At 61.3% G+C, this 57,236-nt stretch carries 55 protein-coding genes and 1 riboswitch (2 of these 56 running past the window's edge); of the genes, 18 read left to right on the top strand and 37 right to left on the bottom strand.

Going from position 1 to position 57,236, the window contains the following annotated elements:
- Positions 1-1,350, top strand: the 3' portion of a protein-coding gene (locus AB8B31_RS19880; RefSeq protein WP_439007525.1) for a translocation/assembly module TamB domain-containing protein. The gene continues 5,073 nt to the left of window position 1, outside the view; the window shows 1,350 of its 6,423 coding nt (coding positions 5,074-6,423); its start codon lies off the left edge, out of view; it ends in the stop codon at positions 1,348-1,350.
- 62 nt (positions 1,351-1,412) lie between these two features.
- Here the strand turns inward: AB8B31_RS19880 and AB8B31_RS19885 are convergent, their stop codons facing one another.
- Positions 1,413-1,850 (bottom strand): Lrp/AsnC family transcriptional regulator, encoded by a 438-nt coding sequence (locus AB8B31_RS19885; protein ID WP_018243835.1) that lies wholly within the window; start codon positions 1,848-1,850, stop codon positions 1,413-1,415.
- 124 nt (positions 1,851-1,974) lie between these two features.
- On the opposite strand from AB8B31_RS19885, the gene rocF reads away from it, so the two are divergent.
- The 4 genes from rocF to AB8B31_RS19905 all read left to right on the top strand — a co-directional run bounded on the left by rocF (position 1,975) and on the right by AB8B31_RS19905 (position 7,013).
- Positions 1,975-2,910: an arginase gene (rocF, locus tag AB8B31_RS19890; protein ID WP_018243836.1), complete on the top strand. Its 936-nt coding sequence runs from the start codon at positions 1,975-1,977 to the stop codon at positions 2,908-2,910.
- A gap of 76 nt (positions 2,911-2,986) precedes the next feature.
- Positions 2,987-4,186: an ornithine--oxo-acid transaminase gene (gene rocD / locus AB8B31_RS19895; RefSeq protein WP_028734252.1), complete on the top strand. Its 1,200-nt coding sequence runs from the start codon at positions 2,987-2,989 to the stop codon at positions 4,184-4,186.
- A 297-nt stretch (positions 4,187-4,483) separates the two neighbouring features.
- Entirely contained in the window at positions 4,484-4,960 is a 477-nt protein-coding gene (locus AB8B31_RS19900) for a chemotaxis protein CheW (RefSeq protein WP_003543427.1), read from the top strand.
- Between the two features lie 292 nt (positions 4,961-5,252).
- Positions 5,253-7,013 (top strand): methyl-accepting chemotaxis protein, encoded by a 1,761-nt coding sequence (locus tag AB8B31_RS19905; RefSeq protein WP_028734251.1) that lies wholly within the window; start codon positions 5,253-5,255, stop codon positions 7,011-7,013.
- 119 nt (positions 7,014-7,132) lie between these two features.
- Here the strand turns inward: AB8B31_RS19905 and AB8B31_RS19910 are convergent, their stop codons facing one another.
- The 10 genes from AB8B31_RS19910 to soxR all read right to left on the bottom strand — a co-directional run bounded on the left by AB8B31_RS19910 (position 7,133) and on the right by soxR (position 17,928).
- Positions 7,133-8,791, bottom strand: coding sequence for an OFA family MFS transporter (locus AB8B31_RS19910; protein WP_028734250.1), 1,659 nt, complete (start codon positions 8,789-8,791; stop codon positions 7,133-7,135).
- 143 nt (positions 8,792-8,934) lie between these two features.
- On the bottom strand, positions 8,935-9,165 hold the full coding sequence (locus AB8B31_RS19915) for a formate dehydrogenase subunit delta (protein WP_028734249.1): 231 nt from the start codon (positions 9,163-9,165) through the stop codon (positions 8,935-8,937).
- Positions 9,155-9,979: a formate dehydrogenase accessory sulfurtransferase FdhD gene (gene fdhD, locus AB8B31_RS19920; RefSeq protein WP_028734248.1), complete on the bottom strand. Its 825-nt coding sequence runs from the start codon at positions 9,977-9,979 to the stop codon at positions 9,155-9,157. Before fdhD ends, AB8B31_RS19915 begins: the two co-directional genes overlap by 11 nt.
- 37 nt (positions 9,980-10,016) lie before the next feature.
- On the bottom strand, positions 10,017-12,896 hold the full coding sequence (gene fdhF / locus AB8B31_RS19925) for a formate dehydrogenase subunit alpha (RefSeq protein ID WP_028734247.1): 2,880 nt from the start codon (positions 12,894-12,896) through the stop codon (positions 10,017-10,019).
- Between the two features lie 57 nt (positions 12,897-12,953).
- The gene (locus AB8B31_RS19930; protein ID WP_028734246.1) at positions 12,954-14,510 is read right to left on the bottom strand and encodes a formate dehydrogenase beta subunit; all 1,557 of its coding nucleotides are present in this window, start codon (positions 14,508-14,510) and stop codon (positions 12,954-12,956) included.
- On the bottom strand, positions 14,507-14,986 hold the full coding sequence (locus tag AB8B31_RS19935) for a formate dehydrogenase subunit gamma (protein ID WP_018243843.1): 480 nt from the start codon (positions 14,984-14,986) through the stop codon (positions 14,507-14,509). The genes AB8B31_RS19930 and AB8B31_RS19935 overlap by 4 nt, the downstream gene beginning before the upstream one ends.
- Positions 14,987-15,121: 135 nt before the next feature.
- Positions 15,122-16,015, bottom strand: coding sequence for a LysR family transcriptional regulator (locus AB8B31_RS19940; RefSeq protein WP_003543441.1), 894 nt, complete (start codon positions 16,013-16,015; stop codon positions 15,122-15,124).
- A 78-nt stretch (positions 16,016-16,093) separates the two neighbouring features.
- Entirely contained in the window at positions 16,094-16,435 is a 342-nt protein-coding gene (locus tag AB8B31_RS19945) for an ArsR/SmtB family transcription factor (RefSeq protein ID WP_018069028.1), read from the bottom strand.
- Positions 16,436-16,541: 106 nt separating this feature from the next.
- Positions 16,542-17,312, bottom strand: a complete 771-nt coding sequence (locus AB8B31_RS19950) for an SDR family NAD(P)-dependent oxidoreductase (protein WP_018517248.1) — start codon at positions 17,310-17,312, stop codon at positions 16,542-16,544.
- A 151-nt stretch (positions 17,313-17,463) separates the two neighbouring features.
- A complete protein-coding gene (gene soxR, locus AB8B31_RS19955; protein ID WP_028734245.1) occupies positions 17,464-17,928 on the bottom strand; it encodes a redox-sensitive transcriptional activator SoxR in 465 nt (154 codons plus the stop codon).
- Between the two features lie 83 nt (positions 17,929-18,011).
- Here soxR and AB8B31_RS19960 point away from each other — a divergent pair, with 83 nt between their 5' ends.
- The 7 genes from AB8B31_RS19960 to AB8B31_RS19990 all read left to right on the top strand — a co-directional run bounded on the left by AB8B31_RS19960 (position 18,012) and on the right by AB8B31_RS19990 (position 24,580).
- Complete coding sequence (locus tag AB8B31_RS19960) at positions 18,012-18,608, top strand: NADPH-dependent FMN reductase (RefSeq protein ID WP_028734244.1); 597 nt, start codon at positions 18,012-18,014, stop codon at positions 18,606-18,608.
- A 244-nt stretch (positions 18,609-18,852) separates the two neighbouring features.
- A riboswitch (TPP riboswitch) is annotated at positions 18,853-18,966 on the top strand.
- Complete coding sequence (locus AB8B31_RS19965; RefSeq protein ID WP_028734243.1) at positions 18,957-19,565, top strand: YkoF family thiamine/hydroxymethylpyrimidine-binding protein; 609 nt, start codon at positions 18,957-18,959, stop codon at positions 19,563-19,565. (Overlaps the previous riboswitch by 10 nt.)
- A gap of 12 nt (positions 19,566-19,577) precedes the next feature.
- Positions 19,578-20,384 (top strand): ABC transporter permease, encoded by an 807-nt coding sequence (locus AB8B31_RS19970; protein WP_028734242.1) that lies wholly within the window; start codon positions 19,578-19,580, stop codon positions 20,382-20,384.
- Positions 20,381-21,193: an ABC transporter ATP-binding protein gene (locus AB8B31_RS19975; RefSeq protein ID WP_028734241.1), complete on the top strand. Its 813-nt coding sequence runs from the start codon at positions 20,381-20,383 to the stop codon at positions 21,191-21,193. The genes AB8B31_RS19970 and AB8B31_RS19975 overlap by 4 nt, the downstream gene beginning before the upstream one ends.
- 68 nt (positions 21,194-21,261) lie before the next feature.
- On the top strand, positions 21,262-22,272 hold the full coding sequence (locus tag AB8B31_RS19980) for an ABC transporter substrate-binding protein (protein WP_439007493.1): 1,011 nt from the start codon (positions 21,262-21,264) through the stop codon (positions 22,270-22,272).
- Between the two features lie 182 nt (positions 22,273-22,454).
- Positions 22,455-23,675, top strand: coding sequence for an acyltransferase family protein (locus tag AB8B31_RS19985; RefSeq protein ID WP_028734240.1), 1,221 nt, complete (start codon positions 22,455-22,457; stop codon positions 23,673-23,675).
- 167 nt (positions 23,676-23,842) lie between these two features.
- A complete protein-coding gene (locus tag AB8B31_RS19990; protein WP_028734239.1) occupies positions 23,843-24,580 on the top strand; it encodes a sugar transferase in 738 nt (245 codons plus the stop codon).
- Positions 24,581-24,730: 150 nt separating this feature from the next.
- Here the strand turns inward: AB8B31_RS19990 and AB8B31_RS19995 are convergent, their stop codons facing one another.
- The 13 genes from AB8B31_RS19995 to AB8B31_RS20055 form a co-directional block, all read right to left on the bottom strand.
- Positions 24,731-25,138: a F0F1 ATP synthase subunit epsilon gene (locus AB8B31_RS19995; protein ID WP_018243852.1), complete on the bottom strand. Its 408-nt coding sequence runs from the start codon at positions 25,136-25,138 to the stop codon at positions 24,731-24,733.
- Positions 25,138-25,377, bottom strand: a complete 240-nt coding sequence (locus AB8B31_RS20000; protein ID WP_028734238.1) for a hypothetical protein — start codon at positions 25,375-25,377, stop codon at positions 25,138-25,140. The genes AB8B31_RS19995 and AB8B31_RS20000 overlap by 1 nt, the downstream gene beginning before the upstream one ends.
- On the bottom strand, positions 25,377-26,813 hold the full coding sequence (gene atpD, locus AB8B31_RS20005) for a F0F1 ATP synthase subunit beta (RefSeq protein WP_018243854.1): 1,437 nt from the start codon (positions 26,811-26,813) through the stop codon (positions 25,377-25,379). The genes AB8B31_RS20000 and atpD overlap by 1 nt, the downstream gene beginning before the upstream one ends.
- Before the next feature lie 23 nt (positions 26,814-26,836).
- The gene (locus tag AB8B31_RS20010) at positions 26,837-27,721 is read right to left on the bottom strand and encodes a F0F1 ATP synthase subunit gamma (RefSeq protein ID WP_028734237.1); all 885 of its coding nucleotides are present in this window, start codon (positions 27,719-27,721) and stop codon (positions 26,837-26,839) included.
- Positions 27,722-27,749: 28 nt separating this feature from the next.
- Complete coding sequence (atpA, locus tag AB8B31_RS20015) at positions 27,750-29,279, bottom strand: F0F1 ATP synthase subunit alpha (protein WP_028734236.1); 1,530 nt, start codon at positions 29,277-29,279, stop codon at positions 27,750-27,752.
- Positions 29,279-29,845 (bottom strand): F0F1 ATP synthase subunit delta, encoded by a 567-nt coding sequence (locus tag AB8B31_RS20020; protein ID WP_028734235.1) that lies wholly within the window; start codon positions 29,843-29,845, stop codon positions 29,279-29,281. Before AB8B31_RS20020 ends, atpA begins: the two co-directional genes overlap by 1 nt.
- A gap of 255 nt (positions 29,846-30,100) precedes the next feature.
- Positions 30,101-30,490: an AGROH133_08824 family phage infection protein gene (locus AB8B31_RS20025; protein ID WP_018243858.1), complete on the bottom strand. Its 390-nt coding sequence runs from the start codon at positions 30,488-30,490 to the stop codon at positions 30,101-30,103.
- A 69-nt stretch (positions 30,491-30,559) separates the two neighbouring features.
- Positions 30,560-32,776 carry a primosomal protein N' gene (locus tag AB8B31_RS20030; RefSeq protein ID WP_028734234.1) on the bottom strand — a complete coding sequence of 739 codons (2,217 nt, stop codon included), beginning with the start codon at positions 32,774-32,776 and terminating at the stop codon, positions 30,560-30,562.
- Positions 32,777-32,882: 106 nt separating this feature from the next.
- The gene (locus tag AB8B31_RS20035) at positions 32,883-33,773 is read right to left on the bottom strand and encodes an ABC transporter ATP-binding protein (RefSeq protein ID WP_018448167.1); all 891 of its coding nucleotides are present in this window, start codon (positions 33,771-33,773) and stop codon (positions 32,883-32,885) included.
- Positions 33,770-34,804 (bottom strand): ABC transporter ATP-binding protein, encoded by a 1,035-nt coding sequence (locus tag AB8B31_RS20040; RefSeq protein ID WP_032998539.1) that lies wholly within the window; start codon positions 34,802-34,804, stop codon positions 33,770-33,772. Before AB8B31_RS20040 ends, AB8B31_RS20035 begins: the two co-directional genes overlap by 4 nt.
- Positions 34,805-34,808: 4 nt before the next feature.
- The gene (locus tag AB8B31_RS20045; RefSeq protein ID WP_439007526.1) at positions 34,809-35,666 is read right to left on the bottom strand and encodes an ABC transporter permease; all 858 of its coding nucleotides are present in this window, start codon (positions 35,664-35,666) and stop codon (positions 34,809-34,811) included.
- A 6-nt stretch (positions 35,667-35,672) separates the two neighbouring features.
- Positions 35,673-36,677 carry an ABC transporter permease gene (locus AB8B31_RS20050; RefSeq protein WP_018243863.1) on the bottom strand — a complete coding sequence of 335 codons (1,005 nt, stop codon included), beginning with the start codon at positions 36,675-36,677 and terminating at the stop codon, positions 35,673-35,675.
- A gap of 67 nt (positions 36,678-36,744) precedes the next feature.
- Positions 36,745-38,646, bottom strand: a complete 1,902-nt coding sequence (locus AB8B31_RS20055) for an ABC transporter substrate-binding protein (RefSeq protein WP_028734231.1) — start codon at positions 38,644-38,646, stop codon at positions 36,745-36,747.
- A gap of 351 nt (positions 38,647-38,997) precedes the next feature.
- Here AB8B31_RS20055 and AB8B31_RS20060 point away from each other — a divergent pair, with 351 nt between their 5' ends.
- A complete protein-coding gene (locus tag AB8B31_RS20060) occupies positions 38,998-40,626 on the top strand; it encodes a GH39 family glycosyl hydrolase (RefSeq protein ID WP_128408480.1) in 1,629 nt (542 codons plus the stop codon).
- Positions 40,627-40,687: 61 nt separating this feature from the next.
- Here the strand turns inward: AB8B31_RS20060 and AB8B31_RS20065 are convergent, their stop codons facing one another.
- Both AB8B31_RS20065 and AB8B31_RS20070 read right to left on the bottom strand, forming a co-directional pair.
- Positions 40,688-41,359: a GntR family transcriptional regulator gene (locus tag AB8B31_RS20065; RefSeq protein WP_018243866.1), complete on the bottom strand. Its 672-nt coding sequence runs from the start codon at positions 41,357-41,359 to the stop codon at positions 40,688-40,690.
- Between the two features lie 117 nt (positions 41,360-41,476).
- On the bottom strand, positions 41,477-42,502 hold the full coding sequence (locus tag AB8B31_RS20070; protein WP_018448172.1) for a Gfo/Idh/MocA family protein: 1,026 nt from the start codon (positions 42,500-42,502) through the stop codon (positions 41,477-41,479).
- Between the two features lie 240 nt (positions 42,503-42,742).
- On the opposite strand from AB8B31_RS20070, the gene AB8B31_RS20075 reads away from it, so the two are divergent.
- Genes AB8B31_RS20075 through AB8B31_RS20085 form a run of 3 tightly spaced genes read left to right on the top strand, consistent with a single transcriptional unit; the run spans position 42,743 to position 46,271 of the window.
- A complete protein-coding gene (locus tag AB8B31_RS20075; RefSeq protein ID WP_028734229.1) occupies positions 42,743-44,455 on the top strand; it encodes an IlvD/Edd family dehydratase in 1,713 nt (570 codons plus the stop codon).
- Positions 44,452-45,324 (top strand): amidohydrolase family protein, encoded by an 873-nt coding sequence (locus AB8B31_RS20080; protein WP_028734228.1) that lies wholly within the window; start codon positions 44,452-44,454, stop codon positions 45,322-45,324. Before AB8B31_RS20075 ends, AB8B31_RS20080 begins: the two co-directional genes overlap by 4 nt.
- A gap of 14 nt (positions 45,325-45,338) precedes the next feature.
- Positions 45,339-46,271 carry a dihydrodipicolinate synthase family protein gene (locus AB8B31_RS20085; protein WP_028734227.1) on the top strand — a complete coding sequence of 311 codons (933 nt, stop codon included), beginning with the start codon at positions 45,339-45,341 and terminating at the stop codon, positions 46,269-46,271.
- Here the strand turns inward: AB8B31_RS20085 and AB8B31_RS20090 are convergent.
- Positions 46,252-46,749, bottom strand: a complete 498-nt coding sequence (locus AB8B31_RS20090; protein WP_028734226.1) for a GNAT family N-acetyltransferase — start codon at positions 46,747-46,749, stop codon at positions 46,252-46,254. The two genes, AB8B31_RS20085 and AB8B31_RS20090, sit on opposite strands and share 20 nt — an antisense overlap.
- Before the next feature lie 16 nt (positions 46,750-46,765).
- The gene (locus AB8B31_RS20095) at positions 46,766-47,713 is read right to left on the bottom strand and encodes a GNAT family N-acetyltransferase (RefSeq protein WP_028734225.1); all 948 of its coding nucleotides are present in this window, start codon (positions 47,711-47,713) and stop codon (positions 46,766-46,768) included.
- 139 nt (positions 47,714-47,852) lie between these two features.
- On the opposite strand from AB8B31_RS20095, the gene AB8B31_RS20100 reads away from it, so the two are divergent.
- Positions 47,853-48,788: a tyrosine recombinase XerC gene (locus AB8B31_RS20100; protein WP_028734224.1), complete on the top strand. Its 936-nt coding sequence runs from the start codon at positions 47,853-47,855 to the stop codon at positions 48,786-48,788.
- A gap of 182 nt (positions 48,789-48,970) precedes the next feature.
- Positions 48,971-50,047: a TraB/GumN family protein gene (locus AB8B31_RS20105; RefSeq protein ID WP_028734223.1), complete on the top strand. Its 1,077-nt coding sequence runs from the start codon at positions 48,971-48,973 to the stop codon at positions 50,045-50,047.
- A gap of 12 nt (positions 50,048-50,059) precedes the next feature.
- Here AB8B31_RS20105 and AB8B31_RS20110 read toward each other — a convergent pair whose 3' ends face one another.
- The 9 genes from AB8B31_RS20110 to AB8B31_RS20150 all read right to left on the bottom strand — a co-directional run.
- On the bottom strand, positions 50,060-50,560 hold the full coding sequence (locus AB8B31_RS20110; RefSeq protein WP_028734222.1) for a cytochrome b: 501 nt from the start codon (positions 50,558-50,560) through the stop codon (positions 50,060-50,062).
- A gap of 371 nt (positions 50,561-50,931) precedes the next feature.
- A complete protein-coding gene (lpdA, locus tag AB8B31_RS20115; protein ID WP_028733515.1) occupies positions 50,932-52,338 on the bottom strand; it encodes a dihydrolipoyl dehydrogenase in 1,407 nt (468 codons plus the stop codon).
- Positions 52,339-52,364: 26 nt separating this feature from the next.
- The gene (locus AB8B31_RS20120) at positions 52,365-53,003 is read right to left on the bottom strand and encodes a LysE family translocator (RefSeq protein WP_028733516.1); all 639 of its coding nucleotides are present in this window, start codon (positions 53,001-53,003) and stop codon (positions 52,365-52,367) included.
- 21 nt (positions 53,004-53,024) lie between these two features.
- Complete coding sequence (locus tag AB8B31_RS20125) at positions 53,025-53,777, bottom strand: SDR family oxidoreductase (RefSeq protein ID WP_028733517.1); 753 nt, start codon at positions 53,775-53,777, stop codon at positions 53,025-53,027.
- Positions 53,774-54,304, bottom strand: a complete 531-nt coding sequence (locus tag AB8B31_RS20130) for a hypothetical protein (RefSeq protein WP_028733518.1) — start codon at positions 54,302-54,304, stop codon at positions 53,774-53,776. Before AB8B31_RS20130 ends, AB8B31_RS20125 begins: the two co-directional genes overlap by 4 nt.
- On the bottom strand, positions 54,301-55,050 hold the full coding sequence (locus AB8B31_RS20135) for a DUF4241 domain-containing protein (protein WP_128408744.1): 750 nt from the start codon (positions 55,048-55,050) through the stop codon (positions 54,301-54,303). The genes AB8B31_RS20130 and AB8B31_RS20135 overlap by 4 nt, the downstream gene beginning before the upstream one ends.
- 13 nt (positions 55,051-55,063) lie before the next feature.
- Entirely contained in the window at positions 55,064-56,329 is a 1,266-nt protein-coding gene (gene odhB, locus AB8B31_RS20140; RefSeq protein ID WP_018243882.1) for a 2-oxoglutarate dehydrogenase complex dihydrolipoyllysine-residue succinyltransferase, read from the bottom strand.
- 39 nt (positions 56,330-56,368) lie between these two features.
- A complete protein-coding gene (locus tag AB8B31_RS20145; RefSeq protein ID WP_018243883.1) occupies positions 56,369-56,677 on the bottom strand; it encodes a YciI family protein in 309 nt (102 codons plus the stop codon).
- 15 nt (positions 56,678-56,692) lie between these two features.
- On the bottom strand, positions 56,693-57,236 hold the 3' portion of the coding sequence (locus AB8B31_RS20150) for a 2-oxoglutarate dehydrogenase E1 component (protein ID WP_028733520.1). Its footprint extends 2,441 nt past the window's final position; 544 of the gene's 2,985 nt are visible here — the last part of the coding sequence; the start codon falls outside the window, past its right edge; the stop codon is at positions 56,693-56,695.

Consider the following 57,236-nt stretch of genomic DNA (forward strand, 5'->3'; position numbering starts at 1 on the left):
GGTGACGCCGGCATGTCGCTGAAAGGCGGCGGCAGTGTCGTGATCACAGGCAATCGCGCCCTCGACATGCGATTCAACGGCAATCTTCCTTTCGCCGTGCTCGGCGCCCCGCTTGCGCAGCAGGGGCTCGTTGCGGACGGCGTCGCCACCGTCAACCTCCAGATTGGCGGAACGGCCGCAGCGCCTGTTATCAACGGCACTGTCTCGACATCAGGCGCCAAGCTCGTCGACGTCCGACGCAATCTTGCCGTCAACAATCTTGCGGCGACCGTGACCTTCAATGGCAGCCAGGCGGTGATATCGCGCCTCAGCGGCAACCTTGGCGGCGGCGGCACGATTTCGGCCAGCGGTACCATCGGCATCCAGCCGGCCGGCGGCTTTCCCGCTGACATTTCGATCAAGCTCGACAAGGCGGTCTATGTCGATGGAACGCTTGTCGTCTCGACCGTCAATGGCACGGTCGGCCTGCGCGGGCCGATCATGAATGCGACGCTGAGCGGCAAGCTTCGGCTCGACAAAACCTCGATCACGGTCCCGGAAAAATTGCCGACCTCGCTGAGAGAAGTCGACATCCGGCATAAGAATGCGCCGCGGGCGGTGCTTGCGCAGCTGCGCGATGACGGTGAGCGGAAACCCGGCGAGAAATCCTCCGTGATCACACTGGATCTCGAAATCGATGCGCCCTCGCATATCTTCGTACGCGGCCGCGGCATCGATGCCGAGCTTGGCGGCCGGGTGACCATCCGCGGAACAGCGGCTGCACCCATCGTGACCGGCGGTTTCATCATGCGCCGCGGTCGCATGACCATTCTCAACCGCCGCCTGGATTTCTCCGACAAGAGCAGGATCACCTTCGCCGGCGACCTGACGCCGGCGCTCGATATGGAAGCGACCTCGGCCTCCGGCTCGACGACGCTGACCGTCGACGTCGCGGGTCTCGCCACCGACCCCGCGATTACCTTTTCCTCCTCGCCCCAGCTGCCGCAGGACGAGGTGCTGGCGCAGCTGATCTTCGGCCAGTCGATGTCGAAACTCTCGCCGGTGCAGATCGCCCAGCTCGCCGACGCCGTCAGTCAGCTGGCCGGCAACCGCTCGACCTCGCTTTTCGAAGGCCTGCGCAATCAGCTTGGCGTCGACGATTTCGACGTCAGCACCGATTCCAAGGGCCAGACGAGCGTCAGCGTCGGCCGCTATCTTAACGATCGCACCTATTTCGAATTGCAGCAGGGCGGTTCGGCTGGCGCCAAGGCGGTGATCAACCTCGATGTCGGCCGCGGCGTCAAGCTGCGCGGGGGGGCCGGTGGCAACGGTGAGGGCGAAGCCGGGATTGTCTACGAACGGGAATATTGATCCATCTCGCCCGAAGCTGGCAGCGGCTTTGGACCGATGGCATGCAAAAGCTCTAACCCGGCTTAGAAACCGGTTTTGCTGGTCTTGAGAAGGATGTTGGTTTCTGTCGAATTGATGCCATTGATCAGCCGGATCCGGTGCAGCGTCTCGTCGAAGGCAGCAAGGTCGCGATCCTCGAGTTCGGCGACGAAATCCCATTTGCCGTTGGTGCTGTGAAGCGCCCGCACCTGCGGTAGGCCCCTCAACTGATCGGCCACCCTGTCGGCGAGCTTGCCGAGCACCTCGATCATGACGATGGCGCGCACGCCGGCGGACCGCGTCTCATGACCGGTGCGGATGGTGAAGCCGACGATGGTGCCGCTGGCGACCAGCCGCTCGATCCGGGCGGCAACCGTTGCCCGTGATGCACCCGTCAATGCCGCAAGCGAAGAGACGGAAATCCGGGCGTTATGGCGAAGTGCACTCAGAAGTTCAGTGTCGAGATCATCCACGCTGATCACTTTGTCAAAATAGGTTTATCAATCTGCGCAATCATAGTCCATTTCTGACACTTTTCCATCTTTTTGCCGCCAGCCCTTTATCCCACTATCGGCCGAAACAGGCCTCAACACGGAGCCCTCCAAAATGAATACCCAATCGCGATCTGTCACCCTCATCGGCGCGCCGCTGGAAGAAGGCTCCGGCCGCAGAGGGGCTGCCATGGGCCCTGCGGCCCTGCGCATTGCCGGCGTCGACCAGACGCTGATCGAGCTTGGCCATGACGTCGCCGATATCGGCGATCTCAGGATCGTGCCGGCGATGGATCTGCCGAACCACCCGAAGGCCCACAATCTGAGGATCGTCGGCGCCTTCACGCGCGCCCTCGAAAGTAGCGTCTACGACGTGGCCGCCTCCGGCCGTTTTCCGCTGATTCTCGGCGGCGACCACAGCCTTTCCATGGGCAGCGTTTCCGGCATGGCCCGCTATGCCGCCAGCAAAGACCGCCCGCTCTTCGTCCTCTGGCTTGATGCCCATGCCGATTTCAATTCTCCGGCCACGTCGCCGTCCGGCAATATTCACGGTATGCCTGTCGCCTTCTTCTGTGGCGAGGCGGAGTTCGCCGAGATCCTGCCGAAGGGACGTCCGTTCGTCGATCCAAAGAATGTCTTCCAGGTCGGCATCCGTTCGGTCGATGCGCGCGAGCGCGAGGAAATCCACGAACACGGTGTCAATGTCTTCGACATGCGCGCGATCGACGAGCAGGGCATCGGCGCCATCATGCGTGAGATCCTCGATGTCGTGACCAGGGCAAACGGCCTGCTGCACGTCAGCCTCGACCTCGATTTCCTCGATCCCGAGATCGCTCCCGGTGTCGGCACGACGGTCCCGGGTGGCGCGACTTTTCGCGAGGCGCATCTGGTGATGGAAATGCTCTCGGACAGCGGCCTCGTCTCGTCGCTCGATCTCGTCGAACTCAATCCGTTTCTCGACGATCGCGGCAAGAGCGCCCGCATCCTGGTGGAGCTGACGGCAAGCCTCTTCGGCCGCCGCATCTTCGATCGTCCGACACGCGCCGCATAAGAGCATGTCGAGCAAAAGTGTGCAGCGGTTTTGCGATAACGACATGCGTTGAAATAAAACTAGAGGGAGAACGGCCATGAACACTTCGGAAAAACTGATCGCCACGGAACAACGGCTCGGCGCCCATAACTACAAGCCGCTCGACGTGGTGCTGACGCGTGGCGAAGGTGTTTATGTCTGGGATACCGACGGCAACCGTTATCTCGATTGCCTCTCGGCCTATTCCGCCGTCAACCAGGGCCATTGTCATCCGAAGATCCTCGCCGCAATGGTCGAGCAGGCGGGCAGGCTGACGCTCACTTCCCGCGCCTTCCGCAACGACCAGCTCGCCTATCTCTACGAAGAGCTTGCGGCTCTCACCGGCTCCCACAAGATCCTGCCGATGAATTCTGGCGCCGAAGCGGTGGAGACCGCCATCAAGGCGGTGCGCAAATGGGGATACGAGGTCAAGGGCGTGCCGGAAGGCAAGGCGGAGATCATCGTCTGCGCTGATAATTTCCATGGTCGGACGCTGAGCATCATCAGTTTCTCCACCGATCCCGAAGCCCGCGCCGGCTTCGGTCCCTATACGCCAGGCTTCCGCATCATTCCCTTCGGCGATGCCGAGGCTTTCGCCGCCGCAATCAATGGCAATACGGTGGCTGCCCTGATCGAGCCGATCCAGGGCGAAGCCGGCGTCATCATTCCGCCGGCAGGTTATTTCACCCGCATCCGCGAACTCTGCACGGCAAACAACGTCACCCTGATCCTCGACGAGATTCAGACCGGCCTCGGCCGTACCGGCAAGCTGCTGGCGGAGGAGCACGAAGGCATCGAGGCCGACGTGACGCTGATCGGCAAGGCGCTGTCCGGCGGCTTCTATCCCGTGTCGGCCGTGCTTTCGAATTCCGAAGTTCTGGGCGTGCTGCAGCCCGGCCAACACGGCTCGACCTTCGGCGGCAATCCACTCGCCTGCGCAGTAGCGCGTGCCGCGCTCAAGGTGCTGACGGAAGAGGGCATGATCGAGAACGCCGCTGTCATGGGCGACTACTTCCTCGAAGGCCTCGGGTCGATCCGCTCGAACATCGTCAGGGACGTGCGCGGCCGTGGCCTGATGATGGCCATCGAACTGGAACCCGAAGCCGGCGGCGCACGGCAATATTGCCATGCGCTGAAAGAGCGCGGCCTTCTCGCCAAGGATACCCACGACCACACAATTCGCCTCGCTCCGCCGCTGGTCATCACCAAAGAGCAGGTGGATTGGGCAGTCTCGCAGATTGAGAAGACGATAGGCTGAGTAAATCGGCGCAATTCTTCTTCACGATCTCGAATATGCATGGAAGATCCCGAAAACCAGAGATCGGCTGGAAGAGATCGACAGCAAACCCGCCTGGTTTTCATCCGAGATTAAAAACCTTCGCAATCGCGTCTCCCGATTTAGATTTGGGCAACACTCTTTCGCTAATGTCGTCGATAACCGTAACGATGCTTCGCCGAGCGCAAAGCCATCGCGTGGTATGAAGGCAAAGCTTGGCCGCGCCAATGGTGGCGCATCCGCTTCTGCCCTGGCTTACGATAGTTGGGAAGAATTCTAATGGCCACGATCAATTCGACTAACTTCAGCGGCGATACGCTCGAAATTATTGCCTTCCGCCTGCATGACCAGGAATTCTGCGTCAAGACCACGACCATCCGCGAAATCCGCGGCTGGGCGCCGTCGACGCCGATCCCGCATGCGCCGGCCGATGTCATAGGTGTCATGAACCTGCGCGGCTCGGTGATCCCGATCATCGATCTTGCTTTCAAACTCGGCATGAAAAGCACGGTCGCCAATGAGCGCAGCGCCATCGTCGTCGCCGAAGTTCACAGCATGGTCATCGGCATGCTTGTCGACCGCGTCTCGGATATCCTCACCATCTCCTCCAGCCAGGTCCAGCCGGTGCCCGAGGTGACCGCCTCCTTCGACCGCGCTTATTGCGAAGGTATCATTGCCTCGGAAAACGGAATGATCTGCTTCCTGAATCTCGCCAAGATGTTCAAGGAAAACGAGACGGATGAACTGGCGGCCTGATCGGCCAATATAATTCTCAATAAAAACCGCCCACCCGGGCGGTTTTTTGTTGCGCATCGCGAGCAAGTATCGGCCGCCACTATCCGCCTTGGCGCTTTTGATTAGAAACAGCTTCTATACCGGAAATTAACCACGTTCCGTCATCATGGGATACTCAAGGATGACACGTATTCCGCCAATCTGGGAATGACAACCTGTACTGTCTGTCTTCTCATCACCGGCATTCCTTGTCCGATCGGCTTCGCCTTACCAGACGAAGCAGCAGAAAACTGTGCATTTCAGAGGGACGGGAATGTTTGGTCTATCTTCCGATTCGAAATATATTCTCAATGCCATTTCCAAATCGCAGGCGATTATCGAATTCGACCTCAAGGGAAATATCCTCACGGCGAACGAGAATTTCTGCAATGCACTTGGTTATCGCCTGAGCGAGATCGTCGGCAAGCATCACAGCATGTTCTGCGAGCCGGCCTATACGGCAACGCCTGAATATCGTGCCTTCTGGGCACGGCTCGGGCGCGGCGAATATGATGCCGGTGCTTACAAGCGTCTCGCCAAGGGCAACAGAGAGATATGGATCCAGGCTTCCTACAATCCCATTCTCAAGGGCGGAAAGCCATTCAAGGTGGTGAAATTCGCGGCCGACATCACTGCCGCCAAGAAGCAGGCGGTCGAGGATTCCGGCAAGCTGGAGGCGATCTCGCGTTCGCAGGCGGCGATCGAATTCACCCCGAAGGGCGAGATCCTGACCGCGAATGAGAATTTCTGCAAAGCCATGGGATACTCCCTGGCCGAGATCACCGGCAAGCATCACAGCATATTCTGCGATCCGGCCTATGTCAGCACCGAGGATTACGGCAACTTCTGGCGCCGTCTTGCCAATGGCGAATTCATTGCCAACGAATTCGTCCGCTTCGGCAAGGACGGCCGCGAAATCTGGATCCAGGCTGCCTATAACCCGATCGTCGATGCCGACGGCAAGGTCTACAAGGTCGTGAAGTTCGCAACCGACGTCACCCAACGCATGAGCGCGATTTCACTGCTTGGTGGCGCGCTGCGCCAGCTGTCCGAAGGTGATCTGACACGGACGGTGGACACGCCCTTCGTCCCGTCGATGGAACAGTTGCGGCACGATTTCAACACCGCAATCAAAGGTCTTGCCGAGACGATGAAGACGATCGGCGAGAATGCCAGCGCGATCGCCTCCGGCTCACGCGAGATTGGCGCATCGGCGGACTCCTTCTCCAAGCGGACGGAACAGCAAGCCGCATCCATCGAAGAAACCGCAGCCGCGCTGGAAGAGATCACCACGACTGTCAACGATTCCAGCCGTCGCGCCGATGAGGCCGGCCGCCTTGTCGCCATGACCAAGCAGGGCGCCGAGCAGTCCGGTATCGTGGTCCGCAATGCCGTCGCCGCCATGGGCCAGATCGAACAGTCCTCCCGCGAAATCACCAACATCATCGGCGTCATCGACGATATCGCCTTCCAGACCAATCTCCTGGCATTGAATGCCGGCGTCGAAGCGGCCCGCGCCGGCGAAGCCGGCAAGGGCTTCGCCGTAGTGGCCCAGGAGGTCAGGGAGCTCGCCCAGCGCTCCGCTAACGCCGCCAAGGAGATCAAGACGCTGATCAACACGTCGGGCGAGCATGTCAGGAACGGCGTCGGCCTCGTCGGCCAAACCGGTAAAGCGCTCGAGGAGATCGTCACCCAGGTCGGCGATATCGACGGCAACGTCGTCGCCATCGTCGAAGCCTCCAGGGAGCAGGCAACCGGCCTCAAGGAAATCAACCAGGCCGTCAATACGCTGGATCAGGCAACCCAGCAAAATGCCGCCATGGTCGAGGAGAGCACCGCTGCCAGCCACAGCCTTGCGAGAGAGGCCGAAACGCTGCGTGTTCTGCTGACGAGGTTCCGTCTGCCAGGCCAGACCCAGACCGCCGGCAGGCATGAGGCAAGACAGACGGGCTCACCGGCGCTGCATCTTGTTTCACGTGTCGCAAAGGCGCACGGGACTGCCGCGGCAACTGCCCAGAGCTGGGAAGAGTTCTGATCCCAGTCTCCGCACATCGTCATTTTACTGTGCCGCCGCCAGGCGGCACTTTGATCAGATTGCACCGTCTACGAAGATAAACGCGTCGTATGAACACCCATGCGACGCGCTTTGATGGCTCAGCCGAACAGCGCCAAAGTCGCCCGCAGCGTCACCCAGACACCCCAGAGCAACGGCACGCCGACGACGGCCCAGGCAAGCATCGCCTTGGCGTCCAGCCCGCCTGTGCCGATGCCGAAGGAACCCGTCGGACCGGCATTGACGGCCGCCGACTTCGCCTGCAGCGCAGCGACCTCGCCATCGGACATGAACCATTTGTCCGAAAGCGGCCTGATCAGCGAATTGGCGATGAGCCCGAGCGCCAGCATGCCGGCGAGGATATACATGGTGCCGGTATAGAGGGTTGGACCGGGCGCAACGCCGGCGGCGATCTGCGCTTCGCGGATATAGTTGACGACGACGGGACCGACGATACCGGCCGTTGCCCAGGCGGTCAGCAGCCGGCCGTGGATGGCGCCGACGAACTGGGTGCCGAAAATATCGGCAAGATAGGCCGGTATGGTCGCGAAGCCGCCACCATACATCGACAGGATGATGCCGAAGGAAAGAACGAACAGCGCCTTGTTGCCCATGCCCGCGAAGGTGGGCGCCAATGCATAGAGCACGATGCCAAGGACGAAGAAGCAATAATAGGTATTCTTGCGGCCGATCTTGTCGGACAGCGACGCCCAGAAGAACCGTCCGCCGATGTTGAAGAGCGACAGCAAACCGGCAAAACCGGCGGCGATCGTGGCGATCGATGCCTTCTGGCCCGCGTCGAGCTGGGCGAAGCCGACGTCCGGCAGGCCGATCAGCGAGCCGGCGAAGATTTCCTGCAGCATCGGCGAGGCCATGCCGAGAACGCCGATACCGGCCGAAACGTTGAGGCAAAGCACGGCCCAGATCAGCCAGAACTGCTTGGTCTTGTGGGCATCGCGCAGGTGCACATGTTTGGTGGTGATCATCGTGCTCTTGGCCACAGGCGGCGTCCAACCCTCGGGACGCCAGCCAGCCGGCGGAATGCGGTAGCCGAAGGCACCGCCCATCATGAAGACGAAATAGATCGCCGCCATGACGATGAAGGTCTGCCAGACGCCGACCGAACTGTCGGTCTTAAAAGTATTCATCAGCAGGTTGGCCAATGGGGCGCCGATCATCGCACCGCCGCCGAAGCCCATGATCGCCATGCCGGTCGCCATGCCGCGCCGGTCGGGAAACCACTTGATCAGTGTCGAGACCGGCGAGATGTAACCGAGGCCGAGACCGATGCCGCCGATGACGCCGGCACCGAGCCACATCATCCAGAGCTGATGAGTGATGACGCCGATGGCGGCAAGAATGATGCCGCCGCACCAGCAGCAAGCGGAAACGACGCCCGCCTTGCGCGGACCGGCCCGCTCGAGCCAGCCGCCCCAGATGGCGGCGGACGAACCAAGCAGAACGAGAAACAGCGTATAGATCCAGCCGAGGTCGGCAACGCGCCAGTCGCAAGTCGTGGTGAACAGCGCCGAGGCGAGTGTCAGATCGGGGCAGGCCGTCGAGGCCGTGATCCCGAGCGACTTGGAAAGCGGCAGCCAGAACACGCTGAAACCATAGGCCATGCCGATGCAGAGATGGATGGCGAGCGCTGCCGGCGGCACCAGCCACCGATTGAACCCGGGCCTTGCGATGATCCTTTCACGATCGAGCAGGCCTACCCCCGCCAACGCCCCATCTGTCCGTCTTTCCGCTGCGGTCATGAAAATCCTCCTTGATACAAATCTGCTTTGATTTCAGCTTTTGCGCAGGCAGGTTGCTCCTGCCTTCCCTCCCGCACGGACCGATCCTCGCTTTTTTTGAACTAAAGCATTGAAATAAATACCTAAAGCGCGAGGAACGCGCTCTAGTGTGTCACCGGCTTTCGGATAAGAGGAACGGCCTGAAGCACGAGTGCATCCAGGCCGTTTTCCTCATTCTCTAGAATTTCGAACAACTGCCGCCGCATGCGCGGGTCCCAGAATTTGTTGATATGGGTGGCGACCCCCTGCGCGGCCTCGCTTTCCGGCTGGCTCTTGAAGAAGGTGGCGATCTGGTTTGCCATATAGACGAGCTTGGTCTTGGTATCATGCGACATCGGCAATGCTTCCGGGCGAGATGCGGTGCGGGTGAGTGAAGATCTCGAAATCCTCGCCGCGCACCAGCGCGACGAGCGTCATGCCGGCCTCTTCGGCCGTGCGGATGGCGAGAGCCGTCGGCGCGGAAATGGCGATAAGCACAGGGCTGCCGAGGATCGCCGCCTTCTGCACCATCTCGACGGAAAGCCGGCTGGTGACGACGACGGCGCCGTCGCCGCCTCTTTCACCGGCGCGGATGACGGCGCCGCAGAGCTTGTCCAGCGCATTGTGCCGGCCGACATCTTCGCGCACGGCAATCAGCCCTCTGCCAGGAAGATAGAACCCGGCGCCATGCACCGCCCGTGTCTCACGATGCAACGGCTGTGCCTCGTTCAGAAGCGAAACGGCGCGGACGATATCCGCATGCGACAGCGCCAGCGGCGATTTCGAAACGTCAGGCACCGGCCGCACCGCCTGTTCGATCGATTCGATGCCGCAGAGCCCGCAGCCGACCGGTCCCGCCATGCTGCGGCGCCGTGCCCGCAGCCGATCGGCGACATCGTCGACCAGGCTCACCTGCACATCGATCCCCTGCTCACCCTCGATGACCTCGACGCCCGATATCTCCGCCGGCCCCGCAATGATCCCTTCGGTCAGACTGAATCCGAGGGCAAAATCCTCGAGATCCGCAGGTGTTGCCATCATCACCGCATGCGAACTGCCGCCGTAGGAAAAGGCGATCGGCACTTCTTCCGGCACGATGCGAGAGCTCGTGTGCATAATGCCGTTGCGGCGGGCGGTTTCGGGCGCATGGGCAGTGACGGTGAAGGTCATGATGCGCGTTCCTGCTTACAGAGCCGCCCCTGCATTCTCACTCCGCTGCCTCGAGCTTGCCAGCGATGCGGCGTGATTGCCGCGCCTGCTCGTCATATTCCAGCTGCCATTCACTCGGCCCGTTGGAGGGCGAGACCTGCACCGCCGTCACCTTGTATTCCGGGCAGTTCGTCGCCCAGTCGGAGAAATCGGTGGTGATGACGTTCGCCTGCGTATTGGGATGATGAAAGGTCGTATAAACGACACCCGGCGCGACGCGATCTGTGATCAGCGCCCTGAGCGTCGTGTCGCCGGAGCGGCTGCCGAGTTTCACCCAGTCGCCATCGCGAACGCCGCGCTGCTCGGCATCGTGTGGATGGATTTCCAGCCGGTCTTCCGCGTGCCAGATGACATTCTCGGTCCGCCGCGTCTGCGCCCCGACATTGTACTGGCTGAGGATGCGGCCGGTTGTCAGCAGCAGCGGAAAGCGCGGACCGGTACGCTCGTCGGTCGCTACGTATTCGGTGCGGATGAACTTGCCCTTGCCGCGCACGAAGCCATTGACATGCATGATCGGTGAGCCGAGCGGGTTCTTCTCGTTGCAGGGCCACTGCACCGAGCCCATTTTATCGAGATAGTCGTAGGAGACCATCGCGAAACTCGGCGTCGTCGCAGCGATCTCGTCCATGATCTCGGACGGATGGGTATAATGCCAGTCAAGCCCCATCGCCTGGGCAAGCTTCTGCGTCACTTCCCAGTCGCCATAGCCGTTGCGCGGCGACATCACCTTGCGCACGCGGTTGATGCGGCGTTCCGCATTGGTGAAGGTGCCGTCCTTCTCCAGGAAGGTCGAGCCCGGCAGGAAGACATGGGCGTAATTGGCGGTCTCGTTGAGGAACAGATCCTGCACGACGACGCATTCCATCGCCGCAAGCCCCGCCGCGACATGTTTGGTATCGGGATCGGACTGCAGGATGTCTTCACCCTGGATGTAGATGCCCTTGAAGGAGCCGTCGACTGCCGCGTCCAGCATGTTCGGAATACGCAGGCCCGGTTCGTTGTTGAGCTTCACGCCCCAGAGCTTTTCGAAGATGTCACGCGTCGCATCGTCGGAAATGTGCCGGTAGCCCGGCAGTTCGTGCGGGAAGGAACCCATGTCGCAGGAGCCCTGCACATTGTTCTGGCCGCGCAGCGGGTTCACACCGACGCCGGGACGGCCGATATTGCCGGTCGCCATCGCCAGGTTGGCGATCGCGATGACCGTGGTCGAGCCCTGGCTGTGTTCGGTGACGCCGAGGCCGTAATAGATCGCACCGTTGCCGCCCTTGGCATAGAGCCTTGCCGCGCCGCGCATATCCGCCGCCGGCACGCCGGTGAAGATCTCGGTCTGCTCGGGACTGTGCTGCGGTTCGGCGACAAAGGCCGCCCAATCCTCGAACTCCGACCAGTCGCAGCGCTCGCGGATGAACGCCTCGTCAAAGAGGCCTTCGGTGACGATCACATGCGCCAGCGCCGTCATGACCGCGACATTGGTGCCGGGCTTCAGCGGCAGGTGATACGACGCCTCGATATGCGGCGAGCGGACGATATCGGTGCGGCGCGGATCGATGACGATGAGCTTGGCGCCTTGGCGCAGCCGCTTCTTCAGCCGCGAGCCGAACACCGGATGCCCGTCGGTCGGGTTGGCGCCGATGACGACGACGACATCCGAATGCTCGACGCTGTCGAAATCCTGCGTGCCCGCCGACGTGCCGAACGTCTGGCCGAGGCCGTAGCCGGTCGGCGAATGGCAGACGCGGGCGCAGGTATCGACATTGTTGTTGCCGAAGCCGGCGCGGATCAGCTTCTGCACCAGATAAGTTTCCTCATTGGTGCAGCGCGACGAGGTGATGCCGCCAATCGCCTCGCGGCCGTATTGATACTGGATGCGGCGGAACTCCAGCGCCACATGCGCGAAGGCTTCGTCCCAGCTCACTTCCCGCCAGGGATCGCTGACCTTTTCGCGGATCATCGGATTGAGGATGCGGTCCTTGTGGGTGGAATAGCCATAGGCGAAGCGGCCCTTGACGCAGGAATGGCCGCGATTGGCCTGACCGTCCTTCCACGGCACCATGCGCACCAGTTCCTCGCCGCGCATCTCCGCCTTGAAAGAACAGCCGACGCCGCAATAGGCGCAGGTGGTCACGGCTGAATGCTCCGGCTGGCCGATCTGGATCACCGATTTCTCCGTCAGCGTCGCCGTCGGGCAGGCCTGGACGCAGGCGCCGCAGGACACGCATTCGGAATCGATGAAATGCTCGTGCATGCCGGGCGAAACGCGTGAGCCGAAGCCACGGCCCTCGATCGTCAGCGCGAAGGTGCCCTGCACTTCCTCGCAGGCGCGCACGCAACGCGAACAGACGATGCACTTGGAGGGATCATAGGTGAAGTAGGGATTGGATTCGTCCTTCGGCATCCATTTCAGATTGATGTCGCCATTGCTGCGCGCCTTGACGTGGTTGTCGCCCTCATAGCCGTAGCGCACATCGCGCAGGCCGACGGCGCCCGCCATGTCCTGCAATTCGCAATCGCCGTTGGCCGCGCAGGTGAGACAGTCGAGCGGATGGTCGGAAATATAGAGTTCCATCACGCCGCGGCGGATATCCTTCAGCCGCCCCGTCTGCGTGTGCACCACCATGTTTGCCGCCACCGGCGTCGTGCAGGAGGAGGGTGTGCCGTTGCGACCCTCGATCTCGACGAGGCAGAGCCGGCAGGAGCCGAAAGCGTCGACCATGTCGGTGGCACAGAGCTTCGGCACCTTGATGCCGGCCTCCATCGAGGCGCGCATGATGGAGGTGCCCTCCGGCACGCTGATCTGCTGTCCGTCGATGGTGAGCGTCACCATGGCCTCGGACTTCGAAGCAGGGGTGCCGTAGTCGATTTCATGGATGAGAGACATGATTGGTCTCCTTGCTTGAGATGGTGACGTCAGCGCAGGCGTTCCATGAAAAACTCGTCATTCCGCCGCCTCCACCAGAGGTGCCGGCGAAAAATCCTCCGGGAAATGCGTCATGGCGCTCATGACGGGATAGGGCGTGAAACCACCCAGCGCACAGAGCGAGCCGAACTTCATCGTGTTGCAGAGATCGGCAAGCAGCACCCGGTTCTTCTCCGGCTCGATACCGCGGGCGATCTTATCGGCCGTCTCGACGCCGCGCGTCGAGCCGATGCGGCAGGGCGTGCACTTGCCGCAGCTTTCGACGGCGCAGAATTCCATCGCGAAACGCGCCTGCTTCAGCATATCGGCCGTGTCGTCGAAAACGACGATGCCGGCATGGCCGATAAGCCCGTCCTTGGCGGCGAAGGATTCGTAATCGAACGGCGTGTCGAACAGCGCCCGCGGGAAATAGGCGCCGAGCGGTCCGCCGACCTGCACGGCTTTGACCGGCCGTCCCGTCACTGTACCGCCACCGATCTTGTCGACGATATCTCCGAGCGAAAGACCAAAGGCCGTCTCAAAGAGGCCGCCATATCTGACATTGCCGGCAATCTGCAGCGGGATGGTGCCGCGTGAGCGGCCCATGCCGAAATCGCGGTAGAAGGCCGCACCCTTTTCCATGATAACGGGCACCGAAGCCAGCGAGATCACGTTGTTGATGACGGTCGGACAGTTAAACAGCCCCTTATGCGCCGGCAGCGGCGGCTTGGCGCGCACGATGCCGCGCTTGCCCTCGAGGCTGTTCAGCAGCGCCGTCTCCTCACCGCAGACATAGGCGCCGGCGCCGGTGCGCACCTCGATATCGAAGGCGCGGCCGGATCCGAGCACCGATGGTCCGAGGATACCGGCCTGGCGCGCGAGGCCGACGGCCTCGGTCATGACAGCGATCGCATGCGGATATTCCGAACGCGTATAGACGAAACCCTTGGTCGCCCCGGTCGCCAGCCCTGATATCGCCATGCCCTCGATCAACACGAAGGGATCGCCCTCCATGATCATCCGGTCGGCAAAAGTGCCGCTGTCGCCCTCATCGGCATTGCAGACGATATATTTGCGTTCGCCGGCGGCGTCGAGAACGGTCTTCCACTTGATGCCTGTGGGAAAGCCGGCGCCGCCGCGTCCGCGCAGGCCGGAATCGGTGACTTCCTTGACGATTTCGGCTGATGTCATCGAAACGGCGCGGCGAAGGCCGGCAAGACCGCCATGCGCCTCGTAATCCGCCAGCGAAAGCGGATCGGTGACGCCGCAGCGGGCGAAGGTCAGGCGAGTTTGCTCCTTGAGGAACGGGAGGTCTTCAACCTCCCCGAGACAGAGTCGATGCTCGCCTCCATCAATCATCCCGGCATTGAACAGATCGGCCACATCCTTGGACGTCACCGGTCCATAGCCGATGCGCTTTCCGGCTACCTCGATCTCGACCAGTGGCTCCAGCCAGAACATTCCGCGCGAGCCGTTGCGCACGATCTCGGCATCGAAGCCGCGGGCGGCGATCTCCTGGGCAATCGCCTTTGCCACCTTTTCGGCCCCGAGCGCCAGCGCTGCGGCATCGCGCGGAACATATATCCTCACCGTCATCGACGTACCTCCGCGACGAGTTCCGCCGCCGTCTGATCGTCGACCCGGCCATAAACCTCGCCGTCAAGCATCACCGCCGGCGCGCAGGCGCAGAGCCCGAGACAGTAGACCGGCTCCAGCGTCACGCCGCCATCGAGCGTCGTCTGATGAAAATCAATGCCGAGCAGCGCCTTGACGCGTTCGGCCAGCGCATCGCCACCCATCGACTGACAGGCTTCGGCGCGACAGAGCTTCAGCACGTGCCGGCCGGCGGGATGGTCGCGATAATCGTGATAGAAGGTCACCACGCCATGCACCTCGGCACGCGAGAGGTTCAATTCCTCCGCGATGACGGGCATGGCTTCCTGCGGCACATAGCCGAATTCCTGCTGAACCTCGTGCAGAATGGGAAGCAGCGGCCCTTCGAGAAATCGAAGATCGGCGACGATGGCTCGGGTGCGCGCTGCAATATCGCCTTCGGCGATATGAATGGTCATAAGGCAGCCCTCCCGGCGGCTTGCTCGTTGCGGAATAGCGGGCCTCCCCCGGCCGAGTGCTATTCCGCAACTACCATTTCAGGGAAGCAGCCGGTGATCAATAAAGCTATCTCGTTGCTTGATAGGTTTTTTCTATCAGAGTTCTTCGTCTTGCACGAGCACCCTCGCCTCGTGCAGCAAGGCCGATACAAGCGGCGTAAAGGGCTCGCGATAAGGCGCAACAAGGCCGACCAGATGATGCGCCTCCGGCTCGACGATCGGGATCATGCGGATTTCCACTGGAAATCCAAAGGATTTGGCGACGTTGCGCGGCATGATGCTCGCCCAGCGTCCAGTCCTGACATGCGAGAACAGCACGATCATCGAGTTGGATTCGAGCGTCGGATGCGCTGTGGCGCCCGCTTCGGTCAAGTGGCGGTTGATGATCCGACGGTTCTGCATGTCGGCAGTCAATAGACAAAGCCGAAGATCGCCGATCTCCCGCCAGGTCACGTTGTCGCGATCGGATAGCGGACTGCCTGCAGCCGTGATCAGATTATAGCGCTCGGCATAGAGGGGAACGGTCGTGACGCGGCCGAGCGGCTCGTTTTCGAGATAGGTGATGCCGGCATCGATTTCGAGGTTTTCGAGCATGCTCAGCACCTGCAGCGAATTCCGCGAGACGATCGAAAAGGTCACGCCGGGATGCCGCTCCTGAAAAGGCGTAGTAATGCGCGAAAGCATGGCGAGCGCGGTCGGAATAGCGGCGAGGCGGATGTGGCCGGAAAGGCCGCGGCGCGCGGCGCGCATCTCTTCGCGCATGGTGCGGGCATCGCCGACGATGCGTCGCGCCCATTCGAGCACGCGCTGCCCTTCCGGCGTCAGCCCCTGGAACCGCGAACCGCGCTGCACCAGCATGACGCCAAGCTGATCCTCGAGCTGCCGGATGGCAGCCGAAAGCGTCGGCTGCGAGATCCCGCACTCCTCCGCGGCGCGGCCAAAATGCTTTTCATTGGCAAGGGCGATGAAGAATTCCAGCTTGTCGATCATCCGGTCTCCCGATCCGGCATGACATCATCCGGGTCAGTTCATCTTTGACGCAGCAGCGGTGCTCCGCAAGGGCGATCGCTAACTGTTTTCTGCAGCCGGGAAAAGATCGAACAGCGATTCGAGGAAGGCAAGCACGCTGACATTGCCGATGCTGTAATAGACCAGCCTGCCCTGACGGCGCGTATGGACCAGGCCTTCGAGCCTTAAACGCGCCAGCTGCTGCGAGACCATGGCCTGCTGTATGCCGAGGATGTTCTCGATTTCACTCACCGTCCGCTCCTCGTTCGCCAGTATGCAGAGGATCAGAAGTCGGGTCTGGTGCGCTAGCGCTTTCAGCAGATCGCTCGCTTCGTGGGCTTTTCCAGCGAGTTTGTGCAATTCCTGGCCGGTCATCCCCGGCTCGGGTTTGGGCAACGGCATTCGGTATTATCTCGGAAGGGAGGCGATGAGGTAGATCAGCACAATAGCATATTCGCACAAGCGAATTGGTCAAAAGTGATGAAATGCCAAAAAAGGTCCAAACAAATCAGCAGATAAGCTGACCGCCGTTGATCTCGATCACCTGTCCGGTGATGTAGCCCGAGAGCGAGGGAGCCGCCAGGAACAGATAGGCGGGAGCGCAGTCCTCCGCCGTGCCGAGCCGCTGCAGGGGGATGGATTTTCTCGTCTGTTCCAGCTTTTCGCGGGAGGAATAGCGCTCATGGAATTCCGTCTCGATCGTTCCCGGTGACACGCAATTGACGCGGATTCCGTCCGGTGCAAGCTCACGGGCAAGCGCCTTGGAATAGGTCGCAACGAAGGCTTTCGAAGCCGAATAGATCGAGGAGCCGGGGCTGCCGCCGGTCAGCGCCGAAATCGAAACCGTGTTGACGATGGCAGCGCCTTCAGCCGCCTTCAATGCCGGCAGCAGCGCGCGTGTCAGCGCCACCACCGATGTCTGGTTGAGCCGCACGACCGCCTCATATTCTGCGTCGGTGAGCGTGGCAGCGGGAAAACGGCCAAGCATGGTACCGGCATTGTTGACAAGCACATCGACCCTGTCGAAGAAGGCGAGAGCATCTTCAGCAAATTGCGCTGCCCCACCGACTGCGGAGAAATCGGCATGCAGCAGCAGCGCCCGTCTTTCAGATTCAGCCGTCAGCAGGAAATCCGGGAGGTCGCGTCCCGGCTTGCGCCCGGTATGGACGATTACTTTCGCGCCGCAGTCCAGGAACTGCCGGGCCACTTCAAGGCCGATGCCGCGACCGGCGCCGGTCACGACCACATTGCGATTTTCGAACAGTCTGGGATGAAACACGAAGCCGTCCTCCTCGCGGACAGTGCCGCCGGTTGCGTCACTCGCCCTTAACATATGAGCACGCCGACCGAAAGAAAGGCGCGCATCGATCTTTCCCGGGAGAGACTTGGTCTCACCCCGGAAACTGCTCTTCCCAAGAAGTTCCAGCCTTTTAGTTTTCGGTCTCCAGAAGCCGCGCGCCTGGCCCCTCCCTGCCGAGCCGGTCGCAGGGATTGCGCAACGGACAGCTTTCGATCGACAGGCAGCCGCAGCCGATGCAACCTGTCAGACGGTCGCGCAGCAGGCTAAGCCGCCTGATTCGCGCGTCGAGATCATCCTTCCAGCGCGCCGACAGCGTCTGCCAGTCGGCGACGGTCGGCGTGCGTCCCTGCGGCAGGGACTCGAACGCCGCCTGGATTTCCGAAAGCGGAATGCCAACACGCTGCGCCACCTTGATGATGCCGAGCCGGCGCAGCACATCGCGGCCATAGCGCCGCTGGTTGCCGCGGGAGCGGATGCTCGAGATCAGCCCCTTGGTCTCGTAAAAATGCAGCGCCGAGACGGCCAGGCCGCTGCGCTCTGCCACTTCACCGACCGTCAGGAGCTTGCCGAGCGGCGCCGCAGGAATTGTATCCATCACCTCTTGACCTCAATATTAGTTGAGGTTTTATAACCTTGGCTCCTGCAATCGTAAAGTCCAATCGCAACAAGGAGCGACGCGTGAAAACACCCACCAGGCTGGCTGTCATCTATGGGAGCACGAGAGAGGGCCGCATCTGCGACCGGGTGGTCAAATGGCTGACGCAGGAGCTCGTCCGCTTCCCGCAATTTGATATCGACATCATCGACCCGCTGGATTTCGCGCTGCCGGCCAACCGTGACATGACGCACCCCGAAATCGACAGGCTCGCCGGACGGCTTGGCATGGCCGACGCCTTCATCATCGTCACGCCGGAATACAATCACAGCTTCACCGCCTCGTTGAAGTCGATCATCGATTTCTTCTTCGAGCCCTGGCAGGGCAAGCCGGTCGCCTTCGTTTCCTATGGCGGCATATCTGGCGGCCTGCGCGCCGTCGAACAACTGCGGCTCGTCTTTGCCGAACTCCACGCCGTGACGATCCGCGATTCGGTCAGCTTTGCCGCACCTTGGAACCGCTTCGACACAGACGGGCGGCTCGACAATCCCGCCGACGCAATGCGTTTGCTCGATCGGATGATGGCGAGGCTGGAATGGTGGACGCAGGCGCTCGTCACTGCCCGCAGCGATCGTCCCTATACCGACACAGAGCGCCGCGCGTCTTTTCGGACGCGCTAAGGACGCTCTATTACTTTGAATCTGCGCATAATCCTTTCCGAAAATCGATTCCGATTTTCGGGGTTATGCGCTAGCCGCCTGAGGCAGAGAGCTCCGGTTCCGTTCCCGGCAGGTACGGAACCATTGGGAACACCCGGACAGGACCTCCGTCCGGGTGTTTCCCGTCGCATCAGGTCCATCCCGACCGCGCAGACGGGTTCGCAATTTTGCTGTTGCGGGGAGGAAACCCCGGTGATAGTTTCCGCGCAAATAACAGGGGAGCTCCGTATCGCCGGGGCTGAGATGTGAGGTGCAAGCCTCTGGACCCTTCAAAGCTGATCTGGGTAATGCCAGCGGAGCGAGGTTCAGATGTTCTCAGGCGCACAGGTGTCACTCTATCCGATGTCCGGCAATTTCGTCGGCATCATTCTTGATGCCGTCAAGGCGCTCGACCCCTATCGCGACCGGCTGCGCATCGAGACCGATGACATCTCCACACTGCTGGTCGGCCCGCCTGACATTCTCTTCGCCGCCATGCACGATCTTTTCGTCGCCGCCGCAAAGACCGGCGAGCATTGCGTCCTGTCAGCCGCCGTTTCACGCGGCTGCCCCGGCGAGCCTGACGACGCCATCTGCGGCGTCAACCCCTCCCTCGGTCAGGCGGAGCCGCTTGCCGAGCGTATGACAGCCGCACTTGCCGCCGTTGAAACCACCACCGAGACCGGCCAGCCGACCGCTGCGCAATTCTCGCTCTACGTCATGGGAACCGGTACCCATATGGACGAGATTTATGGCTGCATCGACTTCCTGAAGCGCTCTGGCACCTTCGACCGTGCCAAGAATTTCTGCACCAGGCTTTCTGGCGATGCCGGTGCCGTCTTCGCAACCATTCGTGAGGCCTTCTATCGCTTCGGCGACCCCGAGGGACATGTTACCCTCGACATCACGGCGTCTGCCAATAGCCCGACGAAAGCCTGAAATCGAACGCTGATGACACTGCCACAACCATCGGCTTCGCGCCTTGCCGCGCTCCGCGCCGCTCTCTACCGGGGCATACCCGCCTTGCTGGCCGGCTGCGTCTTTTTGGCGGCATGGGAACTCTATGTCGATCTTTCCGGTATCAAAGCTTCCATCCTGCCGGCGCCTTCGCGCATCGTCATCCAGGGCTGGCTGAACCGCGAGGCGCTGATATCAAACACCTGGCCGACGCTCGGCGCGACACTCGGAGGTTTCGCGCTGTCGCTGGCCTTCGCCTTCGCCGCCTCGATCCTCATGGATTTCGTGCCCTTCATGCGCCGGGCATTGCTGCCGATCTTCATCGCCAGCCAGACCCTGCCGCTGGTGGCGATCGCGCCCCTCGTCGTCCTCTGGTTCGGCTTCGGCCTGTTGCCGAAGATCCTGCTGGTGGCGCTCGTCACCTTCTTCCCGCTGCTCGTCGCCTTGCTGCAGGGCTATGAATCGACTGACCGCGACATCGCCGAATTGCTGAATTCGATGAAGGCGAGCCGCTGGCGCATTTTCCGCCTGGCACGGCTTCCCTCCTCGCTGCCCTATTTCTTCGCCGGCCTGCGGATCTCGATCACCTATGCTGTCGTCGGCGCGATCTTTGCCGAATATGCCGGCGCCGCCCGCGGCCTCGGCATCTATATCCTCAACGCCAAGAACAATTTCCGTCCCGATCTCGTGCTCGCCGCCGTCGTCATCAGCGCCGTTCTGACACTCTGCCTCTTCGGAGCGACGCTATTGATCCAGCGCCTCGTCATGCCCTGGCAGCCAACCGCGGAGCGGCGCCGATGAGCGATACAATGGTTGAACTGCACAATATCTCGAAGTCCTTCGACGGCATGAAGGTGCTCGGCGATATTTCGCTCGCCGTCGCAGACGGCGAGTTCGTTTCGATCGTCGGCCCGTCCGGCTCCGGAAAATCGACGGTGCTGCGACTGCTGACCCAGGCACTGCGCCCCGATGCCGGCACCATGCTTTTTAAGGGCGTGCCGCTGGAACAGGCGCCGCATTCCTTCGCCTTCATGCCGCAACGCGATGCGCTGATGCCCTGGCGCCGGATCATCGACAATGCGGCACTCGGTCTCGAGGTGAAAGGCATGAGCCGCCGCGCGGCCCGCGCCGCCGTCGCGCCGCTGTTCGAGAGCTTCGGCCTTGCCGGCTTCGAACACCACTATCCCTCCGAACTGTCAGGCGGCATGCGCCAGCGCGCCGCGCTGCTGCGCACCGTCGTCCAGACCCAGGACATGCTGCTGCTCGACGAGCCTTTCGGCGCGCTCGACGCGCTGACGCGCACGCAGATCCAGGAATGGCTGCAGGGCATGTGGACCGAACACCGTTGGACGGCGCTGCTGATCACCCATGATGTTCGCGAGGCCGTGTTCCTCTCCGACCGGATCTACGTGCTTTCGGCCCGTCCGGCGCGTATCATCCGCGAATTCCGCGTTCCCCTGCCCCGCCCGAGAAGCATTGCCGATCTCGGCTCGCCGGCGGCCCAGGCGATCGAAACCGAAATCCTGCAAACCCTGCTTCATCCGCTAGAACAGGATGATTTTAGGCCAGTCGGCCTCAAATCTGAATCCTGTTCTGATTTAAAGAGTTAGAGCATGATGTCGTCCGAAAACCGCTCACACTTTTCGGCATCATGCTCTAGAGACCTGAGGAGGTCACCATGCTGCTTCTCACCCGTCGCCAGACGATCTTCGCCGCCATCGCGGCAAGCCTCGCCGGCCGTACCGCCCTCGCCCAATCGGCGCCCGCAAAGGTTCGCATCGCGCTCGACTGGACACCCAACACCAACCATATCGGCATCTATGTCGCCAAGGCGAAGGGCTTCTATGCCGATGCCGGGCTCGATGTCGAGATTCTTCCCTTCACCGATACCAGCGCCGGAACGCTGGTGTCCAACGGCGTTGCCGATTTCGGCATCAGCAGCGAGATCGAGACCCTCACGCAGCGCGCTGGCGGCGGTGACGTGAAGATGGTCTACGGCGTCGTCCAGACGGAAACCGCACGCCTGATCTTCAAGGGCGGACGCGACGACATCAAGAGCCCGAAAGACCTCGACGGCAAGACCTATGGCGGCTTTGGCGGTACCTGGGAGAGCGCGCTGATCTCGGCGATGATCCGCAATGACGGCGGCAAAGGCGACGTCAAGACCGTCACCCTCGGCACCTCCGCTTACGAGGCGCTGGACAATGGCTCGATCGATTTCACGCTGGAGATATACACCTGGGAAGGCATCGCCGCCGAACTGGAAAACCGGAAGATCGGCCGCTTCCACTATTCCGATTATGGCATTCCCGACGAGCAGACGACGGTCATCGTCTCCAGCGACGCCTATCTCTCCGCAAGTCGGGAACACGCTCGCGCCTTCATCCAGGCGACACGAAAGGGTTATGCCTACTCCGTCGACCATCCCGACGAAGCCTGCGAGCTGCTGATCTCTGGAAGCAACGGCGCACTGATGAACACGGAACTGGTAAAGGCTTCTCAAAAGGCATTGATCGAAGGGCACTTCCTGAAATCCGAGGCCGGCGTGATCGGTAAGCTCGACCCGGCAAAGGCCGAGGGCCTCGGCGGCTTCCTGATGGAGAATGGCATTTTGGTCGATGCGAATGGCGCCGCACTCAAGGAGAGGCCGGACTTTTCCACCTATTATACCAACGAACTTCTCGACTGAGCCCACCCCCTGCCTTGCCCGTCGCGGCTTTCCGCTGCAAAATCTCAGATACGGATTCAGATCTTGGGCCGCTCCGGCCCAAGATCTGAATCCGTATCTAAATCAAGGAAGTGGTGCATGATGTCGTCCGAGCACCGCTCACACTTTTCGGCATCGTGCTCTGGGCAAGGTGGGGAGGCAGGATGCGACAACAGGAGAGACTGGCCGGAGCGGACTTTCTGCGTGCGACGGCATGTCTCCTGGTGCTCGCCCACCACTTCGCGCTGCGGCTGGATATGCGCAGAATCCCTGACGAACTCGGACCGACCGCACATATCCTCCGCTTCGGCAATTTCGGCGTCGCCATCTTCTTCGTGCTCAGCGGCTTTCTTCTTGCCCATCCCTTCTGGCGCGCGCTCGACGCCGGTAGCGCCATGCCGAGCCTCCGCCATTACGCGATCCGCAGGGCGGCGCGCATCGCTCCGGGCTTCTGGTTCGCCGCCACCATCGGCTTCGCTCTCAGCCTGACGCTGCTTGCCCTGCCGCTGACTCCGGAGCTTGTGCTCCGCTATGTCTCCGGGCTGCTGTTCATGAGCCAGTGGCATTGGCGTACCTTGTTTCCTGTCGAAGCCGACGGGCCGCTCTGGTCCATTGCCTTCGAGGTCACCAGCTATGTGCTCCTGCCGATCTGCTTTCTCCTGCTATTTCGTTTGCCCCTCCTGAGGCGGCGCCCGTTGCTTGCCCGCTTCGCCTGGCTTTGCGTCATCGCAGCCGTACTTCTCGCCCATGTGCTGATTCTGGCCTTATTTCCGCTCGACGACATCGGACGCGGCTGGCAGTACGGCCTGCAGGGCGGCGCGAAGGAGTGGATGCCGAGATATAATCCGATCGGCTTCTTTGCCGTCTTCGCGCTCGGCGCGCTTGCCGCGAGCGTCGAGGTCATGCTCCCAACAAGGCGCGCCTCCTGGTTCGATGTTGTATCGCTCCTGGCCATCGCCGTTGCCGGCTACCGCCTCGTCATATCGCCCGGCGGCTCCGACGAGGCTTACGGCTGGCTCGAAATCCCCTACGGTTTTCCGGTCTTTCCGCTGGCGGTGGCAACGGCGCTCGTTTCGCTCAGCCATTCGCAACACCTGGGAAGGCTGTTCGACAACGCTCCTGTCCGCTACATCGCAAAGATCTCCTTCGGCATCTATATCTGGCAGGAGATCATCCTGATATTGATCCAGAGACTCGACCCGGGCTCGTTTGGCTTTTCCTCGGAAAATGTCGTCGCCGGCTGGCTGCAATCTTGCGGGCTGGCGGCGGCGCTCATCCTTCTGGTCGCGAGTCTCAGCTACTTCCTGCTGGAAAAACCGGCGATCGATTTCGGCAACCGGCTGACATCTCGCCTACCCAATCGGGCTACTCCTTTCAAAGTATAAATTCCCCATAAGTGCAACTACAGGCATTAAGGTTAACGCGAAATACTCCCATTTTTGGCGTCTTTAGGGTTATCAAATTCATATTTATACCGATGACAAACGATACGTGACCATGTATCTGTCTCACTGCTGTTCAGTATCGCATCTAAACTTGTGGACCTTGCGTAATGAATGCTTTTACTTCGAAGACGAATTCACGCTTCGATCCGTCTCAGCGTCAGGACAAAACCAAGACCCTGGTTATAGCGAACTCCAACATTCGCCAGCCGGATAGCTTTTCCCCTGTAGAAAGAAAAATGGCGTTGCGGCTGGCCATGAAGCGGTTGATCGACATCGTCGCCTCAGTCAGCGCCCTCCTCGTGCTGGCGCCGCTTTTTCTGGCCATCGCTCTTTTCATCAAACTCGACGATGGCGGTCCGGTGTTTTTCCGCCAGATCCGCTGGGGGCTGAACGGCCGGAAGATCACGGTCTTCAAGTTCCGGTCGATGCGCGCCGAAGCTTGTGATCCGAGTGGCGTTCAACAGACCGTCAAGGGCGACAGCCGGGTGACAAGCATCGGCGCGGTGCTCCGCAAGACCAATATCGACGAGCTGCCGCAGCTTTTCAACGTCCTCAGGGGCGAGATGTCGCTGGTCGGCCCGCGCTGCCACGCCATCAACATGCGGGCAGCCGGCAAGCTCTACGAAGAACTGGTGCCGGACTACCATCAACGCCACATCATGCGCCCCGGCATCACCGGTCTTGCGCAGACACGCGGTTGGCGGGGCCCGACGGCGCGATCGCTGCAAGCCCGCGCCCGCATCGCTTGCGATATCTATTATGTCAGGAATTTCAGCCTGCTGCTCGACCTGAAGATACTGCTCAGGACGATCGTCATCGAGCTGCGCGGCGGTACAGGCTTCTGAGATGAGCTTTTGCGCGTTGCAAAAGCGGCGATATCCACCGCTTGTTCATTTCAAGCCACCAGTGGCGCTGTCTTCCGCCCCCTAAGAGATGGAACGGACACAAAAAAGGCGGCTGTTACAGCCGCCTTTCATCGTCATAGTCGATTGCGATCAGTCCTGTTGAACGATACCGCTCAGATGCGTCATTTCCATGATGAAGTGCTCGAGCTTCGACTTATGCTCGTGCAATTCGGCATGTTCGAGTTCCCTACGGGCGGCCTCGATGCGGCGGGTCAGCTCGTCCTTTTGGAGTTCTTCGACCGGAACTGCAGATTCAGCAAGCAATGTACAGCCGGTCGGCAGGATATCAGCAAAACCGCCGAACACCACATAGTCCTGTTTCTTACCGGAGGCGAAACGCACGCTTACGACACCAGGCTTGATCGTCGTCATCGTCGGAGCATGGTTTGCCATGACCGTCATTTCGCCTTCGGTCGCAGGAATGACGACCTCAGTCACCATCTCCGACAGCAGCAGGCGCTCCGGTGAAACGAGCTCAAAGTTGAAATTGTCAGCCATCAGTGACTTACCTTCTCGGCTATGGCTTTTGCATCTTGCAATTTTGTCCCGCAGAACGGGCAGTGCAGTATCGCTTGATCGAGATAGCCGAGGCCTTCCTCGCTCTGGACAAGACCTACCACCATCATCAGCACGCCGTTATCGGCGCGATAGACGGTGGGAGCTGCTGGTTCCGGAAGACCCGCCACGACCCCCCTCAGGGAGTCGCAGCAGAATATTTCGTCTAGCGCGTCGCTCATCAAGCAGCTACGAGCTTCTTGGCCTTCTCGACAGCTTCGTCCATAGAGCCGACCATGTAGAAAGCAGCCTCCGGCAAGTGATCATATTCGCCGTTGACGAGGCCCTTGAAGCCCTTGATCGTGTCTTCAAGGGCAACCAGTTTGCCCGGCGATCCGGTGAAAACTTCGGCGACGAAGAACGGCTGCGACAGGAAGCGCTCGATCTTGCGGGCGCGGGCGACGGCAACCTTGTCTTCTTCGGACAGTTCATCCATGCCAAGGATCGCAATGATGTCCTGGAGGGCCTTGTAACGCTGCAGCGTCGACTGGACCTTACGGGCGACTTCGTAATGCTCTTCGCCGACGACCAACGGGTCGAGCATGCGCGACGTGGAGTCGAGCGGATCGACGGCCGGGTAGATACCCTTTTCAGCGATCGAGCGCGACAGAACCGTCGTTGCGTCCAAGTGAGCGAACGAAGTTGCCGGCGCCGGGTCAGTCAAGTCGTCGGCCGGAACGTAAATGGCCTGGACCGAGGTGATCGAGCCGGTGGTTGTCGTCGTGATGCGCTCCTGCATCTGGCCCATGTCGGTTGCGAGCGTCGGCTGATAGCCGACGGCCGACGGGATGCGGCCGAGCAGAGCCGACACTTCGGAACCTGCCTGCGTGAAGCGGAAGATGTTGTCGACGAAGAACAACACGTCCTGGCCCTGGTCACGGAAGTGTTCAGCGACCGTCAGGCCGGTCAGAGCAACACGCGCGCGCGCACCCGGCGGCTCGTTCATCTGGCCGTAAACCAGCGCAGCCTTCGAGCCTTCGCCACCACCGTGCTTGTTGACGTTCGATTCGATCATTTCATGGTAAAGGTCGTTGCCTTCGCGGGTGCGTTCACCGACGCCCGCAAAAACCGAGTAACCACCATGCGCCTTGGCGACGTTGTTGATCAGTTCCATGATCAAGACGGTCTTGCCGACGCCGGCGCCACCGAAGAGGCCGATCTTGCCGCCGCGTGCATAGGGGGCGAGAAGGTCGACGACCTTGATGCCGGTGACGAGGATCTGCGCCTCCGTCGACTGCTCGACATAGGTCGGCGCATCCTGGTGGATGGAGCGCTTGTGGGCGGTAACCAGCGGACCTGCTTCGTCGACCGGCTCACCGATGACGTTCATGATGCGGCCGAGCGTCTCATTGCCGACGGGAACCATGATCGGAGAGCCCGTGTCGGTGACTTCCTGGCCGCGCACGAGACCGTCGGTCGAGTCCATCGCGATGGTACGAACGACGTTTTCGCCAAGGTGCTGCGCAATTTCGAGAACGAGGCGATTGCCGTTGTTGCTGGTTTCCAGCGCGTTCAGGATCTTCGGCAGTTCGCCTTCGAAAGCAACGTCGACGACGGCGCCGATAACCTGTGTGACTCTGCCGACAGAGCCTGTCTTGGGGGTAGCTGCCTCAGCCATTTTCTGACCCTCTTTTCCTAGCCTCAGAGCGCTTCCGCGCCCGAAATGATTTCAATGAGTTCCTTGGTGATCTGCGCCTGACGCTGGCGGTTGTAGCTCAGCGTCAGCTTGTTGATCATCTCACCGGCGTTACGCGTCGCATTATCCATCGCGCTCATCTTCGCACCCATCTCGCCGGCAACGTTCTCGAGGAGCGCACGGAAGACCTGGACCGAGATATTGCGCGGGATCAGATCTTCGAGGATCGATGCCGGATCCGGCTCATATTCGTAGACGGCGCCTGCATGCGCGGCATCTTCGCTCAGTACTCCGCCCGTCGAAGCCGGGATGAGCTGCTGCGCTGTTGGAATCTGGCTGATCACCGACTTGAATTCGGAATAGAACAGCGTGCAGACGTCAAATTCACCGGCCTCGTACATCTGGATGACGCGCTTGCCGATCTGGTCCGCATTCTCGAAACCGATTCGCTTGACGTCGCGCAATTCCTTGCGCTCGATGATCAGAGAAGCATATTCGCGGCGAAGGATGTCATAACCCTTCTTGCCGACGGTAAAGATCTTCACCGTCTTGCCCTCGGCAAGCAGCTTGCGGACATGCTCGCGCGCAAAGCGTGCGATTTGCGAATTGAAGCCACCGCAAAGACCGCGTTCGGCTGTGCAGACCACCAGCAGGTGAACCTGGTCCCTGCCTGTACCGGTCATCAGCGTCGGCGCGCCATCCGCATCGGTGACGGCCTTGGCGATGTTCGCCAGAACCGCACCCATGCGCTGCGAATAAGGCCGGGCGGCCTCGGCCGCCTCCTGCGCACGCCGAAGCTTCGCCGCGGCGACCATTTTCATCGCCTTGGTGATCTTCTGCGTCGCCTTGACGGAGGCGATCCGGTTTTTCAGATCCTTAAGTGAAGGCATCCGTGATCCGTCCTAACTTAGGGCCCGATTACGAGAAAGACTTTGCGAAGCTATCGAGAGCAGCGGTAAGCTTGCCCCTGGTATCATCGCTGATTGCCTTTTCCGTGCGGATCGCGTCGAGGATGGCGGTGCCCTCCGAACGCAGATATGAGAGGAGACCCTGCTCGAACTTGCCGACCGAAGCAACCGGCAGCTTGTCGAGATAGCCGTTGACGCCCGCGAAGATCACCGCGACCTGTTCCTCCGTCTTCAGCGGCGAGAACTGCGACTGCTTCAAGAGTTCGGTCAGGCGTGCGCCACGGTTCAGCAGGCGCTGCGTCGCAGCGTCGAGGTCCGAACCGAACTGGGCGAAGGCAGCCATTTCGCGATACTGCGCGAGTTCGCCCTTGATCGAGCCGGCAACCTGTTTCATCGCCTTGATCTGCGCCGACGATCCAACGCGGGAAACCGACAGACCAACGTTCACGGCAGGACGGATACCCTGATAGAACAGATCCGTTTCAAGGAAGATCTGGCCGTCGGTGATCGAAATCACATTGGTCGGAATGAAGGCCGAAACGTCGTTGCCCTGCGTCTCGATAACCGGCAAAGCGGTCAGCGAACCGGCGCCCATGTCGTCATTCATCTTCGCAGCGCGCTCGAGCAGGCGCGAATGCAGGTAGAAAACGTCGCCCGGATAGGCTTCGCGACCCGGCGGGCGGCGCAGCAGCAGCGACATCTGACGGTAGGATACGGCCTGCTTGGACAGATCGTCGTAACCGATCAGCGCATGCATGCCGTTATCACGGAAATATTCGCCCATGGTGCAGCCGGCAAACGGAGCCAGGAACTGCATCGGCGCCGGATCGGAAGCGGTGGCGGCAACGATGATCGAATATTTCAGAGCGCCGCGCTCTTCGAGCACCTTGACGAACTGCGCGACAGTCGAACGCTTCTGGCCGATGGCGACGTAGACGCAGTAAAGCTTCTCACCTTCCGGACCGTTGTCGTGAATGGCCTTCTGGTTGAGGAAGGCATCGAGAAGGATCGCGGTCTTGCCAGTCTGGCGGTCGCCGATGACGAGTTCGCGCTGGCCGCGGCCGACCGGGATCAGCGCATCGATGGCCTTAAGGCCAGTCGACATCGGTTCATGAACCGACTTGCGGGGGATGATGCCGGGAGCCTTGATGTCGACGCGCGAGCGGCGCGTCGCATTGATCGGGCCTTTGCCGTCGATCGGATTGCCGAGCGCGTCGACGACGCGGCCGAGCAATTCAGGTCCGACCGGAACGTCGACGATGGCGCCGGTCCGCTTGACGGTGTCGCCTTCCTTGATGTCACGGTCAGCGCCGAAGATGACGACGCCGACATTGTCGGATTCGAGGTTCAGCGCCATGCCACGGATGCCGCCCGGGAACTCGACCATTTCACCGGCCTGGACATTGTCCAGACCATAGACACGAGCGATACCGTCACCGACGGAGAGAACCTGGCCGACTTCCGAGACTTCTGCCTCTTTGCCGAAATTTTTGATCTGGTCTTTGAGAATTGCGGAAATTTCCGCGGCGCGGATATCCATCAGCCAACCTCTTTCAATGCGAGCTTAAGGGTAGAGAGTTTGGTACGAAGAGACGTATCAATCTGACGGGACCCGACCTTCACGATCAGACCACCAAGAATTGACGGATCAACCGTGACGGCAATCGTCACGTCTTTGCCGGTAACGCTCTTGAGTGCCACCTTCAATTCGGTTTCCTGCGCTTTCGAAAGCGCATGCGCCGAGGTGACCTCGGCGGAAATTTCACCGCGATGTTTCGCGGCGATGATGCGGAAGGCCTTGATCATGCCCGGCAGGGCGAACAGGCGGCGGTTGCGCGCCACGACCTTCAGGAAATTGGCGAAGAAACCGCTGATGCCGGCCTTCTCGCTGATGGCGACGATCGCCTTCAACTGGTCTTCGGCGGAGAAAACCGGGCTTGCGACGAAGCGCTTCAGGTCGGCGCTCTCATCCAGCATCGTCTGGAAATGGTCAAGATCGGCGGTTACGCTGTCGACGGCGCCCTGCTCGAGCGCCAGTTCGAAAAGCGACGAGGCATAGCGCTCGGCAACACCAGAAGTAAGCTGGGACGTGTCTGCCACTGGCACAAATTTCCCTGATTTCAACCCAAAATCCGGCTCTCGGCGGGCGCCGAACCTATGATCTTGAATTCGTTTTGATTTCCCCCAGAAATCACAAGAGAAGCCTCTTGCTTCTTCCGAAATTCGGGGTCCGTCTAACATAGGATGTACGGACTCGCAACACGCGTAACGCCCGAATATGCCTTTCATATGATTTTCTGTTCGCAAAATTGCGCAATGGCCTGGAAGGAGGCCAGAAATGCCGTCTGCCGGCAGAGAGAGTCACGTCTGGATGAAGCCGAAAACGTAGAGCAGCGGTAGCGCGGCCAAAGCAATCTGCACAACCAGGAGTAAATAGTTGACGAGATTACTCCCCTTATCGGACAGGATCGAGATGATACGGGCAAAGGCAGCCATCGCGAAAGAGGCGCCGAGCGCCATGTAGATCCAGTCCTGGGCGAGCAGGATCGCCGACAGGCCGAAACCGAGATAGAAACCGCCCATCGAGCGTCCCTCGCCGAAACCTTCCGGCCGCCCCTCCTGCGCCTGCAGACCGAGAAGACGGAAAGTCTGCCCCGGCGCGAACATCATGATGAAGCCGGCAAGCGCCGTGAAAGCGGCAGAGCAAAAAGCAAGCTGCTCGCCAAGCTCGGTCGGAAAATAAAACTCCATGCGTCAGCCCCAAATCACCCGGATGAATCAGTGTTTTATGGCATGGGCCGAAAAAGGAGGAAATGGCGTCTAGAGAAAACTCTGCGGATCGATATCCAGCTGCACCTGCACCGATCCGCGCTCCTTGGGTGACTGCGACAGCATCGCCCGCAGGAACCCCTGCATGTCCGAGTTCCGCCGGCCGTGCACCAGGAGGCGGAAGCGATGACGGCCGCGTACCAGCGCGAGCGGCGCTTCGGCCGGGCCGAGCACCGAGATACCCGACACCTGCGGTGCGGCGTTGCGCATGCCGCGCGCATGGTTTTCAGCATCATGGCGGGTTTCGGCAGAAACGATGATCGACGCAAGCCTGCCGAAGGGCGGCAGCACGGCGCGTTCGCGTTCGCTGATCTCGCGCTCGTAGAAGGCGTCGGAATCACCTGATACGATCGCCTGCATGACAGGATGCTGCGGCTGATAGGTCTGCAGCAGCCCATGGCTCTTGAGGCCGGTGCGCCCGGCCCGGCCGGTCACCTGCGACAAAAGCTGGAAGGTGCGCTCGGCCGCGCGGGGGTCGCCATTGGCAAGGCCGAGATCGGCATCGACGATGCCGACCAGCGTCATCAGCGGAAAATTATGCCCCTTGGCGACAAGCTGGGTGCCGATGACGATATCCGCCTCGCCCTTGGCGATCGCTTCCAGCTCCAGCCGCAGCCGCTTCACCCCACCCATAATATCCGAGGAGAGAACGATCGTTCGCGCCTCCGGGAAATGCCGTTCCACCTCTTCGGCGATGCGCTCGACTCCTGGCCCGCAGGCAACGAGATGGTCGAGCGTGCCGCATTCCGGGCAGGCCTCCGGCGTGCGCTCGGCATGGCCGCATTGGTGGCATTGCAGCTGCTTGCGGAAACGATGCTCCACCAGCCAGCTCGAACATTGCGGGCATTGGAACCGATGGCCGCAGACCCGGCAAAGCGTCAGCGGCGCATAACCGCGGCGGTTGAGAAACAGCAGCGCCTGTTCGCGCTTCGCCACCGTCTCGCCGATCGCCCGGATCAGCACCGGCGACAGGAAGCCGCCCCGCTCCGGCGCATGCCTGCGCATATCGACCAGATGCAGATCCGGCATCGCCGCATCGCCGAAACGCGTCGGCAGGTGGACGGTGCTGTAGCGTCCGCTCTGCCCGTTGACCTGGCTTTCGACCGACGGCGTCGCCGACACCAGGATGACGGGGAAATCGCCGATTCGGCCGCGCACCACAGCCATATCGCGAGCATTGTAAAAGACGCGATCCTCCTGCTTGTAAGCGGGATCGTGCTCCTCGTCGACGATGATCAGGCCGAGATCCTCGAAGGGCAGGAAGAGTGCCGAGCGCGCGCCCGCCACCACCCGCACTTCGCCGGTCACCGCCTGGCGCCAGACCTTCTCGCGCATGCGCGGCGCAAGATCGGAATGCCATTCGGCCGGCTTTGCCCCGAAGCGGTCCTGGAAGCGCTCCATGAAACTGGCCGTCAGCGCGATCTCCGGCAGCAGGATCAGCACCTGCTTGCCACGTTTCAGCGTCTCGGCAATCGCCTCGAAATAAACCTCGGTCTTGCCGGAGCCGGTCACCCCGTCGATCAGCGACACCGAAAATTCGCCCTTGCGGACGTCGGTAACGATCTCTTCGGCTGCCTCCTTCTGCGGCCCTTCGAGACGTGCGGCGGCAAAATCCGGATCGGGCATCGCCACAACCGGCGGCGGCGGCAGGAATATCGCCTCAAAAATGCCGAGCGTGATCAGTCCGTCGACGACGCTCGTCGAGACGCCCGCCGCATGGGCAAGACCGCTGCGTGTCCAGGAAAAGCCGTCGGAGGCGGTATCGAGCACCCGGGCGCGCGCCGGCGTCATCCGTTCCGGTTCGCCGCCGACGAGCTTCAACCCCTCCACCATTGGTTCCGGCTCGAAGGCGTTCGGCGCCCTCAGCGCCATGCGGGCGACGAGCCCGGGAGGCGAGAGCGTATAGGTCGCCACCCAATCGATGAAATCCCGCATCTCCCTGGAAAGCGGCGGGCAGTCGAAGACATGGCTGATCGGCCGAAGCTTCTTCGGATCGACGCCGTCTTCGCCGCCGTCCCAGACGACGCCGATCACCTGCCGCGGCCCGAGCGGCACCTGCACGACCGAGCCGGGCTCGACCGCCATGCCATCCGGCACCGAATAGGAATAGGGTTTGGGCGCCGGCATCGGCACCAGCACCGGAACCGTTCGGTTCGCGGGCGGTGCCTCGAAAAGCGCGCCAAAGAGATCGGACGAATCTGTGCTCATCGCGCGAGACCATGCCCGCAAATCGATGGAATTGGAACCGCAAAGACGGAGCCACGTACTGCGAGTCGCCGCGGTGATTTAAAGAGTGAAGCTCAGAAATTGAGCTTCACCTGGCAAGGCGGTCGCCATCGCCGGAATAGGCTTCATTTGCCTTGCCATTGCGCTGCCGCAGGCGAATGATCGCCGACGCCTCGCGAGGATTGGGCGGCAGGACGGCGTTCTTCAACGCGATCGAGTAGGCGTGTTTCGGATGTTCCAGCACATCCCTGGCATCTCCGCTCTCCACCACCACGCCCTTGCGCATGATCACCACGCGGTCGGAAATATAATAGGCGGTCGCAAGATCATGGGTGATGTAGACGATCGAAACGTTGAGCGCGTCGCGCAGATCCCGAAAGAGATTGACGATCGACATCCGCAGCGATGCGTCGACCATCGAGACCGGCTCGTCCGCCACGATCAGCTTCGGCTCAGGGATCAGCGCGCGGGCGACGGCGATGCGCTGCAATTGGCCGCCTGAAAGCTCATGCGAGAAACGACCTTTTATCTCCGCCATCGACAGGCCGACACGTTGAAGGGCAACGTCGGCAAGCGCCTCTTTCTCGGCCCGGCTCTTCGCGCCCTTGAAGCGATGGGCGGTGGCCAGCAGATACTCGTCGATCCGGGTCAGCGGATTGAAGGCCTCGAACGGATTTTGAAAGACCGGCTGAACCTTGGCCATGAAAGCCTCACGATCCCTACGGGAACGCACCGCCTTCACATCGGCGCCGTCGAAGCGGATGCTGCCCCGATCGACCTTTTCGTTACCGAGAATCATCTTTGCCAGTGTCGACTTGCCGGAGCCGGATTCGCCGACGATCGTGAAGATCTCGGGCTTGTCGGCGGCGAGGGCAAAGCTGACATCGTCGACCGCTTTCATCTTTTCGCGCGAGAAGAAACCGCCGATCGGAAAGAGCTTGGTGACGTGGTCGAGTTCGAGAAGGAAATGGCTGCTCATTGAATCTGGTACTCCCCGGCACGGAAGCACGCGACCCGCCCTCCGGTCGCGCTCGGCAGCATGGCCGGCACCTCACGTGCGCATTTGTCGATCGCGATCGGACAGCGCGGATGGAACCGGCATCCCGACGGCGGATCCGAGAGTGCCGGCGGCTTGCCCCTGAGGCTCTTTCGCGTCGAGACATCACCGATGCGTGGCAGGCTGCCGATCAGGTGAACGGTGTAGGGATGCTGGGGATTGTCGAAGATCGCCTGCGTCGGCCCCTCTTCCGCCAGCCGTCCCGCATACATGATGGCCAGCCGGTCGGTGATGGCCGCATGCACCGACATGTCGTGGGTCACGAAGATGACCGAGGACTGCAGGCGCATCTGCACTTCCTTGATCAGCGCCAGCACGTCCTGCTGGACGAGCACGTCAAGCGCAGTCGTCGGCTCGTCGGCGATGATGAATTCCGGCTCGCAGACAGTGGCGAGAGCGATCGTCAGGCGCTGGCGCATGCCGCCCGAAAGCTGGTGCGGAAAGGCCTCGAGCACATGCGGATCGAGATGCAGGCGGGCAAGATGCGCCTCGACGCGCGCGCGGAAGGCATCTGGATCGAGGTTCATGTGGCGGGAAGCGAAATCGGTGAAGGCGTGTTTGACCCTTCTGACCGGGTTCAGCACGTTCATCGAGCCTTGCATGATGTAGGAAAGGTGGCGCCAGCGTGCCGCCTTCATCTTGCTCGGTTCAGCATAGACATCGATCGGCCCGTCGGCAAAATTGAATTTCACCGTTCCGCCGACGACGCGCATCGGCGGGCGGATGGCGCCGGCAAGCGTCTTGATCAGCGATGTCTTGCCGCTCGAGGATTCGCCGGCAATGCCGTAGATCTCGTTCCTGCGGATGGTCAGGCTGATATCGTCGACTGCGCGGATCTCCCGCCGCACGCCGAAATAATCATTGACGTAATAACATTTAAGCCCGTCGATCGTCAGTGCATCCTTGGCGTTTTCGGCAAGGGTCAAAGGCTGCGTCCTCATCAGGTTCTGCATCTCCTCAAGCTCCCATGCGGGCCAGGCGCGAGCGCGGGTCGATATATTCGTTCACCGACATGGCGAGCATGAACAGGCCAAGGAACAGGATGACGACGAAGAGCATCGGAAAGGCGACCCACCACCATACGCCCGATACCATCGCGGAATGCGCATTGGCCCAGTAGATCATGCCGCCGATCGTCGGCCGGTTGATGTCGGAAAATCCAAGCACCGAGAGCGTCACCTCGAGGCCGATCGCCCAGATCAGATTGTTCATGGTCGTGAAGAAGACGATCGGCATGACATAGGGCAGATGCTCGCGGATGAGGATCTGTCGTGTCCGCATGCCCGAGAAGACCGCGTGCCGGGTAAATTCCCGGTGGCGGAGAGACAGGGCGACGGAACAGATCAGGCGGCTGTCATGCGTCCATCCGAGCAGCGCCGCGGTGATCGCCAGCATGAACCACGTCATCTGGTCGCGAAGCACGAAGACCAGAAGCAGCAGGATCGGAATATTCGGCAGGGCGCCGAGCGTATCGTTGACCGCCATGATGATCTGGTCGGTTCGCCCACCGATATAGCCGGAGATCAGTCCGACGGCGATGGCGATGATGCGGCTGACGAAGGCGACGATGATGCCGAAGAACAGCGTATTGCGCATCGAGGCGGCGATCTGCCAGAAAACCTCCTGGCCACGCGAGGTGGTGCCGAGCCAGAATTCGGCCGAAGGCGGCATGTCGGGCGCGACGACATAGATGGCATTCTCGTCATAGGGCGAGAAGAACGATGCCGCGATCAGCGCCAGGATGATTGAGATCAGGATGGTTCCGAGCAGGAACTCCTTGTTGTAGCGCAGCAGGTCTCTGAGGACTTTGAACATCACGGATTACCCCAGTTTCACGCGTGGATCGATCAGCGGATAGATGATGTCGATCACGAAGACCGCGGCGGCAACCGCGATGATGGCGATTGTGGTGACACCGAGCACGAGGCTGTAATCGCCGGAATAAATGCCGGAGATCAGAAGCTTGCCGATCCCAGGATAGTTGAAGACGAACTCGACGATGACGGCACCGCCGAAGACATTGCCGAGACTGAGTGCCAGGCCGGTGACCTGCGGCAGCATGGCGTTGCGCGCCACATATTGCGAAAAGATGCTGCGCGAGCGCACGCCACCAAGTTCGGCATAGACGACGTGATCGTCGGTGACGATGTTGGAAACCAGCGAACGCATCGAGATGAACCAGCCACCAATGCCGACCAGCACGAGGGTCAGGGCCGGCAGGATGCCGTGCTCGATCACCGAGCTGATGAAGGCCCAGTTGAAGGCAGGCGCGAGATTGACCTGCGCGCCGTCGCTGATCGGCAGGATCGGCCAGATGAAACCGAAGAGGATCACCAGGCTGAGACCGATGATGTAGGTCGGGATCGGCTGCAGCGCCATGATGACGATACCGGCAACCTTCAGCAGCTTGCTGCTGTGGAAATAACCGGCAAGCGCGCCGAGAAAATTGCCGATGATCCAGGAGATGATCGTTGCGAGGGTCAGAAGCCCGACCGTCCAGGGCAGTGCCCGGCCGATAACGGTCATCACAGGGGTCGGGAAAGAGGAAAGCGACGGGCCGAAATCGCCGGTCAGGACGCGGCCCCAGAAGGTGAAATACTGCTCCAGCAGCGGCCCGCCGGTGCCGTAGAGTTCACGCAGCGATTCGCGGAGGATCTCGACGGCCTGCGGATCGGTGGAGCCAAAGCTCGTCAACAGCGACACGGTCTGCTCGATCGGATCGACCGGCGAAAAATGCGCGATCAGGAAGGCCAGCGTGATGCCGGTGAAGACCACGAAAAGAAATTGCAGAAAGCGTTTTGCCGCATAGATCAGAAAGCCGTTCATGACATCGACCTTTCAATAGCAGAACGGGAACAGCCGGCGGCCGGCTGCTCCCTCGATATTGCCTCGATCAAGGCTTCGGCGCATCCGGATTGGCCTTCAGACCGACCACCATGTAGCGGATGTTCGACCAGTTCGGACCCGAGGCCGAATAGGGATTGTCCGCGCTCGGATAGTTGGTCCAGTAGGTCGTATCGAGCGGCGCGAACTTGTTGTAGGCCATCAGCGGGATCATCGGCATTTCCTCGACGGCAAGCTTCAGAAAGTCCTGGCCGAGTTTGGCGACATCGGGCGAATCGAAGGCGATCGACCGATTGCGCTCGATGAGCTGGTCGAGACGCGGATCCTGCCAGCGCTGCAGATTGCGCGGCGGCTGGATCTGCCCGACCGGCTTGATGAACTCCGAATGATAGCTGTCGAGGAAGAAGGAGAGATCGGGATGACCGCCCCAGGTCTCGATGCTCCAGTAGATCGCCGTCTCGAAATCGCCGGTGCTGAGGCGCTGGCCATTGGTCGGGCCGGCGACATCGACCTTGGTGGCGATGCCGGCTTGCGTCCATTGCTGGGCGATCACCGTGCCGGCGCGGGCAAGCGTCGGGATGGCATCGCCTTCCACCTGCAGGCGGATCGTAAAGGGCGTGCCGTCAGGCTTCATCCACTGGCGGCCGCTCTTCTTGAAGCCTGCCTTCTGCAGCAGCTCGGTCGCAGCCTCAACGTCCTTCTTCCACCAGCCGAAGCCGAAGGTTCGCTGCAGCTTGGCCGGATCGGTCGGGATCTGATCGGCCCATTGGCTGCGCACCATATTGGCGATCTGCGACGAGATGTTGGGATCGTAAGGCTTGATCTTGCGGGACCCGGTGTCGAGCTCGAAGTTCGTCAGCCAGTCCTGCATCGGTGCGTAATAATCGTCCGGGGCAGAACCCGTCGGCGGCGTGGCAAGGGCGGCGATATTGGCCGCGCCGCGATAGGAGCCAAGCGCCACTTCGCGGATGTCGATCAGCAGAGCGAGAGCCCAGCGCACGTCCTTATTGTCGAAGGGTGCCTTCTTCGTATTGAAGAGAACGGAAGGCAGCGTCGGGTCCGGATGCGCGAAAGGGAAACCCTTCAGCCAGGAGGCCGTGCTCTTGCTGTCACGCATGATCGAGAACATGCCCTCGGGCGCCATGTCGTTGATGACGTCGAGATTGTGGTTGCGTTGCTCGATGACGCGGGCCTCCGGATTGCCGGCGGCGCGATAGACGACGTACTTGACCTCGGGCGGCTGTGCTGCAGCCAGGCCGATCGACGTGCGCTGCCAGTCATCGCGCAGCTTCCAGATCGTCCAGTTGCCGCCCTTGTCATAACTCTGCAGCTGGTAGGGCCCGAGTGAAACCGGCGGGTTGTTGTTGAAGGACAGCGGATCTGCGGCCTTCTCGAAGACGTGTTTCGGCATGATCCAGGCGGCATTCCAGCGCACGGTGAAAAGCGTATGGAAGCGCGAGTTCGGCTTCTTTAGATGGAAGACGACCGTCTGTGGATCCGGATTTTCGATACTCGCGACATTGACGGTGAAGGGCGCGCTCCAGGCCATGCCGGGATGGTCGATCTGCGTCTGCACGGTATAGACCACGTCGTCGCTGGTGAATTCGATGCCATCACTCCAGAAGATGCCCTTGCGCAGCTTCACCGTCATCTCGGTGAAATCGGCGTTGTAGCTCGGCGGTTCGCTGGCCAGCGCATTCTGCCAGGCATCCTTGCCGCCTTCGGGATTGATGAACCATAGCGTATCGGTGGTCAGCTGCTGCAGGCCGTTGAGATTTGCAGCCGCCCCGCCGCCCGGAGCCCAGAGGTTGAACCAGTCGGCATTCTGCTGCGGCGTACCCTGGATGATCAGCGTTTCATTGCGCGGTATGCCGGCAATGAAATCCTGCGCAAATGCCGGAAGGGCCATGAGCGACAATAAGGCAATGGCTGCATATTTACGGAACTTCATCGGATGTTCCTCCTCCTCAACTCGCCGCGGCGAGCGCTTCCCGTAATCGATTGACGATGGCGTCCAGCGAACCCCTGCCTGCGCGTGCCGCAGGGACACATGCACTCCTCGACGGCGGGCGAACTCACGCCACAGTTATCGACAATTTTTTGAGAAACGGCAACTGATAATTTTGTCTGTCATAAAAAATAGCGCATTTACAGGCATTTTTGGCGAACGGCGCCGATCTGATTTTTTATATTATTGACAAAGTGAGCGTTTGGCTTAGCTTTTGCAGCGAGCGCGGCGCCCTCCCAAGAGGCCGCACTTCATCACCAGACAGGTCGGCTGCTTTCGGGAGGAGGCTTTGGCATGACCGTTCAAGAGGACACCAGGATGAGCAGCCCCTATGACGTGACAATCTCCGTTCACGCCAACCGGCCAACCGGCAAATACGAACCCTTGTGGAACTGGTTCGGTTACGACGAGCCGAACTACACCTACTCCCCGCACGGCAGGAAGCTGCTCAAGGAACTCACCGAGCTGAGCCCCGAGCCACCCCGCATCCGTGCGCACAATCTTCTGACCAGCGGCGACGGCCTGCCTGCGCTCAAATGGGGTTCGACCAATGCCTATACCGAGGATGCGAACGGTAATCCGGTCTATGATTGGACGATCATCGACAAGATCTTCGACACCTATGTGGAAGCCGGCAACATTCCGCTGATCCAGATCGGTTTCACGCCTGAGGCGCTCTCCGATTTCGACGGTCCCTATCGCCACCAATGGGAGCCGGCCGAGAAATACGCAACGATCACCACCGGTTGGACGGCGCCGCCGACGGATCTGAAGAAATGGGCTGACCTGATCGAAGCATGGGCGCGCCATCTGGCCGAAAGATATGGCGAGGCCGTCGTTTCAAGCTGGCCATGGGAAGTGTGGAACGAGCCGGACGGTCACTACTGGACCGGCACCATACCGCAATTCTGCGAAATGTATGATGTCAGCGCCAAGGCCCTGAAGCGTGCCTTGCCGAATGCCCGTGTCGGCGGTCCGCACACCTGCGGCGCCTTTGCCAACGAAAAGGCCCAGACTTTCCTGCGTGCCTTCCTCAAGCACGCGGTCGACAATAAGTCGCCGATCGATTTCCTCGCCTTCCATGCCAAGGGCAATCCGGTGATCTACGAGGGCCACGTCCGGATGGGCCTGCACAAGCAGCTCCGCGACATCGAGACGAACCTTGCCATCATCAACGAGTTTCCGGAACTCCGACACCTGCCCGTGGTGATCGGCGAATCCGATCCGGAAGGCTGTGCGGCCTGCTCTGCACGCGTCCATCCGCAGAACGGTTATCGCAACGGCCCACTCTACGGCGTCTATGTCGTCGAGAGCATGATTCGCACTTACGAACTGGCGAGACGCGCCAACATCCATATCGAAGGCGCGGTGACCTGGGCTTTCCTCTTCGACGACCAGCCCTATTTCGACGGCTTCCGCGATCTTGCCACCAACGGCGTCGACAAGGCTGTTCTCAACGGCTTCCGCATGCTCGGCAAGCTCGGCGGCGAATGGCTGGAATCGGAAAGCGATTATCGCCGCGATATCGAGGATATCATGAGCCATGGCGTGCGCGGCAAGCCCGATGTCAACGTCGTGGCGACCCGCGACGACAAGGGTGTTTCCATTCTCCTCTGGCACTACCACGACGATGACGAAGCCGGGCCGTCCGCCGACATCACGGTCAATCTCGACGGCTGGGGCGACAAGTCCGCCTCGCTCAAGCATTTCAGGATGGACGAGGAGCATTCCAACGCCTTCGGCGTCTGGAAGGCGATGGGCAAGCCGCAGAATCCGGCCGGCGAAGACTATGCCAGGCTGGAAGCCTCGGGAAAACTCGCCGAGATCGACGGCGAGGCGTCGGTCAAGGTCGACGACGGCAAGATCGCCCTCAAAGTCTCCCTACCGCGTCAAGGCGTGTCTCTCCTGCGCCTCGATTGGTGAGCCGGTAGGCGAAGGGAGCGCAATCGAAAGATTGCGCTCCCTTTCAAGCGGCCGGTTCGCGTCAGTTGTCACTGACATAGGCGAGATAGCGTTTCTTGCTCGGCTGCAGATGGTCGACGCAGAGCTGGGCGAGAACCCAGTTATCCCCACCGCGCAGCATCTCGATCATCAGCCGGTGATGTTCGTGCGAGATACGCAGCGATTCCTTGCTCGACATCGAATTGGCGCGCACCGGCAGGCTGAGCCGCATATAGAGCTCGATCGATTGCACCAGATGCGAATTGCCGCAGGCGCCGAAGAGCGTCAGGTGGAATTTATCGTTGGCCTCGTGCACACCCCTGAGATAGCCGGATTCGATGTGGCGGCCATGCTCCTCGTGCAGCGCCAGCAGTTCCTCGATCAACGCCTCGGGCGCCGGCAGCTTTATCCACAGCGCTGCCTGCCGTTGCAGCAGTTCCCGAACGTCGTAGATTTCCTGGACCTGGCGGGCCGTCAGCGAGCGGACGGTCGCGCCCTTGTTGCGCTCGCGAACCACGATACCCATCGTCTCGAGCTGCACGATCGCCTGCCGGGCGAAATGGCGCGTGACGTGAAAGCGGGCAAGGAGCGTGTCTTCGGTCAGGCGGGTTCCAGGCGCCAGCCGCCCGAAAATGATGTCCTCCTCCAGCGCGCGGGCAATGCTTAGATCATCATGCTCGATGCCGTCTTCGCGGCTTTCGTTGAGCGTCTGCAATGTCATCTCCTCTGAAGCATAACCCCGAAAACCGGATTCGATTTTCGGAAAGGGATTATGCGCCAATCTAAAGTGATAGAGCGTCCTGGACGCGCGGCGCTCTAACGGCGAGCCATGTTACAGTGGATTGCGTTCCGGGTCGAACCGGCTCAAGCGATAGATATCCTCGACCAGAGCAAGCGTCTTGATGTTATCGCCCGGCGATGTCTCCATCGCCACCTTTCCATCGAGGCTGTCGAGGAAATGCGCAATGGTCGCGTCATAGGAACCCTGGTAGGTCTCGTCGGGATCGAAGTTCTCCCGGCACTGCCGCGCACCCTCAGCCGAGAGCAGATTGCCATTAAGTTCGAGCGTGCCGCGTGTTCCGAAGATGCGTAAGTGATCACGCGGCGCCGGCGGCGCGCCATGCACGGCGAGATTGGCGTTGATGGTGACGAGAACACCGTCGCTCGTCCGGCGCAGGACGACGCTTGCGACATCCTCCGCGACTATATCGCGATTGCTCCTCTCAAGCCGCGCACTCACCACCTCCATCTCGCCCAGAAGATATCTCAGCGTGTCGAGATGATGGATCATGACTTCCATAACCAGCAATCGCTCCTGCGTCCGGAAAAAGGGCTGGCGCACCAGCGCCGGCCTTTTTCCTTCCGCATCCGCGATCATGCCGCTGGACAGGAATTCGAACTGCACCTGGCGGATCTCGCCGGCAAGTCCCTCGTCGAGCCACGCCTTCAGCCGCCGATAATAAGCGCGGAACCGCCAGTTCTCATGGATCATCAACCTGCCCCTGCCTGAAAGACCTGCCAGCAGGTCGACAGCCTCGCCGTAGGAGGGTGCGAGCGGCTTCTGACAGATGATGTCGAGGCCTTTTTCCGCCGCCAGCCGCACCAGTTCGGCATGGAACTCCCGTGGCGCGCAGATATCCACGGCATCGAGCTGCTCGGCATCCAGCATCGCCTGCGCGCTCGCATAGTGGCGCGCGATATCGAAGGCGGCAAGCCGCGCTTCGACGGCGCTCGGCGACGGGTCGGCAAGCGCCACGACCTCGGCTCTTTCCGATTGCCGCATCCATGCAGGCAGATGGTAGGCGCTGACCCAGCCGGCACCGATAATGCCGATACGCCGTCGTCTCGTTCCCGTCATGGCGCTTCCTCTGCATACAATCTCATTTTATCAATAATCTATCCATCTTCATCGCAAAAGCCAATCGTTTGATTGTCGAACAAAAGTGCTAATTTCGCTGATTCCCATTGTAATTTATGGTGATCGCCGAAGAAATCCGAAAATACGATACAGTGACGCCATCTTATTTATTGACAATCATCCGTATCCCTCTACGCTGATACCACGGCCATGGATCAATTTGGCGAGGGAGGAACAGGTTTGTCGAACGGTCTTCGTCGCAAGCTGACGAGTTACGGCGATCAGGGATTCTCCCTTTTCCTGCGCAAGGCATTCATCAAGGCCATGGGTTATTCGGACGATGCGCTCGACCGTCCGATCGTCGGCATCGCCAACACCTACAGTGATTTCAATCCCTGTCACGGCAATGTGCCGCAACTCATCGAGGCAACCAAGCGCGGCGTCATGCTGACGGGTGCGATGCCCATGGTGTTTCCGACAATCTCGATCCACGAGAGCTTTGCCTCGCCGACCTCGATGTATCTGCGCAACTTGATGGCGATGGAAACGGAAGAGATGATCCGCGCCCAGCCGATGGATGCCGTCGTCCTGATCGGCGGCTGCGACAAGACCCTGCCGGCCCAGATCATGGCGGCCGCCAGCAGCGAGATACCGGCGATCTTCCTGCCGACCGGCCCGATGGCCGTCGGCCACCACAAGGGCGAACGGCTTGGCGCCTGCACGGATTGCCGCCGTTTCTGGGGGCGCTTCCGCGCCGGAGAGATCGACGAGGCCGAGATCGCCGACGTCAACAACAAGCTGGCCAGCTCGATCGGCACCTGCACGGTGATGGGCACGGCGAGCACCATGGCGAACCTCACCGAAGTCATGGGTCTCTGCCTTCCCCGCGCCGGTTCGGCACCCGCCGTCGAATCTGAACGAGTCCGCCTTGCCGAGGAGACCGGCCGTGTCGCCGCGCGTCTCGCCATGGATGAGGCTGCACCGACGGTGCGCGATATCCTGACGCCGCAGGCAATACGCAACGGCCTCGTCGCACTGCAGGCGATGGGCGGCTCGACCAATGCCGTCGTGCATCTTGCCGCGATAACCGGCCGCCTCGGTCTGCGCCTCGACATGGCCGAGCTCGACCGGCTCGGCCGGAGCATTCCCCTGCTCGTCGACCTGCAGCCCTCCGGCCAGCATTATATGGAGCAATTCCATGAGGCCGGCGGCGTTCCGGCTCTGTTGAAGGCGGTGCGTCACGAAATCGACGCCAGCGCCCCGACCGTGTACGGTAGAACGATCGGCGAGATCATCGACGATGTCGTCGATGAGCCGGGCCAGACCATTATCCGCACCGTCGAGAAACCGTTGAAGCCGATCGGAACGATCGCCGTCTTGCGCGGCAATCTGGCGCCGCGCGGCGCCGTCATCAAGCAATCCGCCGCCTCCAAGGATCTGCTGCAGCATAGCGGGCGCGCCGTGGTCTTCGATTCCGTCGAGGATATGACGCTGCGCATCGACAGCGACGATCTCGACGTACATGCCGACGACGTTCTGGTTCTGCGCAATGCCGGGCCGAAAGGTGCGCCCGGCATGCCGGAAGCCGGCTATCTACCCATCCCCCGCAAGCTCGCCCGCCTGGGCGTGAAGGACATGGTGCGGATTTCCGACGCCCGCATGAGCGGCACGGCCTTCGGCACGATCATCCTCCATATCACGCCTGAAGCCGCCGATGGCGGCCCGCTGGCGATCGTCCGCACCGGCGATCGCATTCGACTCGACGTCGAGGGCCGGCGCATCGATCTCGACATCGACCAGGCGGAATTCGATCGCCGCATGCTTGATGTCGTCAACCGGCCCTCCCCGGCCCCGTCGCGCGGCTATGCCAAGCTCTATCAGGAGCGCGTGCTCCAGGCTGACGAAGGCGCCGACTTCGACTTCCTGCAAAGCGAGGAGCTCGACGCGCGATGAGTGCCGCTGATATGGAGGCGCCGCTTTGCCTGCCCCGCCGGCAGCTGACGCGGCTGCCGCGGGCGGCGCTGCCGCAAGGCACGGTCGATGCGCATTTCCACGTCTTTCGCGCCGGCGCTCCGCTCAACACTCCACGCAGCTACACGCCTGACATCGCGACGATTGCCGACTGGATCGAATTCTCCGGCAGTCTTGGCATCGCCAGGGGCGTATTGGTGCAACCAAGCGTCTATGGCCTCGACAATAGGGTGCTGCTGGAGGCGCTTGCCGCCTATCCAGATCGTCTGCGCGGCATCGTCGTCATCGATCCTGACACCACGGCGACCGAGATGGAGCGTCTGGATCGGCTCGGCGTGCGCGGCGTGCGGATCAATACGCGCAACAAGGGTGGCCTCCCGCTCGCCGCCGCCAAGACACTGGCGGAAAGCATTGCCCCTCTCGGCTGGTCGCTGCAATTGCAGATCAATCCCGAACAACTTCCCGATATTGCGGCAACGCTGTCCGGCATCCGCCTGCCCCTCGTCATCGACCATCTCGGCTTCATTCCACTTGCCAGAGAGACGAGATCGTTGCATGTCGATGCCCTGAAAAGACTGATGGACAGAGCCGAGGCCTACGTCAAAGTCACCGCGCCCTACCGTTTGACGAAGGACATGAATGACCAAGGTTTCGCCGAGGTCGGCCGCGCCCTTGCCGCCAGCCATGCGGAAAGGCTGCTCTGGGGCAGCGATTGGCCGCACACCGAATTGTGGGACGGCATGCCCGATGACGCCGATCTGATCGAGACCATACGGGCCGCCATTGACGATCCCACGATTGCCGAAAAGATTTTTGTTCGAAATGCCGAGGCGCTGTTCTTCGGCCGCTGAATTGGAGAGTACGAATGGCCAGACTGACCGAAGATGCCAAGGGCGTCTATGTGATCGCCGTAACCCCCTTCACCGATGACGGCGCGCTCGATCTCGCCAGTATCGACAGCATGGTCGATTTCTACGAGGGCGCCGGCGTCACCGGCCTGACGGTGCTTGGCCAGCTCGGCGAGGCCCCGAAGCTGACCGCCGAGGAATCGCGGACAGTCGTCCAACGGGTGCTGAAGCGCCTCGACGGGCGCCTCCCCGTCGTTGTCGGCGTTTCGGCGCCAGGGCTTGCGCCGATGAGCGAACTTGCCGAAGCCGTTATGGGCGAGGGGGCGGCCGGTGTCATGGTTGCGCCGCCCTGGACCGTCAAGACTGACGATCAGGCCTTCGCCTTCTACCAGTCGGTTGGCGAGACCCTGGGCGATACGCCATTCGTGCTGCAGGATTATCCGCTCACCACCAATGTGACCATCGCGCCTAAGGTCATCGAGCGTATCGTCAACGAGGTGCCGAATTGTGTCATGCTCAAGCACGAGGATTGGCCGGGTCTATCGAAAATCACCGCGCTTCGCGCCGCCAGCGACAAGGGCGCCATGCGGCGTATCTCCATCCTCTGCGGCAATGGCGGGCTTTTCCTGCCCGAAGAGATGGGCCGCGGCGCCGATGGCGCAATGACCGGCTTTTGTTATCCGGAGATGATGGTTGGCGTCGTCGAGGCCTATGCAGGCGGAAATCCCGATCGCGCCCATGCGATCTTCGACGCCTATCTGCCGCTCGCCCGCTACGAACAGCAGCAGGGCATTGGCCTTGCCTCGCGCAAATATGTGCTTGCCAAGCGCGGCGTGATCAAGTCGGCCACCCTGCGCAAGCCGGGCGCCAAGCTCTCCGCACTCGATATTGCCGATGTCGAGCGGCTGTTGGCGCGCCAGGCCATCCGCCTCAAGGAGATCGGGGCGTAACACACTGGCGCAAATCCGAAGCCGCTGGACCACCGTTATGGTGCTGCAGCGCGAGCAGATGGCTATGTCCATCTCGTCCGTGAGGCTGAAACCCGAGCGACTCCCAGAACCTTGCCGCACCATCGTTTCCCGCATGAACGGTGACGACGGTACAGAAGGACGACGCATGATCAACCAGAGCCATGGCAAGCATCCGGCCGATGCCGCGCCCGCGCATTGCGGGACTGATGTAGAAACGCCGCATCCGCAGCGCCCCTGACATGGCCGTTTCAACAGTCATGCCGCCGACGCCAGCAAGCGCCTCCTCGGCATAGGCGCCAAGCAGCCTTTCGCCGTCACGATCGAATCTGACGGCGCCGGTCGACCATTCGTCGATAAGGCGGGCGATATGGAGATAGCCTTCTTGCCGGGCCTCGCTTTCGAGATCTGCGATCTCCTGCGGCAATCGATCGCGGAACGTGCGGATATCGATTGTCATGGCAATGCCGGTGGTTCTAGATTGCAGGAACCGGAACCTCGCGGTGCATCGCCGCCGGCAGGCCGACCGGGACGAAGGTCGCGTCGCCATCCCCAGCCATATCCTGCACCGTATGTTTCTCCAGAGCCTTCGTCACCTCGTTGAGGTCGCCGTCTAGCTGTTCGGCGGGAATAAGATTGCCGATCACGAAATCGAAGCGGTCGCCGCGTTTGTTCAACAGTTCGTGGAACACGGTCATGTCGCGAAGCTCCGTCGACCATTTCGCCAGCCAGTAGAACAGCCCCGAATTGCGCGCCGTCACATGCACGGGAAGGATCGGCAGATTGTATTTGCGCGCCAGCCCGACGGCCGAGGTCTTCCATGGCCGTTCGTTCAGCCGGCCGTTTGCCCAGTAGGCGATGCGGCCTGAGGGAAAGAGCACTGTCGCCTTGCCTTCCTTCACCGCATGGTTGGTCAGTTGCAGCGTTTCGCGCGCCTTCAGCTTGCTCTTATGCTCCTCCCGCCATTCGACAGGAATGATCATCTCGGCGAACCGCGGATTGACGCGGATGGCATCGCGATTGGCAAAGAACATCATGTCCGGCCGACGCGCTTTCAAGAGATCGAACACGGCAACGCCATCGGCGATGCCTGTGGGATGGTTGCTGACGAGGATGAAGCCGCCGGTATCAGGGATGCGTTCGCCATTGGTGATGCCGATGTCGAGCTTCAGCACATCACTCAGATATTCGAACGACTGGAAACCCGGCATCTTGGCAACCGCATTGGCGAATTCGAGCGCCTTGTTGTAACGCAGCAGCGTGTAGAGGAATGGCCGCATGACCGGCCAGAGCGGATTTTTCACGATCCTCTGGCCGCGTTCGGCAATCAGCGTATCGACGATATGACCGGGCTTTCCCTGTGAAACGAGAGCGATCGCTTCCGCGAGCTGTCCGAAAGCCGTCATGGAATCGCGCCGTGCCATGAAAGATCCTGTCTATGGGGTATAAGCTATCGCAGTACAATATGATCGAAGGATGACAAAGGCTTGGCCGGCATTAGCAATTCCATAACTGTTCCTGCTCCAAATTGGCGGACTTGAAGGCAAAATCAAGGCCAGCCACGTGAACGAACTGCTTGTTATCGCCGATCCGCGCCTGATGACGGAGCGTGCCGCATGGCTTGAAAATCTCGCCCGTGAGCGCCGTCTTTCCGAGCATACGCTCGACGCTTACGAGCGCGACACCCGCCAGTTCCTGACCTTCCTGACCGGCCATCTCGCCGGCCCGGTGACGCTCCGCGACATCAAGGAGTTGCGCCCCGCCGATTTCCGCGCCTTCCTGGCGGCCCGGCGCAAGCAGGGCTCCGGCGCTCGCTCGCTCGGCCGCAATCTCGCCGGTCTCCGTTCGCTGCTGCGCCATCTCGAAAAGAAGGGCCTGGTCAACGCCGCCGGCGCCGGCGCAGTGCGCTCGCCGAAACAACCGAAATCGCTGCCCAAGCCGCTGTCGGACACGCAGGCGATCACCGTCGTCAGCGACGACGCCCAACTTCATGACGAACCCTGGATTGCGGCGCGCGATGCGGCTGTCATGACGCTGCTCTACGGCTGCGGCCTGCGCATCTCCGAAGCGCTTGATCTTGCTCCCGCCGACCTGCAGAAGGGCGCGACGGTGCTGCGCATCACCGGCAAGGGCAACAAGACGCGGCTGGTGCCGTTGCTCTCTGTGGTTTTCGACGCGGTCGAGAAATACCGCGCGCTCTGCCCATACCATCTCGAAAGCGGCGAACCGCTGTTTCGCGGCGCCCGCGGCGGCAAGCTGCAGGCGGCGATCATCCAGCGCACCATGCAGAAGATGCGCAGCGCCTTCGGTCTGCCGGAGACGGCGACACCGCATGCCCTGCGCCATTCCTTCGCCACCCACCTGCTTGCCGGCGGCGGCGATCTGCGCACCATTCAGGAATTGCTCGGCCATGCCAGCCTTTCCACAACGCAGGTCTATACCGGAGTCGATGCGTCACGGCTGCTCGAGGTGTATGATCGGGCGCATCCGCGCGCCTAGCGCATCGGCCCGGAAATCGGAATTGATTTTTGGAAGCACGATGCGTTGATTTAAAGCGCATCGTCATGAATCCGATTTGATGTGATGCACTTTAACTTTCGTTAACGCATTCTCTTAAAGGAATATGCGCAAGCCGGGCGTAGACCATGAAACGCACAAGGCATGTGATCGGAACACCCATCATGACGACATCAATCGGCCGCCGGACGTCTTACCTCGCAGTGCCGGCCAATCTGTTGCTCTGGCTGATCGCAGCCTTTCACATGCTGCTTCTTGCGGCCCTCTTTGTCGCTTTCCTGGCTGCAAGGCCGGCGGCGGCCGAAGACGTGGCCTGCACTGGCCGCAACCTGATGATCGAACTGCAGCAGAACGACCCTGCCCGCTATGCCGAGGCGCTGAAGGAAGCCGACGCCACGCCGAACGGCAAGGGCATCTTCTGGAAGGTCGAGAAGCCGGGACTTGCACCTTCGTGGCTGCTCGGCAGCATGCATGTCACCGATCCGCGCGTGCTCGCCTTGCCACCGCGCGCCCAGGCAGCCCACGATGCCGCCAGTACGATCGTCATCGAATCCGACGAGATCCTCGATGAGCGGAAAGCGACCGCCGCCCTGCTCGCAAAGCCGGAGTTGACGATGTTCACCGACGGCACAACGATCGACAAGCTGCTTTCTCCCGAGGACTACAAGCGCCTCGAAACCGGCCTCAAGCAGCGCGGTATCCCGCTCAGCGCCGTTTCCCGCATGCGGCCCTGGATGATCTCGAGCGCCGTCGCCCTGCCGGCCTGCGAAATCGCCCGCAAGGCAAAGGGCGTGCAGTTCCTCGACCAGAAGATTGCCACCGACGCCGTTGCTCAGGGCAAGCAGGTCAAGGGGCTGGAAACCCTCGCCGAACAGATCCAGGCCATGGCCGATCTGCCGGTCGAATTCCATCTGAAGTCGCTGATCGAGACGCTGGAACTCGGCGACAAGATGAGCGATGTCGTCGAGACGATGACCGATCTCTACCTCTCCGGCGACATCGGCATGACCATGCCGATGCTGAAAACCGTGACGCCCGAAGAAGAGGGCGAAAATAACGATTATGCCGCCTTCGAGCAGCGCATCATCCTCGACCGCAACAAGGTAATGGCCGAACGCGCCGCCCCCATCCTCGACGGCGGCAACGTCTTCATGGCCGTCGGCGCCCTGCACCTGCCCGGCAAGGACGGCGTCATCGAACTGCTACGCCAGCAGGGCTTCACCGTCACCGCGGTGAACTGAACCCGCTGGCGGTCAGCCGAGCGTCATACGGCGCAGAACATTGCCTTTCCAATAGAACTGATGGACGAGGGCGCCGGCGACATGCGCCGCGATCAGCGCCCAGAGAATGATCTTCAAGACATCCGCGTGGAACGAACCGGCGGGATCGATACCGAAATAGTAGGCGGCGATGCCCGAAAGCGGCATCGCGAAGATCAGGATGTAGAGGCCGGCATGAGCAAGCCTCGCTGCAAGACGGAAGATCGCCGGCTCCTGTGCGACCTCGTCCGGGACGCCCTTGGTAAAACGCAGCCCGAGCCTGAGGACGGCAAGCAGCAGGATGGCGATGCCAACATAGGCATGGATATTCGCCGACGAAATCTGCTCCGGCGTCGGTACCTGGCCTCTGCGCATCAGCCGATGCCAGATATTCATGCCATCGGGAAACAGCAGGTTGAAGAAGATCAGCAGCGCCACGGCCCAGTGAAGAAAACGCTGGCTCAGGCTGTAACTCACGATGGACGGCTGCTGCATTTCTGGACCTTCACGGATGCTGAACTCAACGATAGGCAACAACTAGAGCCTTTCCGGGTTAGATTGAAGCATTCTGTTGGCTCAAACGGAGTCGGATGGTCGACCGGCCGGCGCGCGTCGTAGCCCAGCTCTACGGCCAAGCCGGCCGGTCGATCAGCCGGCCCGTTTCAGCCAACCCGAAGGGCCGGGCATCTTTGCGCCAGGGCAGAGGCGATCGGCTCGGACGTACCAAGGGGTATGCCCTTCGCCAATCGCCTCTGCCCTGACGAAAACCTGCTCCGGCAGAATGCTTCAATCTAACCCGGAAAGGCTCTAGAACAGCCGCCTGCCTTTCGGCAAGCGGCTGTATGCTTTGTTACGAATATGTAAGATTACATATGGATCGGCTTGAAGAAGGTTGCGAGCGCAGCCTCTTTCACCGCTTCCGACATTGTGGGATGCGCGTGGCAGGTACGGCCGAGATCTTCTGACGAACCGCCGAACTCCATCAGCACGGCGATCTCGTGGATCATCTCGCCGGCGCCGAAGCCGACGATATGGCCGCCGAGCACGCGGTCGGTTTCCTTGTCGGCAAGAATCTTGACGAAGCCGTCCGTCGCCAGCATCGCACGCGCCCGGCCGTTCGCCGTGAACGGGAACTTGCCAACCTTGTAGGCGATATCAGCCGCCTTGAGTTCTTCCTCGGTCTTGCCGACGGAAGCGATTTCCGGCTGGGTGTAGACGACGCTCGGAATGACCTCGTAATTCACATGGCCATGCTGCCCGGCAAGGATTTCGGCAAGCGCCACGCCTTCGTCCTCCGCCTTGTGCGCCAGCATCGGACCCTTGACCACATCGCCGATCGCATAAATGCCGGCAACATTGGTCTTGAAGTGACCGTCGATCTCGACGCGGCCGCGATTGTCGAGCGTAACACCGGCCTCTTCGAGGCCGAGACCCGATGTATAGGGCTTGCGGCCGGTGGCGATCAGCACGACTTCGGCCTCGAGCGTCACCCTGTCGCCGCCCTTGACGGGCTCGAAAGTGACCTTGGCGCCCTTGTCGCCCTTTTCAACGCCGGTGACCTTGGCGCTGAGATTGAAATCGATGCCCTGCTTGGCAAGCATACGCTGGAATTGCTTGGAGACTTCGCCGTCCATACCACCAAGGATGGTGTCGAGATATTCGACGACGGTGACTTTGGCGCCGAGGCGCGACCAGACGGAACCGAGCTCGAGACCGATAACGCCGCCGCCGACGACGATCAGCGTTTCCGGCACCTTCTCCAGCGCAATGCCGCCGGTCGAGGAGATGATGGTCTTTTCATCGATCTCGACCTGCACGCCAGGAATGCCGGCGACGTCGGAGCCGGTGGCGATGACGATGTTCTTGCCTTCGATCTCCTGCACCTTGCCATCGTCGGCGGTGACGGAAACCTTGCCGGCCGAGACGACCTTGCCGATGCCCTGAAAGGTATCGATCTTGTTCTTCTTGAAGAGGAAGGCGACGCCGTCGACATTCGACTTCACCGTCGCATCCTTGTGGGCCATCATATTGCCGAGGTTGAGCGTCGGCGCCGGAATATCGATACCGAGCGCGCTCATTCCGTGGCCGGCCTGATGGAACATTTCGGAGGCATGCAACAGCGCCTTCGACGGGATGCAGCCGACGTTCAGGCAGGTGCCGCCATAGGTCGCCCGCTTTTCGACGACGGCGACCTTGAGGCCGAGCTGGGCCGCCTTGACGGCGCAGACATAGCCGCCCGGGCCGGTTCCGATAATGATCACATCGTAGGACATTGCTTCTTTCCCTTTGGATTTTTCGTTTAATCGGCCGCGCGCGACAAAGCGAGGCGGAAGCCGAAGCCGACAAGTGCCGCTCCGGTGATGCGGTTGAACCATTTGCCGCTGGCGATGAAGCGGTCACGGATCGCCTTGACCGTGAAGAAATAGGAGACGCCGGCAAACCAGGCGACCAGCGCCGTCGCCATGCCGATGCCATAGGAGAACTGGATCAGCGCCGGCGTGTCGTGATGCACGAGCGTCGAAAACAGCGACAGGAAGAACAGCACCGGCTTCGGGTTCAGCGCATTGGTGATGAAGCCCATGCCCAGGCATTTCGGCATCGAGACCGGCTTGCGGTCTTCCGCCGTCACCTCGATATCCCTCACCTTGAAGCCCGGTTCGCGGAACGACTTGATGCCGAGATAGACCAGATAGGCGACGCCTGCCCATTTGATGACAGCAAACAGCATCAGTGATTTGGACACGATCAGGCCGAGGCCGAGGATAGTGTAACTGATGTGGAAGAGCAGGGAGAAGCCCATGCCGAGCCCGGTCATGATGGCGGCGCGTCGCCCATGCACGATGCTCTGGCGCAGGATAACGGCAAAATCGGCGCCCGGCACGACGATGAAGATCGAAAAGACGGCCATCAGGCCGAGGAATTCGAGAATATATTGCATGCTGTTTTTCGCCCTGTCGTTCTAGCGACCGCCGCTCACATTGAGGATCGCGCCGGTTATATAGGAAGCCGAAGGTGACAGAAGATAGAGGATCGCATCCGCCACCTCCTCGGGCGTGCCCGCACGCTGCATCGGAACCGCCGGCGCCATCTCGCGTGCCCGGTCAGGCAGCCCGCCCGAAGCATGGAGGTCGGTCTCGATGATGCCGGGCCTTATCGCATTCACGCGGATGCCCTCGGCAGCGACTTCACGCGCCAAGCCGACAGTGAAGGTGTCGATCGCCGCCTTCGAAGCGGCATAATCGACATACTGCGTCGCCGAACCGAGGATCGCCGCCATCGACGAGATATTGACGATCGCCCCGCCCTGCCCGCCATGCCGGCTCGACATCCGGCGTATGGCCTCTGCGGCGCAGAGGATGGAGCCGGTCACATTGATGCGCAGCATGCGCTCGATTCGCTCCGCCGACATCTCATCGATGCGCTGCGGATAGTCGACAATGCCGGCATTGTTGACGAGCCCGTCAAGCCGGCCGAAATGCTGGTCGACCGCCGTAAACATCGAGACGATATCCGCAGCCTTGCCGACGTCACCCTGGATCGCCACGGCCTCGCCGCCGCCTTCTGTGATCGAAGCCACGACCGCATCCGCGGCTTCGCGGTTGGCGGCATAATTCACCGCAACACGCCAGCCCTGGCGCGCGGCGAGCCTTGAGGCCGCGGCGCCGATACCCCGGCTTCCGCCGGTGATGAGAACAACAGGTGCATCGCTCATGTCGCACACTCCTTGAATGTCAGTACGTCCCAAGGCGCTACCGAAGCCTTGCCCTCGCCCCAGGCACTGGATTCGCGGATGGCGGGACCAAGGCCGGGGAGCACGAGCTTTTCGGCCGCCGCAGCACCTTCGGGCTGCAGATTGTCCATCTCACCCTCGGCATCCATGCCGTAGACGGCGCCCTGCCAGACCGTGCAGGCATCGAGATCGGCGCCGGTCGCATCGCCCTCGGGGCAGTTGAACATCAGGATGCCGATGGCGCGCACCGGATCTTCCGATGGCATGACATAACCTTCCATCACGACAGGTGTCTTGAGCGCGCTGACCTTGAACTGGTTGCTGGCGGCGGCCGATGGAGAATTCAGCGGTGCGAAGCGCAATTCATAGGCACCGTCGCGATCGACGTAGACGGCTTGTTCCTGCTTGCATGCGGCGCCGAAGGTGGATGCCGGAACGGCAAAAAACGCGGCGGCTGCGACCGCAGCCACACCTTTCCGTCCCGCCATGATCCCGATCCTTCCGCTCATTGCAGCTTCGGCTCCTTCCGCCCGTCGGCGTTTTCGACAACGCTGAAATCCGTCAGCAGCACCAGCGCGCGGCCGTCCTTGTCGAGCCCCCAGAAAACCGGGTAGAAACCGTCGCCCCAGCCGCTCCAGAACACGGCGACATTGCCTCGTCTGCCGGCAACCGGCCGGTGCAGTGCATAGATGCCCTTGTTGGCGTCGAGGTCCGACGCCAGCACGTCATCGTAATAATTGACGTCGGCATCCGGTTTCTGCGCCTGTACCTGCCCTTCACGCTCTCCGATCAGATCAAACGTATCGGCATCCATGTAGCATCCGAGGCCGGCATCGACGGGATAGCCGAAGATCTCGCCGTCCTTCAGCGTCGCCGTGTCCTGCCCGGGCAGGACTGCAAGCTCCCAATGATCCGGCCTGCCCTCGGCAAACCGCATGCTGGCGGCGGCGATGCGCCCGAAGGCCTGGTAGAGCGTCACCGGATAGTCGCCCGGCGCAACCGTTCTTGCGAGCGCTGGACGATCGGGCTGGGCGAGCGGATCGGCCGCAACGATGCGCCCCGATGTCAGCTCGACATTGCCCATATGGATCGCGCCGATCGACCGCCCGGAGAGTTCGGCATCGCTCAGCGCCACCAGCTCGAAATTGCTGCTTGCCTTGCTGATGTCCCAGCCGGCAGCCGATGCGGAGACCGGAATATGCGCGGCGGCAGCGCAAAGAAGAAAGCGCGCCGCTCGCATGATCCGGTTCCGCATCGAAAGCGCTCCCTCAGAGATCGAGAACCAGACGTTCCGGATCTTCCAGGCTTTCCTTGACGCGCACGAGGAAGGTGACCGCTTCCTTGCCGTCGACGATGCGGTGATCGTACGACAGCGCCAGATACATCATCGGACGGATGACCACCTGGCCGCCGATCGCCACCGGCCGCTCCTGGATCTTGTGCATGCCGAGAATGCCGGACTGCGGCGCGTTGAGGATCGGCGAAGACATCAGCGAACCGTAGACGCCGCCATTGGTGATGGTGAAGGTGCCGCCCTGCATGTCGGCCATGGAGAGCGAACCATCACGGGCTGCCTTGGCAAGACGGCCGAGTTCCTTCTCGATTTCGGCGATCGACATCTGGTCGGCGTCGCGGATGACAGGAACGACGAGGCCTTTGTCCGTGCCGACGGCCATGCCGACATGGCAGTAGTTCTTGTAGATGACGTCGGTGCCGTCGATTTCAGCGTTGACGGCCGGCAATTCCTTCAGCGCATGCGTCACCGCCTTGGTGAAGAAGCCCATGAAGCCGAGCTTGACGCCGTGCTTCTTCTCGAAAATGTCCTTGTACTTGTTGCGCAGGTCCATGACCGCCTTCATGTCCACCTCATTGTAGGTGGTGAGCATGGCGGCGGTGTTCTGCGCGTCCTTGAGGCGCTTGGCGATCGTCTGGCGCAGGCGCGTCATCTTCACGCGCTCTTCGCGCGAGGCATCCTCGACCGTCGACGGGCCACGCGCGGCGGCAGGCGTTGCCGCGGGTGCGGCCGCCGGAGCGGAAATGCCCTTGGCGACGGCGGCGATGACGTCGCCCTTCAGCACCTGGCCGCGCTTGCCACTACCGTCGAGCTGGTCGGCGGAAAGATTGTTTTCGGCAAGCATCTTCGAAGCCGCCGGTGCCGGCGGCATGGTGGAGACGGAAGCGCTTGATGAGGACGACGCAGCAGCGGCAACTGGCGCTGGCTGGGCAGCAGCAGCCGGGGCTGGCTGGGCAGGTGCGGCGGCCGGTACAGCAGCAGCCGGCGCGGCAGCGGCAGCTGCGCCTTCGGCGATCTGGCCGAGCAGCGCGCCGAGGCCGACGGTCTCCCCGGCGGCGACGACGATTTCCGAAAGCGTGCCGGAGGCGGGTGCTGGAACTTCGATGGTCACCTTGTCGGTTTCAAGCTCGAGAATCGGCTCGTCGGCCTTGATGGCGTCGCCGACCTTCTTGAACCAGGTGCCGACGGTTGCCTCGCTGACGGATTCACCGAGAGTTGGAACGCGGATTTCTGTGGCCATTGTTCAGATCCTGATTTCGTGTGTTTTCGTTAATGCGTTTCAGACGGCGGGCGGCCGCGAGATGATCGAAGGCATCGGCAGGATATCGAAGCGGAAACCAAAACCGGAAGCGATGATCGGATCGCCGTCGGCAAGAACCTGCGCCGCCGCCTGATCCTCGACCTCGACGATCGCCATGCCCCAAGCGCCTTCACCCTCGAAGACGGGGCCGACGATGATCGCCGATCCCGCAAGGGCGTGCCGATGCCAGTATTCGACATGGCGTTTCATCGCCGCCATTTCCTCCCCGGTCCCGTCATGCGGGAAAGTGGGGCGCGGCGGCTGCAGTCTCAGAAAGAAATAAGCCATTGCGCCCCCCGTGTTTTAACCGCCCAATGCATCCTCGAGGAATGCGGCGAGCTGCGACAGATGCTTGGACATCAGACCCGTCGCCGGCGAGGCGGCGGCCGGACGGCCGGTATAACGGACGCGCTGGTATTTCGCGTCGATATGGGCGAGCACCCATTCGAGGAAGGGGTCGATGAACGACCAGGCGCCCATGTTCTTCGGCTCTTCCTGGCACCAGACCATCTCGGCATTGCGGAAGCGCGACAGCTCGTTGATGAGCGCCTTTGCCGGGAACGGATAGAGCTGCTCGACGCGTAAGAGATAGATGTCGTCGATGCCGCGCTTTTCACGCTCTTCGAGAAGATCGTAATAGACCTTGCCGGAGCACATGACGACGCGGCGGATCTTGTTGTCCTTCTGCAGCTTGATCGGGCCGTCCTTGATCACCTCGGCATCGTCCCAGAGCAGGCGATGGAAGGCGGATTCACCGGCCATTTCGGCAAGCGTGGAGACCGCCCGCTTGTGGCGCAGCAGCGACTTCGGCGTCATCAGGATCAGCGGCTTGCGGAAGTCGCGCTTC

The sequence above is a fragment of the Rhizobium sp. 62_C5_N11_2 genome (genome assembly GCF_051811185.1).
In the GTDB taxonomy this organism is placed as follows: domain Bacteria; phylum Pseudomonadota; class Alphaproteobacteria; order Rhizobiales; family Rhizobiaceae; genus Rhizobium; species Rhizobium leguminosarum.

Coding starts and splice junctions, on each gene's coding strand:
- AB8B31_RS20085 (WP_028734227.1), top strand. CDS start 45,339: ATGGCCAGACTGACCGAAGATGCCAAGGGCGTCTATGTGATCGCCGTA.
- atpD (WP_018243854.1), bottom strand. CDS start 26,813: ATGGCTGAGGCAGCTACCCCCAAGACAGGCTCTGTCGGCAGAGTCACA.
- AB8B31_RS20120 (WP_028733516.1), bottom strand. CDS start 53,003: ATGCAATATATTCTCGAATTCCTCGGCCTGATGGCCGTCTTTTCGATC.
- lpdA (WP_028733515.1), bottom strand. CDS start 52,338: ATGTCCTACGATGTGATCATTATCGGAACCGGCCCGGGCGGCTATGTC.
- AB8B31_RS20030 (WP_028734234.1), bottom strand. CDS start 32,776: ATGAGCACAGATTCGTCCGATCTCTTTGGCGCGCTTTTCGAGGCACCG.
- AB8B31_RS19970 (WP_028734242.1), top strand. CDS start 19,578: ATGACACTGCCACAACCATCGGCTTCGCGCCTTGCCGCGCTCCGCGCC.
- AB8B31_RS19965 (WP_028734243.1), top strand. CDS start 18,957: ATGTTCTCAGGCGCACAGGTGTCACTCTATCCGATGTCCGGCAATTTC.
- atpA (WP_028734236.1), bottom strand. CDS start 29,279: ATGGATATCCGCGCCGCGGAAATTTCCGCAATTCTCAAAGACCAGATC.
- AB8B31_RS19930 (WP_028734246.1), bottom strand. CDS start 14,510: ATGACGGTGAGGATATATGTTCCGCGCGATGCCGCAGCGCTGGCGCTC.
- AB8B31_RS19940 (WP_003543441.1), bottom strand. CDS start 16,015: ATGATCGACAAGCTGGAATTCTTCATCGCCCTTGCCAATGAAAAGCAT.
- AB8B31_RS20130 (WP_028733518.1), bottom strand. CDS start 54,304: ATGAGCGGAAGGATCGGGATCATGGCGGGACGGAAAGGTGTGGCTGCG.
- AB8B31_RS19910 (WP_028734250.1), bottom strand. CDS start 8,791: ATGACCGCAGCGGAAAGACGGACAGATGGGGCGTTGGCGGGGGTAGGC.
- AB8B31_RS20090 (WP_028734226.1), bottom strand. CDS start 46,749: ATGACAATCGATATCCGCACGTTCCGCGATCGATTGCCGCAGGAGATC.
- fdhF (WP_028734247.1), bottom strand. CDS start 12,896: ATGTCTCTCATCCATGAAATCGACTACGGCACCCCTGCTTCGAAGTCC.
- AB8B31_RS20040 (WP_032998539.1), bottom strand. CDS start 34,804: ATGCAGAACCTGATGAGGACGCAGCCTTTGACCCTTGCCGAAAACGCC.
- AB8B31_RS20145 (WP_018243883.1), bottom strand. CDS start 56,677: ATGGCTTATTTCTTTCTGAGACTGCAGCCGCCGCGCCCCACTTTCCCG.
- AB8B31_RS19900 (WP_003543427.1), top strand. CDS start 4,484: ATGGCCACGATCAATTCGACTAACTTCAGCGGCGATACGCTCGAAATT.
- AB8B31_RS20010 (WP_028734237.1), bottom strand. CDS start 27,721: ATGCCTTCACTTAAGGATCTGAAAAACCGGATCGCCTCCGTCAAGGCG.
- AB8B31_RS20050 (WP_018243863.1), bottom strand. CDS start 36,677: ATGAACGGCTTTCTGATCTATGCGGCAAAACGCTTTCTGCAATTTCTT.
- AB8B31_RS20070 (WP_018448172.1), bottom strand. CDS start 42,502: ATGACGGGAACGAGACGACGGCGTATCGGCATTATCGGTGCCGGCTGG.
- odhB (WP_018243882.1), bottom strand. CDS start 56,329: ATGGCCACAGAAATCCGCGTTCCAACTCTCGGTGAATCCGTCAGCGAG.
- fdhD (WP_028734248.1), bottom strand. CDS start 9,979: ATGACCTTCACCGTCACTGCCCATGCGCCCGAAACCGCCCGCCGCAAC.
- AB8B31_RS19905 (WP_028734251.1), top strand. CDS start 5,253: ATGTTTGGTCTATCTTCCGATTCGAAATATATTCTCAATGCCATTTCC.
- AB8B31_RS19915 (WP_028734249.1), bottom strand. CDS start 9,165: ATGTCGCATGATACCAAGACCAAGCTCGTCTATATGGCAAACCAGATC.
- AB8B31_RS20000 (WP_028734238.1), bottom strand. CDS start 25,377: ATGAGCGACGCGCTAGACGAAATATTCTGCTGCGACTCCCTGAGGGGG.
- AB8B31_RS20095 (WP_028734225.1), bottom strand. CDS start 47,713: ATGGCACGGCGCGATTCCATGACGGCTTTCGGACAGCTCGCGGAAGCG.
- AB8B31_RS19945 (WP_018069028.1), bottom strand. CDS start 16,435: ATGCCGTTGCCCAAACCCGAGCCGGGGATGACCGGCCAGGAATTGCAC.
- rocF (WP_018243836.1), top strand. CDS start 1,975: ATGAATACCCAATCGCGATCTGTCACCCTCATCGGCGCGCCGCTGGAA.
- soxR (WP_028734245.1), bottom strand. CDS start 17,928: ATGGATACAATTCCTGCGGCGCCGCTCGGCAAGCTCCTGACGGTCGGT.
- AB8B31_RS19975 (WP_028734241.1), top strand. CDS start 20,381: ATGAGCGATACAATGGTTGAACTGCACAATATCTCGAAGTCCTTCGAC.
- AB8B31_RS20110 (WP_028734222.1), bottom strand. CDS start 50,560: ATGCAGCAGCCGTCCATCGTGAGTTACAGCCTGAGCCAGCGTTTTCTT.
- AB8B31_RS20035 (WP_018448167.1), bottom strand. CDS start 33,773: ATGAGCAGCCATTTCCTTCTCGAACTCGACCACGTCACCAAGCTCTTT.
- AB8B31_RS20060 (WP_128408480.1), top strand. CDS start 38,998: ATGACCGTTCAAGAGGACACCAGGATGAGCAGCCCCTATGACGTGACA.
- AB8B31_RS19935 (WP_018243843.1), bottom strand. CDS start 14,986: ATGACCATTCATATCGCCGAAGGCGATATTGCAGCGCGCACCCGAGCC.
- AB8B31_RS19995 (WP_018243852.1), bottom strand. CDS start 25,138: ATGGCTGACAATTTCAACTTTGAGCTCGTTTCACCGGAGCGCCTGCTG.
- AB8B31_RS20025 (WP_018243858.1), bottom strand. CDS start 30,490: ATGGAGTTTTATTTTCCGACCGAGCTTGGCGAGCAGCTTGCTTTTTGC.
- AB8B31_RS20125 (WP_028733517.1), bottom strand. CDS start 53,777: ATGAGCGATGCACCTGTTGTTCTCATCACCGGCGGAAGCCGGGGTATC.
- AB8B31_RS20080 (WP_028734228.1), top strand. CDS start 44,452: ATGAGTGCCGCTGATATGGAGGCGCCGCTTTGCCTGCCCCGCCGGCAG.
- AB8B31_RS20055 (WP_028734231.1), bottom strand. CDS start 38,646: ATGAAGTTCCGTAAATATGCAGCCATTGCCTTATTGTCGCTCATGGCC.
- AB8B31_RS20135 (WP_128408744.1), bottom strand. CDS start 55,050: ATGCGGAACCGGATCATGCGAGCGGCGCGCTTTCTTCTTTGCGCTGCC.
- AB8B31_RS20105 (WP_028734223.1), top strand. CDS start 48,971: ATGACGACATCAATCGGCCGCCGGACGTCTTACCTCGCAGTGCCGGCC.
- AB8B31_RS20045 (WP_439007526.1), bottom strand. CDS start 35,666: ATGTTCAAAGTCCTCAGAGACCTGCTGCGCTACAACAAGGAGTTCCTG.
- rocD (WP_028734252.1), top strand. CDS start 2,987: ATGAACACTTCGGAAAAACTGATCGCCACGGAACAACGGCTCGGCGCC.
- AB8B31_RS19990 (WP_028734239.1), top strand. CDS start 23,843: ATGAATGCTTTTACTTCGAAGACGAATTCACGCTTCGATCCGTCTCAG.
- AB8B31_RS19980 (WP_439007493.1), top strand. CDS start 21,262: ATGCTGCTTCTCACCCGTCGCCAGACGATCTTCGCCGCCATCGCGGCA.
- AB8B31_RS19985 (WP_028734240.1), top strand. CDS start 22,455: ATGCGACAACAGGAGAGACTGGCCGGAGCGGACTTTCTGCGTGCGACG.